The following is a 56,697-nucleotide window of genomic DNA, read 5'->3' as shown; positions in this document are numbered from 1 at the left end:
CGGCCAGGTCAGCCGCTTGATGATGGAAAAAATCGGCCTGCACCTGTGGGAGATCCTGGCGCTGAACCTGACCGGCGACAAGCTGATCAAGCTGCGCTGCGCGGTGGCAGACTTCCAGGTGAAGGCCGGGAAAATGCAGACCGAGGCACTGGTGGTGGACACCCAGGTCACCACCTTGCTGGGCAGCGGCAGCATTGACTTGGCCCATGAGCAGTTGAACCTGACGCTCACCCCCAAGACCAAGGCCACCAGCCCGGTGGCTTTGCGCAGCCCGATCTACATTCGCGGCAGTTTTGCCCAGCCCCAGGTCAGTGTCGACAAAGGCCAGGTGGCCGCGCGCGCTGCCGGTGCGGTGGCATTGGGCCTGGTCAACCCGCTGCTGGCCTTGTTGCCGCTGATTGACGCAGGCCCCGGCCAGGACAGCGACTGTGGCCAACTGGTGCGCGATGCGCGGGCCTTGCCGCGCCCGGCGCGTAGTCCAGCCAAAGCGCCTCAGTAAGCCCAAACTCGGCGCGAATCGGTGCTGGGTGACTCTAGTCACCGACTGAATGACGGGGTTACCCCTATCATGGTTTCCAGCTGTATGACACTGGAGATTTGTTGTGATAAGTACCCCTGCCGCCGCCGTTGTTGCACCCACCGCAGCCCCCCATGGCCGTCTTGAACACCTGCCGGTGTCGATGTTTTCCATCGTCATGGGCCTGGCGGGCACCACCATCGCGCTGGAAAAGGCCGAACACCTGTGGCACTGGCCGGTGGCGCCCAGCGTGGGGTTGCTGGTGCTGACGGCGCTGGTGTTTGTGCTCATCAGCTTGGCCTATCTGGGCAAATGGCTGTTGCATCGCGCGCAGGTGGTGGCCGAGTTCAACCATCCGGTTCGACTGAGCTTCTTTCCGGCGATGTCGATTGGTATGTTGTTATTGGCCATTGCGGCCTTGGGCCACGCACCGGCTGTTTCGCAGGTCTTGTGGGCCGTGGGGGCCACGGTGCAACTGCTGTTCACCCTGGTCATCCTGTCGGCCTGGATGCACCACGAGAAGTTCCAGGTGCAGCACAGCAACCCGGCTTGGTTCATCCCGATTGTGGGCAACATCCTGGTGCCCATCGCGGGTGTGCCGCTGGGTTATCAGGAAATCTCGTGGTTTTACTTCAGCGTCGGGCTGATGATGTGGACCCCGCTGCTGGCGGTGTTGTTCAACCGCTTTTTCTTTCACCCGATGCTGCCTGCCAAGCTGCTGCCCACGCTGTTCATCCTGATTGCTCCGCCCGCCGTGGGCTTCATCTCCTGGGTCAAGTTGCACAACGGTGTGGTGGACGATGTGGCGCGCATCCTGTATTACTTTGCCCTGTTCATCACCTTGCTGCTGCTGTCGCAGGTCAAACACTTCTGGCGCCTGTCTTTTGCCCTGCCGTGGTGGGCCTATTCGTTCCCGATGGCGGCCATGACGATTGCCACCTCGGTGATGCTGGACAAGTTGGGTGGCAGCTTTTTTGCCGCTTTATTCCCGCTGTTGCTGACGGTGTTGCTGCTGCTGGTGGCCCTGATCAGCTGGCGCACGCTGCAGGCCATGACGCGCGGCCAGATCTGCGTGCCTGAGTAAAACCCCTGAGTACATGACCCAGACAGCGCCCGGAATAATGCTATTTTTATAGCGCTTTGCCCTTTCTAAATAAGGGCTATAGGCCATTTTTATATAAATAGGTCGCTGCCAGCACATGCTGAAATCCGCTGCCGAAGTTTCGCCTTTTTGGCTGCCAAATCAATAGAATGAGGAACAGCAAGCTGTGTTGACCAGCAACAGGGCTTAGCGCAAAACAATTTGAGGCGCCAACATGAGTGACTTTGATGCATCCAGCCTAGACAGACGCAGCGGGCGCGATCCCCGACTGGTCAGCCAACTCACCCGCAACACTTTTGCCATGGTGCTCGCGGGTGGCCGCGGTAGTCGCTTGCGCGAACTGACCGACTGGCGTTCCAAGCCGGCTGTGCCTTTTGGTGGCAAGTTCCGCATCATTGACTTCACCCTGTCCAACTGCGTCAACTCGGGTGTGCGCCGTGTGGGTGTGGCCACCCAGTACAAGTCACAAAGCCTGATCCGGCATCTGCAGCTGGGCTGGAGTTTTCTGGATGGCCGTCTAGGTGAGTTCATCGAGATCATGCCCGCGCAGCAGCAGGTGGACGAATCACACTGGTACCAGGGCACGGCGGATGCGGTGTTCCAGAACCTGCGCGAAATCCGCCACGCCAACCCCAAATACGTGCTGATCCTCTCGGGCGACCACATTTACCGCATGGACTATGGCCGACTGCTGTTGGGCCATGTGGAGCGCCAGGCCGACATGACGGTGGCGTGTATCGAGGTGCCGATCCAGGAGGCCAGCAGCTTTGGGGTGATGTCGGTCAACGACGAAGGCCGGGTGGTCGATTTCCAGGAAAAACCGGCCCAGCCCCAGCACATGCCGGGCAAGCCCGATGTGGCCCTGGCCAGCATGGGGGTGTATGTGTTCAACGCCCGCTTCCTGTTCGAGCAGCTCAGCCGCGACGCCGACGACCCCAAATCCAGCCACGATTTTGGCAAGGACATCATTCCGCACTGCGTCAAACGCTACCGCACCTTTGCCCAGAGTTTTGCCGACAGCTGTGTCCAGGAACCCGGCAAACCGGCCTACTGGCGTGATGTGGGCACGCTGGACGCTTATTGGTCCGCCAACATGGACCTGGTGCAGGTGACACCCGAGCTGAACCTGTACGACGACAGCTGGCCGATCTGGACCTGGCAGGAGCAGCGCCCACCGGCCAAGTTTGTGTTTGACGACGAAACCCGCCGTGGCAGCGCCATTGACTCGACGGTGTCAGGCGGCTGCATCATCAGCGGGGCTACGGTGCGGCGCTCGATGTTGTTCTCAGGTGTGCATGTACACAGTTACACCCTGGTGGAGGACTCGGTGGTGCTGCCCAATGTGCAGATTGGCCGTAACTGTGTCATCAAAAAATGTATTCTGGACCGTGAATGCCATTTGCCCGATGGCACCGAGATTGGGGTCAACCCCGAAGTGGATCGCCAGCGTTTCCACGTCACCGAGTCGGGCATCACGCTGGTGACACCCAGCATGCTGGGGCAGAACAAGGACTTCATCCGCTGAGACGGCGCTGCTCTTGGCGCGGCCGGTCAGACCGGCACAGACGTAAAAAAAGGCCCGGCTGCTGTGCAGCACGGGCCTTTTTGTTGGGTTTGGCCAGAATTACTTGGCGACCACGCGCACCATTTCCAGGCACTTGTTGGAATAACCCCATTCGTTGTCGTACCAGGCAACCAGTTTCACGAAGGTGCCGTCCAGAGCGATGGAGGCGTCTGCGTCAAACACGCTGGTGCGGGTTTCACCACGGAAGTCGGTGGCCACCACTTTTTCTTCGGTGTAACCGAGCACGCCCTTCATGGCGCCTTCGCTTTGTGCCTTGATTTCGGCACAAATTTCGGCCATGGTGGCGCTGGTGTTGAGTTCACACGTCAAATCAACCACCGATACGTCGCTGGTTGGCACGCGGAACGACATGCCGGTGAGCTTCTTGTTCAGTGCCGGAATCACCACGCCCACGGCCTTGGCAGCGCCAGTGCTGGAGGGGATGATGTTTTCCAGAATGCCACGGCCACCGCGCCAGTCTTTGTTGGACGGGCCGTCCACGGTCTTTTGCGTGGCGGTAGCAGCGTGCACGGTGGTCATCAGGCCACGTTTGATGCCAAACTTGTCGTTGATCACCTTGGCCAAAGGAGCCAGGCAGTTGGTGGTGCAAGACGCGTTGGAGATGATGGTTTGACCGGCATAGGTCTTGTCATTCACGCCATACACAAACATCGGGGTGTCATCCTTGGAAGGTGCCGAGAAGATGACCTTCTTGGCGCCAGCTGCCAGATGCTTCTCGCCGCCGGCCTTGTCCAGGAAAATGCCGGTGGATTCGATCACGATGTCGGCGCCGACTTCGTTCCACTTCAGGTTGACCGGGTCACGTTCTTGCGTCAGGCGAATTTTCTTGCCGTTGACGGTGAGGGTGTTTCCGTCCACAGACACGTCGCCCTTGAAGCGGCCGTGCACCGAGTCGTACTTCAGCATGTAGGCCAGGTAGCTGGGCTCCAGCAGGTCGTTGATGGCCACGACTTCGATATCGTCGAAGCTCTGCAGGGCTGAGCGCAACACATTGCGTCCGATGCGGCCAAAGCCGTTGATACCAATCTTGATCGTCATAGATTTTCTCCGGGAGTTAATAAAACCAACCTGTGGCTTACGCGGCACGCATGGCCGTCGCTGTCATGTTCCAAGCGGGTCAGGCATCATTTTACGGGCGCTTGAGCCAGCTCAGGTACAAACAGGTAACACGCGCTGCTGATGTTGGGCTGACAAGCCGCTGGGCTATGCTTGTTCACCCACCACCACCCTGTTAGCACCATGAGCCTGCTGTTTTCACCCTTGCACCTGCCTTCGCCGCGTGGCGGCATCACCCTGCCCAACCGTATGGTGGTGGCGCCGATGTGCCAATACCAGGCTGTTGACGGCTGCGCCACCGACTGGCACCTGATGCACTGGGGTAACTTGTTCAACAGTGGCGCGGCGATGTTCACCATCGAAGCGACTGCGGTGCAGCCAGAAGGTCGCATCTCGCCCAAATGCCTGGGGCTGTGGGACGACCGCACCGAGGCCGCGTTGGCTCATCATTTGCAGCGCGCCCGCGCACTGGCGCCCGCCACCACCGTTTGTATCCAGCTCGCGCACGCCGGGCGCAAGGCCTCCAGCGCAGTCCCTTGGCAGGGCGGGCAGCTGCTAGCGCCAGAGCAGGGCGGCTGGCAGACTGTGGCGCCGTCACCCGTGCCGCATTTGCCCACCGAAACCCCGCCCACCGAACTCAGTTTGGCCGGGCTGGTACAGGCTCGTGAGGCGTTTGTAGCGGCCGCGCTGCGCGCCCAGCGCATCGGTGTGGATGCCATCGAGTTACATGCGGCGCACGGCTATTTGTTGCACCAGTTTTTGTCACCCCTGGCCAACCAACGCAGTGATGCTTATGGTGGCTCGTTCGAAAACCGTTGCCGTTTCCCGCTGGAAGTGTTTGCCGCCGTGCGCGCGGCTTATGACGGTGTGCTGGGCCTGCGTCTGTCGGCCACTGACTGGGTCGAGGGCGGCTGGGATCTGCCCCAAAGCGAAGTCTTTTGCCAGCAGCTCAAGGTCGCAGGCTGTGACTTCATCCATGTGTCATCGGGGGGCGTCTCGCCGCAGCAAAAAATCGCCCTGGGCGCGGGTTACCAGCTGCCCTTTGCCCGTGCCATCCATGCCAGCAGCGGTTTGGTGACCACCGCCGTAGGTCTGATCACCGACGCGGACCAAGCCGAAGCGGTGCTGCAGGCGGGTGACGCCGATTTGGTGGCGTTGGCACGCGTCTTTTTGTACGAGCCACGCTGGGGCTGGCATGCCGCCGCCCGCCTGGGTGGCACGGTGACGGCCAGCCCCAGCTACTGGCGCTGCCTGCCGCGCGAGGCGCAAGCCGCCTTTGGCCAGGTGCGCATCGGCGGGCGTTGAGCCTGCCGATGCGCACCGAGGTGTGTGACATATTGGGCCATTTTGGCCTCTAGGTATTTTGATATAAGGGTAGATAGCTCCTTTAATGGGAGCGGATATGTGTTTGCCGGTAGGCTGTTGGCTGTTTGCGCGCCGTGGGCGGCGCACTTTGTCACAAAAGTTTCACAAGTGGCGGGAACACTCAGTCTGTTTTTAACCCACTTACAAGGCTCGTCAACGTGAACACATCCAACCCTCGTCCCAACGACATCTTCAACGAAGAAGACTCCAACACCTCCAGCAACCCGCATATTGATGCGGTGGTCAGCGCCCGGCTGAGCCGTCGCAGCATGTTGCTCAGTGGTGTGGGTGCTGCCGGTGGTGCCCTGCTGGGTGGTATCGGTTTGAGCGGCTGCGCCACTTCGGCTACCGCAGGTGCCGGTGCCGCTACGCTGTCTGCGCCCCTGAGCACCCTGGGTTTTGCCGCTGTGGGCAAAAGCCTGATGGATACCGTGACCGTGGCCGACGGTTACCAGACCCAGGTGCTCTACGCGCTGGGCGACCCGCTCACCGCCAGCACACCCGCCTACAAGAACGACGGCACCGACACCGACTTTGACAAACGCGCCGGTGACCACCATGACGGCATGGAATGGTTTGGCCTGGATGCCAATGGCAAGCCTTCTACCTCCAGCACCCAACGCGCCCTGTTGGCCATCAACCACGAGGCCACCACCGACGAAAAACTCAGCTCCTTCTTCCTGCACGCCAATGGCGGCACCTCCAAACTGCCGCGTCCGGCCAGCGAGGTGGACAAAGAGCTGGCCATCCACGGTGTCTCGGTGGTGGAAATTGAAGCCAAGGGCAGCCAGTGGGCTTACAAGGCGGGCTCACCGTTCAACCGCCGCGTCACCACCATGACCGAAGTCCTGGTCCACGGCCCGGCCAAGGGCAGTGAACATCTGGTCACCAAATTCAGCCCGGACGGCACCCGCGCCCGCGGCACGCTCAACAACTGCGGCACCGGCAAAACGCCCTGGAACACCTTTGTGTCGGGTGAAGAAAACTGGTCTGGTTACTTTTATCGTGATGCCAAGGACGACGACCGCCGTGGCAAGAAAAACCCGCAAGTGTTGGGTCTGGACCGTTATGGCCGCAAAGCCGGTGCTGCCAGCCGCCATGGCTGGGAAAGCGCGGGCGCGGGCGACAGCTATGTGCGCTGGAACAACGGCGCCCTGGCGTCTGATGCCAAAAGCGACTACCGCAACGAGATGAACACCTTCGGTTATGTGGTGGAAATGGACGCCTACAACAGCCGTCTGGCAGTGCGCAAGCGTACCGGCTTGGGCCGTTTTGCCCATGAAAGTGTGAGTTTTGCCAAGCCCGTGCCCGGCCAGCCGATCGTGGCCTACATGGGCGACGACTCGCGCGGTGAATACATGTACAAGTTTGTATCAAGCGCCAAATGGGACGCTGCCGACGCACACAGCGCCAACCCGCTGGACGTGGGTGACAAATACCTGGACAAAGGCACGCTGTATGCGGCCAGTTTCAAGGCAGACGGCACCGGCCAATGGCTGGAGCTGTCGATGGCCAACCCGATTGTGGCTGCCAACCCCGACTTTGCCTTCAAGTCCGATGCTGACATCGCCATCTTCACCCGCCTGGCCGCCGATGCGGTCAACGCCACCAAGATGGACCGCCCGGAATGGGGCGGTGTGAACCCACGCACCGGTGACTTCTACATGACGCTGACCAACAACAGCAACCGCACGGTAGACGGTGAGATGGGTGTGGATGCCGCCAACCCGCGCACCTACACCGACCTCAAAGCGGGCAAAGAGCAAAAAGGCAATGTCAACGGCCACATCATCCGCGTGGCGCAAGCCAACCCGGCTGACACCAAATTCACCTGGGACATCTACCTGTTTGCCTCGGAAGCCGATGCCGACAAAACCCGTGTCAACCTGTCCAACCTGACCGATGACAACGAGCTGTCGGCACCCGATGGCCTGGTGTTCAGCCCGTCCACCGGCGTGTGCTGGATCCAGACCGACGACGGCGCCATGACCGACAAGACCAACTGCATGTTGTTGGCGGCCATTCCCGGCAAGGTCGGTGACGGCAGCAGCAAAACGCTGACCTACAAACGCGAGGACGGCAGCGAGAAACGTGTCGACACCCCGATGGGCAAGGCGCAGTCGGCCGACATCCTCAAGCGCTTCCTGGTGGGCCCGGTCAACTGCGAGATCACCGGTCTGTGCGAGTCACCCGACGGTCGCGCGATGTTCATCAACATCCAGCACCCCGGTGAACTCACCCCGATGGCTGACATTGGCAACCCTGCCAAATACACCAGCCACTGGCCTGCCAACGCAGGCTACGGCGCCGGTCAACGCCCCCGCTCCGCCACCATCGTCATCACCAAAAAAGACGGTGGTGTGATCGGTAGCTGAGGCGCGCGGCTTCCATGGTGATGCGCCAGCAGCTGCTAGCCAGCTGGCGCCTGCTGCGGCTAGGCGGCCACCTGATCGGTGGTCTGGCCACGTTGCGCTGGCGCTTTCCGGGCTGGTCCGCCACCCGGCAACAAGAGGAAATTCAGGCCTGGGCCCTTGCTGCGCTTGGGCTTTTAGCTATTGATTTAAAAGTGTCTGGCGCGCCGCCCGCAACCGGCCCGGCATTGCGGGTGTCCAACCATGTGTCGTGGCTGGACATTCTGGTGCTGCAGGCCACCAGCCCAAGCCGTTTTGTCGCCAAGGCCGAGGTGCGCCAGTGGCCACTGATGGGTCGACTGGCGGCCAAGGCCGGCACACTGTTCATCAGCCGCGAGTCACCCCGTGACGCACTGCGGGTGGTGCACCAGATGGCCGAGCACCTCCAATCCGGTGAGGTGTTGACGATTTTCCCGGAAGGCACCACCAGCAACGGGCAGCAGGTGCTGCCGTTTCACGCGAATTTGTTCCAGGCGGCGGTGTCCGCCAAGGCGCCGGTGCAGGCACTGGCGCTGCAGTTTGTGGAGCGTGCCAGTGGCCAGGTCAGCCTGGCACCGATCTATATCGATGAAGACACGCTGTTGCAGTCGATGTGGCGCACGGTGCGCCATCCGGGTTTGCGGGCAGAGGTGCGGCTGGGGCCGGTGCAGCCGCCTTTGGGGCGGGACCGCAGGGCACTCTCCCAGGACACCCGCGCCGCTGTGGATAACCTGCGTTGTCTGGTGTGAGCTGAGCGCGCACCAGCGGCGAGGGGCGCCTGAACGCGGCGCCCCGTCAACAAAAGACTCAGTTGCCCAGAAAGTGTTTGCGATAACGCGCGGGCAGGTCGTGGATGCGCATCAGCATCGGCAGGTCGGCGGTGTTGAAATCCGGGTCCCAGGCTGGCGCACCCAGCACTTTGGCGCCCAGGCGCAAATAACCCTTGATCAGCGCTGGTGGCTCCACCTGCAGGCCGGTGTCCAGCTGCTCCACCGGCAGTGGCAGGCGCGGGCGCACATGGAATTCGATCGGCGCCATGTGGGTGGCCTGCAGCTGGCGCCAGATGCTGGCCGCCACATCACCACTGACCACACCGTTGTGCAGCATCGGGATGCTGGCGCAACCGACCATGGTGTCAAGCTGGTTGCGCACCATAAACTCGGCCAACGCACCCCACAGCGCCATGATCACACCACCGTGGCGGTGCTCCGGGTGCACACAGCTGCGGCCCAGTTCAACCATGCGTTCGCGCAAGGAGCGCAGGCGCACCAGGTCAAACTCGGTGTCGCTGTAGGTGCTGCCAATGCGTTTGGCCTGCGCCGGGGTCAACACGCGGTAGGTGCCCACCACCTGCTGGGTGGCCTCGTCGCGCACCAGCAGGTGCTCACAGTAGGCGTCAAAAATGTCCACGTCGTGGCCGGGCACCGTGGTGCTCAGGCGCGCGCCCATCTCATCGGCAAAAACCTGGTACCTCAGACGCTGGGCTTGGCGCACCTCGTCGGCATGGCGCGCCCACGATACCTGCAAACCACCGCGCTCAGTTTTAACCAGATGGGACGACGGTTCAGGCTGGCGTAGGTCAGGTCGATGAAGTGACCCCCTGGGCAACGAGACCGGGGAAAAAGCAAATGTGGGGTTAGGTAGTTCTCTCATGGTCATGCTCCTTGGTTTGCCATGGATGTTGCGAGACCGTGATGACGCTTTGATGGAAGAACGATGACATTTGCGTGACCTGTGCGCAGGCGGCATCCTTTTGGCAACGGCTGCGTCTACACAGGTATGAACACCTTGTCTTTGAAGCTCAGCACCTGGCCCAAGCGCCAGCCGCTGTTTTTTTTGATCGTCGCCGCTGCCGTCTGGCTCGGCTTGTACCAGCTGTTGTTGCCGATGTCGGAGGCGCTGGTGGCGCAATTACCGGTTGAGCGCGACGGCCACCTGGGCGGCGCGCTACAGTTTTTCATCTACGACACACCCAAGGTGCTGCTGCTGTTGACCGGCGTGGTGTTTGTCATGGGGCTGGTCAACAGCTACTTCACACCCGAGCGCACCCGTGCGCTGCTGGCTGGGCGCAGTGAAGGGCTTGCCAATGTGATGGCCGCCTCTTTAGGCATCGTGACCCCGTTTTGCAGTTGCTCGGCGGTGCCGCTGTTCATCGGGTTTGTGCAGGCGGGTGTGCCGCTGGGGGTGACGTTCTCGTTTCTGATCTCGGCGCCGATGGTCAACGAGGTGGCGCTCACCCTGCTGTTTGGTTTGTTTGGCTGGAAAGTGGCGCTGTTGTACCTGGGCCTGGGTTTGAGTGTGGCGATGGTGGCGGGCTGGACCATTGGCCGCCTCAAGATGGAGGCCCACCTGGAAGACTGGGTGCGCGACATGCCCCAACAAGCCGCCAACTTTGAGGCGGTTCAGGAGTCACTGGCCGAGCGGCTGGACGCCGGTTTTGCCGCCGTGCGCCAGATTGTCGGCAAGGTCTGGCCTTACATCCTGGTCGGGATTGCGATTGGTGCGGGCATCCACGGTTATGTGCCGCAGGACTTCATGGCCAGTTTCATGGGCACAGAAGCCTGGTGGAGTGTGCCGCTGGCGGTGTTGGTGGGTGTGCCGATGTACACCAATGCCGCTGGTGTGATCCCGATCGTGCAGGCGCTGCTGGCCAAGGGCGCCGCTTTGGGCACGGTGCTGGCGTTCATGATGAGTGTGATTGCGCTCTCCTTGCCCGAGATGGTCATCCTGCGCAAGGTGCTCAAAATGCGTCTGATCGCCACCTTTGTCGGTGTGGTGGCCACCGGCATCCTGCTGGTGGGCTGGGTGTTCAACGCAGTGCTGTAGGCGCGAGGCAGGCCTCTGACCACCATTTATGTGACAAATCAGGCTCTAACCCATATATAGAAAGGGCTTATAGCTATCTTTACTGGAGTAAATCATGGACATCAAAGTACTCGGCACCGGTTGTGCCAATTGCAAAAACACCCAGACACTGATCGAACAAGTGGCCCAAGACAAAGGCGTGGCAATTGCCCTGAGCAAGGTCGAAGACTTGCGCGAGATTTTGGCCTATGGCGTGATGAGCACCCCAGGTGTGGTGATCAACGGCCAAGTGGTGCATACCGGTGGTGTGCCCAGCCGCGACAAGGTGACGCGGTGGTTTGAGGCCTGAGCCGCTGCTACAGTGTGATGGATGGCATCTGACACCCTGCTCAAACCGTCCGAGACCGCAGCCACCGCACCAGCGGTACCTGCTTTTGACTGTGTGTTACGTGCCTGGCACAGCCACGAAGCCGAGTTGCTGGGTTTTTTGGCGCAGCAATTACACGACCGCCCCCAGGCCGAAGACCTGCTGCAAGAGGTTTTTCTCAAGTCCATGCGCCTGGGCCGGGTTTTTTGCAGTCTGGACAACCCGCGCGCCTGGCTCTACCGCGTGGCCAAAAACGCGCTGATCGACCATCTGCGCGCCAGCAAACCACTTTGTGAGCTGCCCGACGACTTGCCCGCCCCGGTGGATGAGCGCGCCGCCGTGGATGCGCTGGACCTGTGCCTGCTGCGCAACATCGAACGCCTGGGGGAGGAAGACCGCAGCATCTTGCAGGCCTGCGACATCAGCGGCTTGACCGTGCGGGCCTTTGCCCAAACCCATGCGCTGGGACTGCCTGCTGCCAAATCGCGTTTGTTACGTGCACGTCAGCGGCTGCGCCAGTTGCTGGTGGACCACTGCCAGGTCCAATTTGACGAACGTGGCCAAGTCTGCTGCCATGTCGCCAGCGGCACGCTGTGAGTGGCGCTGGCGCCTGGGTTTGTGATCTGCCCGCTGTTTTTTAGGCCAAGGCGGGTCGGGACGGGCCGCTGAGCGCGTAGTTGCCAGTCTCTCCCAGTTTGAAGGTGCCAACCACCTGCACCAGATTCTTGGCTTGGGTCTTGAGGCTGCTGGCTGCCGCTGCCATCTCTTCGACCAGCGCTGCATTTTGCTGGGTGGCTTGGTCCATGTGAGTGACCGCCTCACCGACCTGGGCCACACCCAAGGACTGCTCGGTGCTGGCCGCGCTGATCTCGCCCATGATGTCGGTCACACGCCGGATGCTGTTGACCACCTCGGTCATGGTTTCACCAGCCTGGTCCACCAGGATGCTGCCTTGCCCGACCCGTTCCACACTGGCGTTGATCAGTTGCTTGATTTCTTTGGCAGCGTCGGCGCTGCGCCCGGCCAGGGATCGCACCTCGGAGGCCACCACGGCAAAACCTCGACCTTGCTCCCCAGCCCGCGCCGCCTCGACCGCCGCGTTGAGCGCCAGGATGTTGGTTTGGAAGGCAATGCCGTCAATGACGCTGATGATGTCGGAGATTTTGTGGGACGACTCGTTGATGCCTTTCATGGTCTGCACCACCTGGCCCACCACCTCGCCACCTTGTTGCGCCACGGCCGAGGCACTCATGGCCAGCTGGTTGGCGGTGCGTGCCGATTCGGCATTCTGTTTGACGGTGGCACCCAGCTCTTCCATGCTGGCCGAGGTCTCTTCCAGGGCGCTGGCCTGTTGTTCGGTGCGGGCCGACAGGTCGTGGTTGGCGTCGGCGATTTCAGAGCTGGCCGTGGCCACCCCTTCGGAGCCGCTGCGCACATTGCTGACCACCTCGACCAGACTGGCCTGCATCAAAGACAGGGCATCCAACAGCTCACCCACCTCATCGCGGCTGGCGTGCAAGATGCGCGCGGTGAGGTCACCACTGGCGGTGGTCTGGGCAAACAGCACCGCTTCCCCAATGGGGCGGGTGACCGAACGGGTGATCACCACCGCCAAAACCGCCGCCAGCAGCAGGGCGGCCACGGTGGCCACCGCGATGATGATGGTGGTGGTGGTATTGGCCTGGGTGGCGGTGCTGATGTCCTCTTTGGACATGTCAACCTGGAGCGCCATCAGCTTTTCCAGTGGGCCAAAAAACTTGGGCGCCAGCGGGCTGATTTTTTCTTTGTAAATGGCCAAGGCCTCTTCGGTCTTGCCGTCTTGCAAGGCCTGTTTGGCCGGGTTCAGCCCCTCGTTGCGGAAGGCCGCCAGGGCTGGCTCTACCTCGGCCACCAGGGCTTTTTCTTCAGGAGCCAGGTGGGTGGTCAAGAAGTCTTTCCAGTCCTGGTCAAGGGTGGCGGCATTTTTGCCCATCTCGGCGATGCGTTTGCTGATGTTGGCAGGTTCCGGGTTGAGCAACATGTCCATCACCAGGGTGCGATCGCGGATGGCCAGGTATTGCACCGCGCTCATTTTGCTCATGGGCACCACGCTGTCGGCGTACATGTCAACCGTGCCGCCGAACATCTTTTCGATGCCGGCCCAGCCGGTGTAGGCAATGCCCAGGAGCAGCAGCACCAGGGTCAGGAAGGCGCCCGACAGGCGAGCACCGATTTTGAAGTTGTTGAGCATGATGGTTTCTCTCTGAAAAAAGATGGCCACTGGGAGTCAGCGGCAGCGTGTGTCTTTGTTGCGGGAAGAGTCGGCTGCACGGGCGCTGACCACGACGGTTAACAAATCAATCTGCGAGCAATTTTATCACTTATCAACAATTTTAATCATATTTGTATATTTTCAGTATGGCACACACGGCCGCGCACGTGTTGATTGATTGGCCGTGTCCTGCCAACAACCGCGGCAAACAGGCCTTGCCCAGCGCTGTGGGTAAGTGCCGCTCGGCCAGTCTCACAGGCCGTGTACCCCGAGCTGTATCTGTCTGACACGGTTTTGACATTTGGTTGTCACGCCACAAACGTAAACTCCTGGTATGAACAACGGCACATTCCTGGCAGCCATCGACCTCGGCTCCAACAGTTTTCGGCTCGAAGTCGGGCGTTTTGACCACGGCCAGATCCAGCGGGTGGATTACCTCAAGGAAACCGTGCGCCTGGGCAACGGTTTTGACGAGGACCGCAACCTGTCAGAAGAGACCATGACCCGTGGCTGGGACTGCTTGGCACGTTTTGCCGAGCGCCTGGCGGGTTTTGGCCCGGACCAGGTGCGTGCGGTGGCGACCCAGACCCTGCGTGAGGCCAGAAACCGCGATGTTTTCTTAAAACGCGGCCAGCAGGTGCTGGGTTTCCCGATTGAAGTGATCGCCGGTACCGAAGAGGCGCGGCTGATTTACCAGGGTGTGGCACACCTGCTGCCGCAAAGTGCCGAGCGGCGTTTGGTGATCGACATTGGCGGGCGCTCCACCGAGTTGGTGCTGGGTTGTGGCCTGGAGACACTGCACACCGCCTCGTACCGGGTCGGCAGCGTGGCCTGGTCGATGAAGTATTTTCCCAATGGTGAATTCACCGAGCAGGCGTTGTACCGTGCCGAAATTGCTGCCCAGGCGGTGTTTGATGAAGCGCTGATCCACTACCCGCGCCAGCAGTGGGACGCCGCTTATGGCGCCTCGGGCACGGTCGGTGCGGTGGCCGATATCCTGACGCTGGCGGGCTGGCCTGAGGGCCAGATCACCACCGAAGGCCTGCACTGGCTGGTCAAATGCTTGCTGCGGGCAGGCAACGTCAACCAGGTGCAGCTGGCCGGCCTCAAAGACGACCGGCGCGCAGTGCTGGGTGGGGGTGTGAGTGTGCTGCGTGGTTTGATGGACTTGCTCAAGATCGACACCTTGCAGGTGGCCCAGGGGGCTCTGCGCCACGGTGTGTTGCTGGAGATGATCGAGCGCCAGGGTCAGACCAGCGATGCGCGTGATGTCTCTGTGCAACGTTTGGCCCAAAAATTTGCGGTGGACACCCAACAAGCAGAGCGGGTGGGTGCGGTGGCTGAGCGCCTGCTGGCGCAACTGGTCGCGCCGCAAACCCCCGAGGCCACCAGCCTGCAGCGCAAGCTGCGCTGGGCCAGCACCCTGCATGAGGTCGGTATGGCGATCTCCAACAGCGATTACCACAAACACGGCGCCTACATTCTGGAAAACGCCGACACCGTGGGGTTCAGCCTGCCCGAGTTGCACCGACTGGGCCTGTTGGTGCTGGGCCACCGGGGCAAGCTCAAGAAGTTGGATGCCGAGCTGGAGGAGCCCGGTTTTGTGATGCAGCTGCTGGCGCTGCGCCTGGCGGTGATCCTGTGCCACGCCCGCCAAAACCCGCAGGACCAGGGCCTGACATTGGCCTACAACGCCAAACGCCAGCGTTTCACGCTGACAGTCGACGAAGCCTGGACCATCGACTTCCCGCAGTCAGCCCACCTGTTGCGCCAGGAAAACCTGGCCTGGCAGAAGATGTTGTGGAGTTTTGAGCTGGTGGTGCAATAAGCCACGCAGCGATCAGATCAGGTCGGGGCTGATCACGGTGAGCAAGGACACCTGCACCACCTCGTTGTGGTGGCGGCTGCGCAGCCACCAGACCGCCCCTTTGCGCATGTCACAGGCCGCCTCTGCCACACCCAGCAGACGCGCGGCAATTTGCCCGAACATCGGCTGGTGACCCACCAGCAACACCGCGCCCTTGTGCGGCGGGCCGTTCTCGGTGGTCCATTTGATAAAAGCCAGGGCGTCATCGGCGCTGGCTTCGGGCGCTAATTCGTCACGAAACTTGAACTTGCGCCCCAGCGCGCGGGCGGTCTGCTCGGCCCGGCGGGCCGGGCTCACCAGCACCCGGGTGCTGTCAGGTAACTGGCGGTCCAGCCATTTGGCCACACGTGCCGCCTGGCCTTCCCCCTTGCTGGTGAGTGGGCGCGACAGGTCGTCGCAGCCGGGTTCGGCATCGTGGGCCTGGGCATGCCGCCAGAGTACCAAATCCATAGCAATACTCCCTTATTTCATCAGGGCTTAGACGAATAAATGGCCATTAACCTGTCTTGTGCACCGAGCGCTGTCTTGGGCTTGCCCGCCACGCGGCTACGCCCGGCGTGGAGCTGGGTGTAATGGCCATCGGCGCCCATCGTCCAGGCGTCCACCGCGTCGGCCAGGTACAGCGTCAGACATTCCTGGATGATGCGCTGGCGCAAGGCGGCGTCTTCCACCGGCCAAGCCAACTCCACCCGGCGCAGCATGTTGCGGTTCATCCAGTCGGCACTCGACAGGTAGAGCGACTCGTTGTTGCCACTCTGGAAATAAAACACCCGTGAGTGCTCCAGAAAGCGGCCAATGATCGAGCGCACCCGGATGTTGTCGGAGAAACCGGCGCGCTGCGCGGGCAGCATACAGGCGCCGCGCACGATCAGATCCACCTCGACCCCGGCCTGTCCAGCACGCACCAGCGCCTCCATCAGCTTCTCGTCGGTCAGGCTGTTCATCTTGAGGATGATGCGCCCGGCCACACCGCTGGCGGCGGCCTTGGCGACCTTGTCCACCCGGTCAATCATGCTGCGTTGTAAATGGAAGGGCGCGAGGATCAGTTTGTTGAGTTTGGGGATGTGACTCTGGTTGGCCAGCAGGCCAAACACGGTTTCCATGTCGGCGGTCAAACTGGGGTTGGCGGTCAAATAGCTCAGGTCGGTGTAGAGCCGGGCGGTTTTCGGGTTGTAGTTGCCAGTGGACAGGTGGGCGTAGCGGCGGATGTCGCGGCCCTCGCGGCGCGACACCAGCAGCATCTTGGCATGGGTTTTCAGACCCACAATGCCGTACACCACCTGGGCGCCGATGTATTCGAGCTTCTCGGCCCAGTTGATGTTGGCCTCTTCGTCAAAACGCGCTTTCAGCTCCACCACCACGGTGACTTCTTTGCCACGTTGCACCGCCTGGCGCAGCAGCTCCATCAGCACCGAGTCCGAGCCGGTGCGGTAAATGGTTTGTTTGATGGCCAACACGTTGGGGTCCATCACCGCCTCACGCAGGAAGGCCAGCACGCCGTCAAAACTCTCGTAGGGCTGGTGGATCAGCACATCACCCACCTGGAGTTGTTCAAAAATAGGTGTGTTGGAGGCCAGTTGGTGCGGGAAGCTGGCCTCATAACGTGGCCACAACCATTTGGGCTGGTCCACCAGGTCGATCAGCTGGTTCAGGCGCACCAGATTCACCGGCCCGTGCACGCGGTACAGGGCCGAGACCGGCAACTCAAACTGGCGCAGCAGCAGGTCCGACAACACCTCGGGGCAGCCAGCCGACACCTCCAGTCGCACTGCCTGACCGTAGTTGCGGTGTACCAGGCCCTGGCGCAGTGCGGTGCGCAGGTTTTTCACGTCTTCCTCGTCCACCGACAGGTCGGAATGGCGGGTCACGCGGAACTGCGAAAAATCGCCCACGGTCCGGCCCGGAAACAGGTCATCCAGGTGGCTGCGGATCACGCTGGAAATCGACACAAACAAAGTGCGTTTTCCGGTGAGTTTTTCGGGCAGGCGGAAAAACCGTGGCAGGCTGCGTGGCACCTTGACGATGGCGATCTCGTTCTCACGCCCGAACGCATCACGGCCCGACAGGCGCACGATGAAATTGAGCGACTTGTTGGCCACCTGCGGAAACGGGTGGGAGGGGTCCAGCCCGACCGGCAGCAGCAGCGGGCGCACCTCGCGCTCGAACAGCGACTTGACCCAGCGGCGCTGAGCCAGTGTACGTTCGCTGTGGGAGACGATGCGCACCCCCTCTTTGGCAAAGGCCGGGATCAGCACATCGTTGTAGAGCGCGTATTGCTGCTCCACCAGCATGTGAGCCACACCACTCAAAGACTCCTGGGCCTTGGCATCAATCGCACTGAGGTCGGCCTTGGGTTTGGCCAGGCTGGTGTACAGGGCAGCACGCACCTCAAAAAATTCATCGAGGTTGGAGGACACGATGGTCAGGTAACGCAGCCGCTCAAGCAGCGGCACGTCGGTCTTTTTGGCCCACTGCAGCACCCGCGCGTTAAAGGCCAGCAGGCTCAGATCGCGGTCCAGCCAGCTGGTGTCCACCAGCACCGGCGTTGGGATGGCTTTGATTTTGACCCGGGTCTTGGCAGGGACAGGCAAAACGGCGGGGACAGGCGTGGCGTCTGGGGTGGGAGCAGTGTCGATCATGCGGGCCTAAATCGGTTATTGGGCAAGTGTGACGGTTTGACATGTCATTTTGATGACATCTGTGTGTCGCTGGCAAGCGACTTGGATCAAGCGCGGGCGGCAAATCCTTCGTGAAAAACCACCGTGCCCTGGGGAACGGGTTCGACAAAAGGCAAGACCAGGAAATACGCCTGGGGGATACCTTCATACACCAGCTGGGGCTGGTTCCTGAAGCCAAAACGCTGGTAGTAGTTGGGGTCACCCACCAGGGCGCAGCCACGGGCGCCGAGGGCTTTTAACGAACACAAACCTTCGTGGACCAGCGATTTGCCAATGCCCTGGCGCTGGTACTCGGGCCAGACCGAGATCGGCCCCAGGCCGTACCAGTGCGGACTGCCGTCTGACAGCGTGATCGGTGAAAACGCCAAATGACCCAACACCCGCCCGCCGAATTCGGCCACCAGCGACACCGTCAGCACCCGGGCCTGGCGCAAGGCCCGAATCACATACTGCTCGGTGTGCTGGCTGATGGTCAGCGTCTGAAAGGCCGCGATGGTGACTTCTTCGATGGCGGCGATGTCCGCCGCTGTTTCCTTGCGAATGATCATTGTGGTTTTTTCTCCCGTTGCCGGGAGATAGCCTATCTGAATCCATCAGCGAGGGCAATGCCTCAACGGGGCACCCCATGCTGTCATTTGATCAGGGTGCCCGCCGTGGTTGGACAGGATAGACCTGGATGTCAGAAACCGGATGAAGCACTGGCGGCGGGCCACTGGGAGACCATGGCCAGCGAAAAAATCTACCGCTCAGTGTTTCCAGTAGGCTGATATCGCGGTGGTAGCCGCGGGACCCGCCTAAATGTTGCTGCGGTGACTACAGACCATCAACCTAAAGCGGCCCCACCATGCAAAAACGGGAGACAAAGCTCCCGTTTTGAGGTGAAGTGCAGTCGCCTCAGGCTTCCGTATGTTTCCTGCGGCGGGTGGCTGCCAGCCCAGCGAGCGCAAAACCCACGAGCGCCAGAGAAGCAGGTTCTGGCACGTTTTGCGGGGCGTTTGCACTTGGCATCGCCAGCAAGGTGATGGTGGCGGTTTGTGTCTGGGTGCCATCCCGGCTGAACGACAAATCATTGAAACTGATGCTGAACTGACCACCAGCACCAAAATCAACGATCACGTCATTCCATTCAAGGATGTAATCGACGGCGTTGTCTGAAACACTTCCCGCGACCGCAACGCCCGTGGCCGAAATCGACTGACTGATGCCTAGAGGATTTGTGAAAGTGAATGCCCATGAGATGTCAAGATTGTCTTTCTCACGTTCCAGAATGCCCTGATTGCTGTTGGGTTCTGCGAACTGAACCGTGCCCAGAGTGAAACTATTGGCAGCACCGACGCTCAGCAGCTCAAAACTCTGGGTTGTGAAGGAATTGGTGAATCGAACGTCCAGCAAAGTGGCTGAGTTTGTGTTTTCTACGGTGTCGGTGCCGTACCCCAGCCCGACGGTCTGCGCCGCATTCGTCACGGTAAAGTTAACTGGTGCTGCAAAAGCTGCCGTGGCAGAAATCAGAAGGCCGAAACTAGCAACCGCCGGCAGGATCAACTTCGAGATATTCATATTGGTTTGACGTGTAATAGAGGAGGAACTTTCTCGTAAAGAGCACGTTCTGTGCCAATTTTATGTTTGGTAGGTGTAAACACTTATGAAACAAGCAGTTGCAGCTGGTCATCTGTTTCAAACTGGCTACCAAAATATGTCATATGTAAGTAGAACCGACACTTTGTTGGAGAAATCCTCATAATTTTTTGCATCTGCTGCCTGAGCAGGGCAACCAGGTCCTTGACAGAAGGAGATGTGCACAACTGACTATTTGCGACATCTCTGCAAGACTGATGGTCTGATCAAGGGTGATGTGACAGGCAGTCGACCGTTCTTCGCTTCCAGTAGGCCGACACACGGGGGCATGCTAGGGCATGCTGCAATTCTTTGAGCAATCCCTCACGCACACACGCCACGTCCACAGCCTCGCCAGCGCGTCACGGCGCGGCCGGTGCCGGGTAACTCACCTTGAGCACCTCCACCTCGCTCACCCGTTCGGGCATGACCAGCTTGAGCACGTCGCCCTCAAACGCTTTGAGCAGGGTGCGCGCGATGGGGGAGATCCAGCTCACCTCCCCGGCAGCGCTGTTGGCCTCGTCGATGCCGACAATCTTCACGCTGCGCTCGATGCCTTCATCATCCACATAGATGACAGTCGCGCCAAAAAAGATCTGGGTGTGACCATGGTGCACGGCCGGGTCGGCTACCACCGCAATTTCCAGGCGTTTGATCAGGAAACGCAGGCGCCGGTCAATCTCGCGCAGGCGTTTTTTGCCGTAGAGGTAGTCGCCGTTTTCGGAGCGGTCACCATTTTTGGCTGCCCAGTGCACGGCTTCCACAATCTTCGGGCGCTCCACCTCGACCAGCTCCTTGAGTTCGGCACGCAAGCGGGCAAAACCCTGGGGTGTGATGTAGTTCTTGCCGCCCGGTGGCAACGGCGGCAGTTGCAGCTCGTCGTCGTCATCGTTGTCGGACTCTTTGGTGAATGCCTTGCTCATGGGTGTTGTGGTGTGGGTGGTCATGCGCTCACAATGGCGCATCATGGTGAATGTTCTGAGGTTCGATACTGTAGCGGCCTGTGCACCCTGGCAGGCCATTGACGACCGGGTCATGGGGGGCTTGTCAAACAGCTGCCTGCGTTTCGATGCCGCCGGTTGGGCGGTGTTTGAGGGTGAAGTGTCGTTGCAGAACCAGGGCGGGTTCGCCTCGGTGCGCGCCAGCACGCGGGCCCTGGCACGGGCGGGTGTGGCGGGTTATGGCCTGACGGTGCTGGGTGATGGTCGGTCTTACAAGTTCAACCTGCGCACCGAGACCAGCTTTGACGGCCTGAGTTACCAGGCCAGTTTTCAGCCACCCGCCGGGGCGTGGTGTGAGATCACCGTGTGGGTGGCGGGCATGCGCCCCAGCTTTCGTGGGCAGCTGGTGCCGCGTGCCCCACGGTTACAGCCCGAGCGGGTGTGCCAGGTTGGCTGGATGGTGGCCGATGGCCAGGCCGGGCCGTTTGCGCTGGGCATCCGGCAGGTGACGGTGTTTTAGCGTCGCCCAGCGCCAGCGGCTGGGTGGCCTCACCCCAGTTTTTTCAATACCTCAGCTTTTTTTGCTGCAAATTCTTCGGCTGTCAGCACCCCTTGGCGCGTGAGCTGAGCGAGTTTTTCCAGAGTGGCTAACAACTCGTCAGTACGGGCGCTGTTCGGTTGGGCGTGGCTGGCCGAGAGGGTCTGCGCCAGCACCTGGCCCATGGCCATACCGGCGCCCAGGCCCATGCCGTCGGCGGCCAGGCCGCCGCCGCCAGCCGTGCCTTGGGCCAACTGCGTCATGGCCTGCGCCGTCTGGTACTGCAAAAACTGGCCCATGTCCTGGCCCACCATGCCCATGCCGATTTTTTGATCCAGCACTTTTTGCAGGTCCTCAGGCAAGGACAGGTTTTGCAGCGTGAGGCTCTCCAGCCGCAGGCCCAGCTTGGCAAACTCTGGCGCCAGTTGCTGTGTCAGTGCTTGCGAAAACAGGCCCTGGTTGGCGGCCAGATCCAGAAAAGCAATGCCGCTGCTGGCCACCGCCGTGCTGATGTTCTGCAACACCAGGCCACGCAACTGCCCCTCGATGTCTTGGGTGCTGTAACGATCCCGAGTGCCAGACACTTCGGTGTGGAACAGTTTGGCGTCGGCCACGCGGTAGCTGTAGTTGCCAAAGGCGCGCAGGCGCACCGCACCAAAGTCGGCGTCGCGGATGGTGATGGCCTGGGGGGTGCCCCACTTCTGGTCGAGCTGCTGGCGCGTGCTGAAAAAGTAGACATCACTCTTGAACGGCGAGGCCAACAGCTTGTCCCAGTGCTGCAGGTTGGTCAACAGCGGCAGCGTCTGGGTGTTGAGTGTGTGGCTACCGGGGCCAAACACATCGGCCACCTGGCCCTCGTTGACAAACAGCGCCAGCTGGGATTCACGCACCACCAGCACCGCACCGTTCTGGATTTCCTGGTCTGCCATCGGGTAACGCCAGGCCAGTGTGCCGTTTTCATCTTCCGTCCAGGCGATGACGTCCAGAAACTGTTTCTTGATGAAGTCCATCAGTGCCATGTGCTGCTCCTTGGGATCGATGGCTTTCATGATACTGCGGCCTGTCCCCGGCACCACGCGCTGGACCAGCACCAGCAGGGCGTCTGCATGCGCCCTGCAAGGTCGGCAAAAGGTAAGCAAATCCGTCTGAGGTAAACAAGCACTCTGCGGGGTAACAGCAGGCAAAAAGCCTTGTTGCCGCTGCTGGCGGGCGCTCAAATGGGTTTCCTTTCACTTGAACCGGAGTTTCCTCATGACTGCCAAAAACTACCCCCTTCGCTCTGCCACGGTGGCGTTGACCATCCTCAGCACCACCACAGCTTTGTGGGCGCAACCCATCGCACCTGCTGCGCCAGCCACCGCAGCCCAGTCATCGGCCGCCAAGGATTTGCTGGCAGCGTTTGACCCAGCCGACGCCAACAAAGACGGGGTGCTGAGCCTGACGGAAGCCGAAGCCATTCCAGGGCTGGTGGCCAATTTTGATGCTGTGGACAGCAACCGGGACGGTCGGGTGTCCAAGCCGGAACTGGCCAAGGTCACCCAGCCCGATTGAGTGGGAATTTGCCTGTTCACCCTGAGTGCGCCGATACCTCTCGGCAGGTTCAGGGTGACTGCCATGTCGCGCTTGGTCAGCGCTGTGGTTCGGGTGCCTGCCCTTGGGCTATGCTTGAGGACTGACCGCTCCAATACCGCATGCCACCCGTTCCTGCCCCACCCCGCCCGCTGACCCCCGCTGACCCCAACACCCGCGCCCCAGCCATGCTGCTGGCGGCTGGCCGGGGTGAGCGCATGCGCCCACTCACCGACAGCTGTCCCAAACCCTTGCTGAGCGTGCAAGGCAAACCTCTGATGCAGTGGCACCTGGAGGCGTTGCTGCGCGGTGGCACCCGGCAGGTGGTGATCAACACCGCCTGGTTGGAAAACCGGATTGTTCAGGCATTTGGTGATGATTTTGGCCTTGAGCCCTTATTGGATAAGGGTGAAAAGCTATCGAGATCGGAGTGTATGCAGCTGCGCTACTCGCTCGAAGGCCGTGACTTCGGCAGCGCATTGGAGACCGCTGGCGGCATCTGCCGGGCGCTGCCGCAGCTGTTCCCGGAGAAGGGCTCACCGGCGAGCGAGGTGTTCTGGGTGTTGGCGGCCGATGTGTTCACACCAGGTTTTGAATTTGCACAGGAGGCTGTGACGCGCTTTGCGACCAGCGGCCAACTGGCCCACATCTGGCTGGTGCCCAACCCGGCCCACAACCCGCGTGGCGACTTTGGCCTAGATGCCACCACTGGCCAAGCGCTGAACCTGCCCAAGGACGATCCGCAGCCACGCTACACCTATTCCACCATCGGCCTGTACCACCGCGACCTGTTTGCGCCGCCCTGGTGCACCATCCCGCCGGGCAACCCGCAGGGTGTCAAGGCTGCGCTGGCACCTTTGTTGCGTGCCGCCATGGATGCGGGTCGGGTATCGGCCGAGCTGTACCAAGGCCCCTGGACCGATGTTGGCACCCCCGAGCGGCTGGCACAGCTCAATGGGCCCTGAATACACTTGCTTTTCTAGCTCACCCGCTTTTTGAATCCTTCGCCACCACATACACCATGACTTCACCCGACACCCGCACCCTCTACGCCCAACGCCGCGCCGCCCTGGCCCGCCACATCGGCCCGGGTGGCATCGCCATCCTGCCGACTGCACCCGAGCAGCAGCGCAACCGCGACAGCGATTTTTTGTTCCGCCACGACAGTTATTTCTACTACCTGACCGGCTTCACCGAGCCCAAGGCCTGGCTGGTGGTGACCGGTGATGGCCGCAGCACCCTGTTTTGCCAGCCCAAGGACCTGGAGCGCGAAATCTGGGACGGCTACCGCCTGGGCCCGCAGGCTGCACCCGAGACGCTGGGGGTGGACGCCGCTTTTTCCGTGACCGAGCTGGACAAACAGTTGTCCGGCCTGATCGACGGCTGTGAGTCGGTCTGGTACCCGTTTGCCACCCACGTTGGGTTGGAGTCGCGCATCGACGGCTGGCTCAGTGGCCTGCGCACCCGCGTGCGTTACGGCACCTTGTGCCCCGAGCAGCAACGCGACCTGTGTGGCCCGCTGGACGAGATGCGTTTGTTCAAGGACGCCCATGAACAAGACGTGATGCGCCGTGCCGCCGCCATCAGCGCCGGTGCCCATGTGCGTGCTATGCAGCGCTGCGTGACGATGCTGCGCGCCGGACAGGACGTGCGCGAGTACCACCTGGACGCCGAGTTGTTGCATGAATTCCGCCAACATGGCTCGCAGTACCCGGCCTACGGCTCTATCGTGGCCGCTGGCGCCAATGCCTGTGTGCTGCATTACCGTGCCGACGCAGGCCGGGTGCAGAACGGTGAGCTGGTGCTGATCGACGCGGGTTGTGAGCTCGACGGTTATGCCAGCGACATCACCCGCACCTTCCCGGCCAACGGCCAATTCACCGGACCACAAAAAACACTGTACGAACTGGTGCTGGCCTCACAAGAGGCCGCGATTGCCGCCACTAAGGCCGGTGCTCGCTTCACCGATCCGCACGACGCCACCGTCAAGGTGCTGGCCCAAGGCATGCTGGATGTTGGCCTGCTCGACAAAAACCTGGTGGGCACGCTCGACGATGTGATCGAGAAACGCGCCTACTTCCCGTTTTACATGCACCGTACCGGCCACTGGCTGGGCATGGATGTACACGACTGCGGCGCCTACACCGAGCCCGGCGAGATCGGCCAGGTCAGCGAACGCCAAGACGCACTCACCGGAGAAACCATCAAGAACCGCCCGGCGCGCATCTTGCGCAGCGGCATGGTGCTCACCATCGAGCCCGGCATCTATGTGCGCCCGGCGCCCGGTGTGCCCGAGGCTTTCCACAACATCGGTATCCGCATTGAAGACGACGCTATCGTGACTGACACTGGTTGTGAGTTGATCACCCGTGGTGTGCCGGTAACGGTGGCTGAGATTGAGGCGCTGATGCGTTAAGCCAACCCTCCAGCCACCGCTGCTGCCTTGGCGGAGGCACAACCTTTAACCCAGTCCACACCATGTCTCAGTCCCAGCCTGCCAGCGCCATGACCCGGCCCAACACGCCCGAACAGCTTCGTGCCTTCTTCCAGCAACACGGTGTGCGGGACGTGGAGTGCCTGTTTGCCGACATTTCCGGTTACCCGCGTGGCAAGCTGATGCCGGCCGACCGCTTTGCTGACGGTGCCGAGTTGCGCATCTGCCAGGCGATCCCGATGCAGGCGGTCACCGGGGAATACTCCTACAACCCGGTGTTCCCCGACAGCGACCCCGATGTGCGGATGCTGCCCGACTACAACACGCTCACGCTGGCCCCCTGGGCCAGCACAGCGCGTGCGGTGGCCGTGCACGACTGTCTGGAGCTCAATGGTGAGTTGTGTACCTTTGCGCCGCGCAGCACGCTCAAGCGGGTGCTGGCGCAGTACACCGCGCTGGGGCTGACACCGGTGGTGGCGCCGGAGATCGAGTTTTACTTGACTGCAGCCAACAGCGACCCGGCGCTGGCGCTGGCGCCGCCCACCGTGCGTGGTGGCCGGGCCGAGGTGGGTCAGAGCGCCTTCAGCCTGAACATGCTCAATGAACTCGCGCCGTTCTGGGACGAATTCCGGGCTGCGTTGGTCACGCTCAACATCGACGCTGACACCTGGATCCACGAAGTCGGCCCAACGCAGTACGAGATCAACCTGATGCATGGCAACGCGGTGGCCGTGGCTGACCAAGCTTTCTTGTTCAAGTACGCCGCGCGCGAGATCGCTCTCAAACACGGGTTGAACGCGGTGTTCATGGCCAAACCGATTGCGGGCAGTTCAGGCAGCTCGATGCACTTACACACCAGTGTGCTGGATGCGGCGGGCGCCAATGTGTTTAGTCTGGCCGATGGTTCGGCCAGCCCCTTGTTTGGCCAGTTCATCGCGGGCTTGCAAACCTACGGCCCCGAGCTGATGCTGATGCTGGCACCCAACGTGAATTCCTACCGACGTTATGTGGCGGGCAGCCAGGCGCCCACCAACATGGCCTGGGGGTTTGACAACCGCACCACCGGGCTGCGTGTTCCCGCCAGCGCCCCGGTGGCGCGGCGCGTGGAGAACCGTGTGGCTGGTGCCGACGCCAACCCCTACCTGGCCATCGCGGCCACGCTGGCGGCCGGGCTGGCGGGCTTGCAGCAGCAGTTACAAGCCTCCGCGCCATTGGCCAGCAACGGATATGACGAGGCCCACGGCCTGCCACGCAGCTTGGATGAGGCACTACAAAAAATGCAGCACAGTGCCCTTGCGAAACAAGCGTTTGGGGATGATTTTGTAACAGGATATTGCGCGGTGAAGGCGCTTGAACACGAGCACTATTTGAGTGAAATCAGCGCCTGGGAGCGACGGTTTTTACTGCCACAGGTCTGAGTTCTCAGGTCAGTTAGTGCCTGGCCCAGGCACTTACGTCTGCTTACAAGCCCGTTTAAAACCGTTCCTAGAATGGTTTGATGAACAAACAAACACTTTCTTTGGGCGCCTTGCTGTGCACGTTCTCACTGTCTGCGGCGGTTTTCGCGGCAGATGTGGGGGTGTCGGTCAATGTCTCTCAACCCGGGTTTTATGGCCGCATCGATATCGGCCGGGCACCGCAACCGGTGGTGATCTACCCGCAACCGGTGGTGATTGAACACCGGGGGCCCATGGTGCGTGAGCCGATCTACCTGCGTGTGCCACCGGGGCACGAACGGCACTGGGACAAACATTGCCGCCGTTACAGCGCCTGTGGCCAGCCGGTGTACTTTGTGCAAGACCGCTGGTACCGGGATGTGTATGCACCGCACTACTACAGAGAACCACAACGGCGTTATGAAGGCCGTGACCCACGCCGGGATGGACGGTTTGACCATGGCCGACACGGCCCCCGGGATGAGCGGCGCTACAACGATTGATCAGCACATGGCACCGCCAACAAGCGGTGTTGCTTACAAGCTGCCGGTCAACTTGAAGCGTTCGGTGGCGGCCACCAGTGCGCTGGCAATCCCCGGCTCGGAAGCTGCATGGCCGGCATCGTCCACCACCTCAAACTTGGCTTGCGGCCAGGCCTGGCGCAGTTGCCAGGCGGTGCGCGGTGGGCACACCACGTCATAACGGCCCTGAATGATGACTGCAGGCAGATGCTTGATCTGGTCCATCTGGGCAATCAGCTGACCTTCTGACAAAAACATCTTGTTGCAAAAATAGTGGGCGCCCAGGCGCCCGACACCCAGGGCTACGCTGGCAGCGCTGAACATGCGGGCCACTTCAGGGCGCGGCACCAAGTGCAGGCAATTGGCCTCGTAGCGGCTCCAGGCCTGAGCAGCCCGCAGGTTCTCTGTGGGGTTGTCGCTGAACAGGCGCTTCGTATAAGCCGCCAACAAGTCGCCACGCTCGTCCTCAGGGATCTGCTTGACAAACTGGGCGTGTTCGTCTGGAAAAAATAGCGGCATACCCTGCAAAAACCAGTCGATTTCGGCCTGTGTGCCAAGGAAAATGCCGCGAAGGATAAAACCGGTGCAACGCTGGGGGTGCGCCTGCCCATAGGCCAGCGCCAGTGTGGAACCCCAGGAGCCGCCGAAGATCAGCCAGTCCTCGATGGCCAGCATCTCACGCAGTTGTTCGATGTCGTCGACCAGCAGCTGGGTGGTGTTCTGGCGCGGTTCGCCCAGCGGCGTGGATTGCCCCGAGCCACGCTGGTCAAACAGCACAATGCGGTAATACGCCGGGTCAAAAAACTGCCGATGGCTGGGCGCGGTGCCTGCGCCTGGGCCACCGTGCAAAAACAGCACCGGCACACCCTGCGGGTTGCCACTCTCTTCCCAATACAGCGTGTGCAAGTCATCGACCTGAAGTCTGCCGCTGCGATAAGGTTTCACAGGCGGAAACAAATCGGTGACGGCGTAGGAGTCAATCTTGTTATCGCGCACGTTGTGTAATTTGGATAAAGTGAAAAACGAAGTGGGTCGAAACATATCAGCGCATTGCCCTATTGTCGGGGAATCTGCTGAAAAAGTGAAACAGCTTTGTTACAGCGCCACGCACGAACTGCCGTGGGTCACGTAGTGACAAACCCCCTCGTTTTCACCCACGGGCTGGACTCAAACGCGCGCCTACAATTTGCGCCCTTTACCCTCATTCGGTGTGGCGGACCGCCGCACCGGTGGCCGCCGGAGACCCGCATGCCCCATAACAACCCCGAAGACAAGCGTGCCCAATTGCGCCGCGCAGCACTGGACTACCACCAGATGCCAACGCCGGGCAAGATCGCCATCGCTGCGACCAAACAACTGACCAACCAGCACGACCTGGCGCTGGCTTATTCACCGGGCGTGGCTGCACCCTGCGAAGAAATCGTCAAAGACCCCAACAACGTTTTTAAATACACCAGCCGTGGCAACCTGGTGGCGGTCATCACCAATGGCACGGCGGTGCTGGGTCTGGGTGACATCGGTCCGCTGGCGGCCAAGCCGGTGATGGAAGGCAAGGGCGTGCTGTTCAAGAAGTTCGCTGGCATCGACGTGTTTGACATTGAAATCAACGAAAAACACGACCTGGACAAGCTGGTGGACATCATCGCCTCGCTGGAGCCGACTTTTGGTGGCATCAATCTGGAAGACATCAAGGCACCCGACTGCTTTTATGTCGAGCGCAAGCTGCGCGAGCGCATGAAGATCCCGGTGTTCCACGATGACCAGCACGGCACGGCGATCTGCGTTGGTGCGGCGATTCTGAACGGACTCAAAGTCGCGGGTAAGGACCCGTCGCAGGTCAAGCTGGTCACCTCGGGCGCCGGTGCTGCCGCGCTGGCCTGCCTGGGACTGCTGGTCAAGCTGGGTATTGCGCGCGAAAACATCTATGTCACCGACCTGGCGGGTGTGGTGTACCAAGGCCGCACCGAGCTGATGGACGACGACAAGGCTTTTTTCGCGCAAAACACAAAGGCGCGTACCCTGGGTGAAGTGATTGAAGGTGCCGACGTGTTTCTGGGCTTGTCCGCTGGCGGCGTGCTCAAAGCCGACATGGTGCGCAAGATGGCGGTGCGCCCTCTGGTATTTGCGCTGGCCAACCCGACACCCGAAATCCTGCCCGAAGAAGTGAAAGCCGTGCGTGATGACGCGATCATTGCCACTGGACGCTCGGACTACCCCAATCAGGTCAACAACGTCCTGTGTTTCCCGTACATCTTTCGCGGCACGCTCGATGCGGGCGCCTCCACCATCACCATCGAGATGGAAATTGCTGCGGTACACGCCATTGCCGAGTTGGCGCAAGCGGAGCAAAGTGAAGTGGTGGCAGCCGCTTATGCGGGTGAAATGCTCTGTTTTGGCCCAGAGTATCTGATCCCCAAGCCGTTTGACCACAGGCTGATGATGAAGATCGCCCCTGCGGTGGCACAGGCGGCGTTTGACAGTGGTGTGGCCACACGCCCGATCCAGGATATGGCCGCCTACCGCCAGCAGCTGCAAAGTTTTGTGTATGCGTCTGGTACGGTGATGAAGCCGATCTTCACTGCCGCCAAAAAAGGTCTTAAAAAGCGCGTGGTGTATTCCGAGGGCGAGGATGAGCGGGTGCTGCGGGCCTGCCAGATTGTGGTGGACGAAGGTCTGGCGCTACCAACCCTGATTGGCCGCCCGGCGGTGATTGCCGAGCGCATCGAAAAATTTGGCCTGCGCTTGCGCGAGGGAGACGACTACGCTGTTGTCAATGTCGAAAGGGACCACCGTTACCGCGATTTTTGGCAGACCTACCACCGCATGACCGAACGCAAGGGCGTCACCGAGCAGATGGCCAAGATTGACATGCGCCGTCGCTTGAGCCTGATTGCCTCCATGCTGTTACACAAAGGTGATGTGGACGGCATGATTTGTGGCACCTGGGGCAGTTTGGCGCTGCACCTGAATTACGTGGACCAGGTGGTGGGCAAACGCGCCGGTGTGACCACCTACGCTTGTATGAATGGCTTGTTGCTGCCGGATCGCCAGATTTTTCTGGTCGACACCCACATCAACTACGACCCGAGCGCCGCCCAGTTGGCAGAAATCACCACCATGGCCGCCGAGGAAATGAAGCGTTTTGGCATCACTCCAAAAGCAGCCTTGTTGTCGCACTCTAATTTTGGGAGCAGCAACCAGCCCACAGCCGTCAAAATGCGTGACACCTTGGAGTTGTTGCGCGCCAACACCCCCTGGCTTGATGTGGACGGTGAAATGCACGGTGATCTGGCGCTGGATGGCAAGTCGCGTGCGACCCTGATGCCCAACAGCACACTGAGTGGCGATGCCAACCTGCTGGTTCTACCCAATCTGGACGCCGCCAATATTTCCTACAACCTGTTGAAAACCGCCGCAGGTGGCAACATCGCCATTGGCCCGGTGCTGCTGGGTGCGGCCAAACCCGTGCACATCCTGACCGCCAGTACCACGGTGCGTCGCATCGTCAACATGACCGCCTTGACGGTCGCGGATGCCAACGTCAGCCGGTAAAAAAACCACCAGCACAAAAATCGACGGAACAGGTCCACCGGACTGTATTCCCACACAGCCATTGCTCATTGTTTGAGCAATGGCTTGCATTTATCTGGCAAATCACCGACACTTACGCCCTTGGAAGTACGGGTTTACCCTGGGTCTATAAGGAACGCTGGTCCATGTTGCGGTTTGAAAAATTTAAGTTGGTGATCGCTGGCTTATGTTTGATCGCAGTGCTGACACCGGGCGCGACCCAAGCCAAAGCAAGCGCGCCAACAAACATCCCAGCCACCATCCGGGTGACGGAGTTGCCCCGACAAGGTGAGCAGATGTTGGCGCTGATTCAACAGGGCGGGCCGTTCGCCAGCGAGAAAGATGGCTCAGTGTTTGGCAATCGTGAGAGGTTGCTGCCACTTTTTAAACGGGGTTACTACCGGGAATACACCGTGGCAACCCCTGGGATCAGCCACCGGGGAACCCGGCGAATTGTTTGCGGTGGGCCACCGAAAACTCCTGACGTTTGTTACTACACAGCCGATCACTATGCGAGTTTTCGCAAGATCGTGCCCTGAATTTGAATTGTTACTTTGAACAGAAGAGAGAAGATGAATATGTTACTTGACCAGGCAACCCTCAAGCCGTCGGCCACATCGGCCGACGTGCCTTTGCGCGGTGTGCGGCCCAATATTGTTCAGTCCATTCGGGCATTCAGAGTGCCGGATCTGCAGGCCGCAGCGCAAGGTTTGGGGCATCACTTTCTGTATGCCAACCTGGCTAACGCCCAGAGCAAGCAGGATGTGTTGGACCTGATCAGCCAGCAATTCATGTTGACCGTGCAGGTCGGCAAAAACTTTGATTCCCTGTACGACAGCATGACCGACCCGGTCCACAAGTCGGGCCCGCAGCCTGGTTTTATCGCGGTTCTGGAACACATTCCGGCCAACGCCAAGTTTGACAAGGAAGCGCGTGAGCAGTTGCTCGACATCTTCCGCGACACCGCTGATTACTGGGGGGACAGAAAAATACCCTTCAGGTGTTTCTATTCTTTTCTGTAGCCCGTTCTGCACACACCAGCCAAGCAGAACGGGCGAACGAGGCAAACAGCGGCGTGACCACCGACAGTGGCCAAGCCGATGACGTCCTGTCGGACAACGGCGAGAAGATGCCCACTGACAAGTTGTTGGACATTTCGCCACAAGCATTGCGCATGAGCAGCCCTTTCAACGCGGGGTATTGGACAGCCAGTTAAGCGGATGTCCCGCACAAGAAAGAAGCCTGACGAGTCAGGCTTCTTTTATGCTCTGGCCACGGCCAGCGCCAGCGCGATGTAATCGTCCACCGGCACCTCTTCGGCGCGGCGCTGGACATCAAAGTCGCCCGCAAAGTTCCTGGCCTGTAGCCACTGGCCCAGGGTGTGGCGCAGCAGCTTGCGGCGCTGGCTGAAGGCCACTTGCACCAGTTCGCTGAGCAGCGCGACATTCACGGCGGCCGGATCGTCACGCGGCACCATGCGCACCACCGCACTGTCGACGCGGGGTGGCGGATCGAAACTCTCCGGTGGCACCAGCAGCACGTTGTCCATGGCGTAGCGCCACTGCAGCATGACACTCAGGCGTCCGTACGCGGCCGTCGCAGGGCGTGCCACCATGCGGTCGATCACTTCCTTTTGCAGCATGAAATGCTGGTCTTCAATCAAGTCCACATACTGCAGCAGATGGAACAGGATCGGTGTCGAGATGTTGTAAGGCAGGTTGCCGACAACTCTCAATTTAAGAGCATCAAACCCTTTGGATATAAGGGAAAAGTCGACTTTTAATACATCAGATTCAATCACCCGCAACTGCCCGTGAGCGCGCAGGCGCAGCGCCAGATCGCGGTCCAGCTCAATCACTGTGAGGACACCGAGACGTTCTACCAGAGGTTGCGTCAGCGCAGCCAAACCCGGGCCAATCTCAACCATGGCCTGGCCGGGCTTGGGATCAATGGTCTCGACGATGGCATCGATGATGCCGCCGTCGGTCAAAAAGTGCTGTCCGAAACGCTTGCGCGCGATGTGTTTCATGTGGGATGGATGGAGAAAGGGACGTGCAGGCTGGACGTCTTATTGCGGCGGCTCACGCATTTCCACATAGGCCCGGGCGCGCACGTCCTGCGCCCAGCTCAGATAGGTTTCATCGAGTTTCTTCTCGCGCAACATGGCTCGGGTGGCTTCGCGCTGCTGCTCTGGCGTCAGGCTGACTTTGCGGCGTTCCAGCAACTGGATCAGGTGCAAACCAAAACGCGACAGCAGCGGGTCACTTACCTCGCCAGGAGCCAGGCGGTTCATGGCTGCTTCAAACTCCGGCACAAACATGCCCGGGCCGGCCCAACCCAGGTCACCCCCTTGCGCGGCACTGCCATCCTGCGAGTTGTCACGCGCCAGGGTCGCAAAGTCCGCCTGCTGGGCCACCACCAGTTTTTTGAAGTCGCTGAGTTTGCGGCGCGCCTCAGCCTCACTCAGACGGGCGCTGGGTACCAGCAAAATGTGGCGTGCATGGCTTTGTGTGACGGCCATGGTGGGTGCGCCGGGGCGGACCTTTTCCACCACTTTGAGAATATGAAAACCGGCGGGCGAGCGCACCAGATCCGCCACATCACCAACCGACAGTGCCGCCGTGGCTTGAACGAACAAGTCGGGGTAGCGGTTGGTGTTACGCAGACCCAGCTGGCCGCCATTGGCCTGGTCGACCGCGTCCGAGAACTCGCGCACCAGCGCGGCAAAGTCATCACCCTTGCGAGCACGCTCTTGGGCACGTTGCGCCCGCAGCTTCAGGGCATCTACCTGCTGGGGGGTAGCCGATTCAGGCACGGCCACCAGAATCTGCGCGATATTGATCTGGGTGTCGCCGGTGGGGGCGGCACTGGTCTGGTCACGCAGGAACTGGTCGATGTCTTGCTCACTCACCCGAACGCGTGACTCCACATCGCGTTCGCGCAGGCGCTGCAACAGGATCTGATCCGACAGCTGGCCGCGAAACTGACTCACCGACTGGCCCTCGCGCACCACACGGCGGCGCAGTTCAGCCACATCCAGCTGGTTTTGCGCCGCTATCGCCAGTTCGGCTTGGTCGATGGCCGACTCTTCCACACGCAGCCCGGTGTCACGCGCGGTTTGCAACTGCGCCTTGCGGTTGATCAGTGCCTCCAGCACCTCGGGCAGCAGCAGCCCGATGTCTGGCGGCGCGCGCCGCTGTTGCAGCAGTTGCTGGTACTCACGTTGTGCCTCACGCATCACCTCGGTGTTGGTGATGGGCTCCGAGTTCACCACCGCCACGATGTAGTCGGCTTGCGCCAGGGCCGACTTGCCAGCCACCGGCGATGGCGCAGGTGTGGCATCCGGCACGCGCAGACCTTGGGCTTGCGCTTGGCACAGCACACCAAGTGCCAGCATGGCCATGGAGAGGGTCTTGAGACGGTAGGTCATGGTGGTTGGTTCAATCGTAATTGCTGAAACGGCTGGGTGAGCCCGCCGGTTGGCTCAAGCTCTGATAACCGGGGATATTGTTTCTGAGGGCCTGCAACGGGTTGACACCCAAACCGGTGAACCCAACAAATACCAACTGGAACATGATGCTCTGGTTGGCACTGCTGGTACCGGTTTGCAGCCGCTCAAACACCACGCGCCCTAGCCAGCAGCCCGCATCGTACTCAAAACCCAGCACCGCATTGACCATCTGGCCCTCGTTGATGCCGTAGTTCAGGCGTCCGACGCTGTACCAGCGGCCCGCACCGTCGCCCATGTTCTTGGCCTGGTTGCTGCTGCCCCAGAGGTCGGCCAGTGGCCACTGCCAGCTCAGGTCGATCTGTTCACTGCTGGCACGCTGAAAGCGGTAGGCAGCGTTCAAGATGCGGTAACTGCCCGGACGGTACGTGGCGTTCAAGGTGGAGCGCGAGGTGCGTTCGATGTCCGGGTTGTATTGCACGGTGCCACCAAAGTTCCAGCGCGGGTCCCAGTTGACTGAGCCACTGAGCAGCAAGTCACTGACGCGGTCGGTGGACGGCGTACCACCTGGCAAGGTCACCTTCTGATCAGCAAACAAAATCCGCTGAGCCACACCAAAACGGGCTGCCTCGGCACCGGTATCGGGGTCGAGCAGGCGGCTGGTGACACCCAGGGTCATCTGATGGCTGTCAGAAATGCGGTCGTTGCCAACAAAGGCGTTTTCCGTGTAGACGGTCGACAAATTGAAGTCATTGGCGCCGGAATCGTAGTTGGGCAGAAAACTCTGGTCACGGTACGGCGTGTGGACATAAAAGGCCCGCGGCTCCAGTGTCTGATTCAGTTTGCGGCCAAAAAACTCGGTGTCACGCTCAAACACCAGACCACTGTCCAGGCTGAAGGTGGGCAACACCCGGCTGGCCTGTTTCTGACCAGTGCTCAAGGGTGCGTCAAATTGGTATTGCGTGGCATGTAACTGCAGCTTGGGGGTGATGAACCCTTCCGGGGCGCGCCAGGAGCGGCTGACCTGCATCAAAGAAAAAAGGCGTTGTCCGTTAGTTTGATTGGATACCTTGTTATCAGATTCGAAGCGTGTGTAGTCCACATCCAGCGCCAGGTTCAGTCCCGATTCGGTTTCACTCGCGTAATGCGTGGTGAGCTGCGGCATCCGGTTGTACGGTGGCACGATGTTGGCTGCGCTGTCTGCCAGATCTTGCAGGGTTTGCCACTTGAGCACCCGCACCATGCTGGTGAAGGGACCATTGCTCCAGGACAACTGGGCATCGTTGGCTAGCAAACGCTGGGTGTTGGCGGCCAACAGCGCCGCGTCATTGACCGACAGCAGGCCGGTGCTGACATTGGATCGGGTGAAGTCTTTCCAATAGTTGTCGTCACTGACGCGGTTCAGGTTCAGGTTCAGGTTGAAACCGTCATCGGTCCAGTCACTGTCTATCTTGGCCTGATGGTTGGCATTCAAACTCCAGCGGCTGCGGTCGCGCAAATCGTCGGTGCCCATCCAGTCCACTTTGGCCGTGCCGGTGTAGGTCGGCTCCAGGTAGCGGAATTCGGTGCCGAGGTTGAGCCCGCGCTTGGTCATCAGGGTAGGGGTGATGGTGGCGTCCCGGTTTGGCGCAATGTTCCAGTAATAGGGCTGTGCCAACTCAAAACCGTTGACGTTGCCCAGGCCGATGGTGGGTGGCAACAAGCCCGACTTGCGCTGGTCACTCAGCGGAAAGGTGACGTACGGGATCGGCAGCACGGGCACACCTTTGAAACTCAAGACCGCATTCTCAGCGGTGCCGACGTCTTCGGCGTTGTCGATGCCGATCCGGCTGGCCTTCAAGATCCAGGCAGGCAGCCAGTCCGGGCCACCGTTGCGTTTGCAGGTGGTGAAGGTGGCGTTGTGGATGACGGCCCGCTGGTCATCAAGAAAGTTCACCCGGTCAGCCTGGCCGTGGCCGTCATTCTTGAGGAAATGGTAGGTGGGGGTGTTGAAAAAACCTTCAAACGCATCCACCCGCAGTTCCAGTAGCGGCCCCTCGAAAATATTGCCGGAGCGGTTGATGCGCACATGACCGGTCGCACGCGCCAGATCGGTTGGCTGGTTGTATTCCAGCCGGTCAGCCTTGATCACCATGTCGGCCTTGCGCAGCATGGCATGGCCCTCCACCACGGTTTCCAGATCGGTGCGACCGGAGATGGTGTCACCCGAGACAAAACTGGGTAACAGGCTGCGCGTCAGCGGGCTGATCGACTCCTCAAGCTTGGCACTGTTCCTGAGTTGCAGCAGCTCGGTGGGGACCTCATCCTGCGCCAGCACCAGCGCCGGTGCCAGCAAACCACCGACCACACACAAGCCCAGCTCGCGCCAACGGCCACCATCTGCCCGAAAGAAGGGGTCAAGCATCAGAAAGAACATCGGGCGAGGCATCAGAGGCCATGTTGGATTAAAGAGGGACAAAAAGGCGGTCAGTAGAATGGATTATCCATGAGCCAAGCCAACCCCACCCCACTGATTCCTAGCCCCATCGTCTGGACCGACGCGCAGCGCGCCACGCAGTTTGAGCGATGGTTGAGTACAACCGCCGCAGAGCACGGTTTGCAGCCGGACAGTTTGCGTCTGGCCAGTGCTGACGCCAGCTTCCGGCGCTATTTCCGCATAGACAGCCGTTCAGGCAGTCGCATCATCATGGATGCCCCGCCCGAGCGCGAAAACTGCCAGCCCTTTGTCCAGGTAGCGCAGCTGATGCACGATGCTGGCCTGCACGCGCCTGAGGTGCTGGCCTGGGATGAGCTCCAAGGCTTCATGCTGCTGAGTGATCTGGGTGGCCAGACCATGATGCAGGTCATGGATAAGACCCACCCGCAGGCCAATCTGCCGCTGTACCTGCAGGCGGTGGACGCGTTGATCACCTGGCAACTGGCTTCCAAACCCGGTGTGCTGCCGCCTTACGACGAAGCTCTGCTCCGGCGCGAGCTGGAACTGTTTCCCGACTGGTACCTGGTGCAGCACAAGGGTGTGGCCATCGATCAGGGCATGCGTTTCACGCTGGACAACACGTTCAAACAGATCATTGCCACCAACCTGGCGCAACCCAGCGTGTTTGTGCACCGGGATTTCATGCCGAGAAATCTGATGGCCCCCACCCTTGTCGCTGCGCGTACTGCGTTGCCCCCCGAGGGAGCCGTTTCGCCTTGGGGCGGCCCGGCGGCGAAACCTCTGATGGCCCCTGCCAGCCCTGGCGCTCAGTTAGGTGTGCTGGACTTCCAGGACGCGGTCTACGGCCCAATCACCTACGACATTGCCAGCCTGATGCGGGATGCCTTCCTGAGCTGGGAAGAGGATTTTTGTCTGGACGTGACGGTGCGTTATTGGGAAAAAGCACGCAAGGTCGGCTTGCCGGTGGGCGACGACTTTGGTGAGTTTTACCGTGGTGTCGAGTGGATGGGCCTGCAGCGCCACCTCAAAGTGGCCGGCATCTTTGCCCGCCTGACGCTGCGCGACGGCAAGCCGCAGTACCTGGCCGACACCCCCCGTTTTATCCAGTACATCCGCAGCACCTGCGCCCGTTACCGCGAACTCAAACCGCTGCTGCGGCTGATTGACAAAGTCGAAGGCTTTGTGGAGCCCGATGTTTTTGGTTTTGGGCGTCAAGCATAAAATCATGCTCTGGCCCTTTTATAACAAGGGCTATAAGCTATTTAATTGATAGTTATTAAAGTCATTCATGCCACGTTTTTACTGCCCGACTCCCCTCCACTCTGGCGCTTTGCTGGAGCTGCCTGCGGGCGCGGCACGCCATGTGCAGGTGTTGCGGCTGCAGCCGGGGGACGGCATCACGCTATTCACCGGTGACAGCTCGGGGGAATACAGTGCCAGCGTGACCCAGATGGGCCGCAGCCATGTGCAGGTGCAGGTGGGCGACTATCTGGCCACCCAACGCGAGCCCGCCTTGCGTGTGCATCTGGTGGTGGGCATGCCCGCCAACGAACGCATGGACTGGCTCGTGGAAAAAGCCACCGAACTCGGTGTGGCCAGCATCCAGCCGCTGATGACCGAACGCAGCGTGCTGCGCCTGAGTGGTGAGCGTGCCGACAAAAAGGTGGCGCACTGGCACAGCGTGGCGGTGGCCGCCTGTGAGCAATGTGGTGGCAACCGGGTGCCGGTGGTCCACCCGGTGGCAACGCTGGCGCAGTGGCTCCCAAGCCATACCGAGCGTGTTGCCGCAGCCCCCGCTGCAGACCAGCCGCTCGGGCTGCTGTTGTCCTTGGCTGCTGGTGCGCGGGCGGTGGGTGAGGCCGTGGCTACGCGCCTGACCCAGAGCGACAGTTCACCCGACATCCACTTTCTGTCCGGCCCCGAGGGTGGCTTGAGCCCGGCCGAAGAGGCCGCCGCCCTGCGGGCAGGTCTGAACCCGGTGACCCTGGGCCCGCGGGTGTTACGCGCCGAAACCGCCGCGCTGGCCGCGTTGAGCGCCTTGCTGGTGTAGCCGGTGTTTTGGCGGTGGTGCGCGCCAAGGACTGTCTCTTCAGCAGCAACTGTGCTGGTGAAAAACCTTTGAGTGGCGCTGCAAAAGCCCGCCCAATCCGGCAGCGCTGGGAAAAGAGTGTGGTAAGTTGCAACAGCGGCTCTGCCGCACCACCCTTTGCCAACCATCACGAGGAATTTTGTACCCATGCCACATGACGTCAGCCTGATTGCCACCATTGCCGCCGCTTTTGGGCTGGCGTTGTTATTCGGGCTGGTCGCTGCACGTTTAAAAATGCCACCGCTGGTGGGGTATCTGCTGGCGGGCATCATGGTCGGGCCGGCCACACCGGGTTTTGTGGCCGATGTGGGCCTGGCCGGGCAGCTGGCCGAAATCGGCGTCATGCTGCTGATGTTTGGGGTCGGCCTGCACTTTTCCCTGGATGATCTGATGGCGGTGAAACGCATCGCGGTGCCCGGTGCCATCGTTCAGATTGCGGTGGCCACCCTGCTGGGCATGGCCACCGCGTCCCTGTGGGGCTGGGGTCTGGGCGCGTCGGTGGTGTTTGGTCTGTGTTTGTCGGTGGCCAGCACGGTGGTGTTGCTGCGTGCCCTGGAGGCCAGGGGCATCCTGAAATCAATTAACGGGCAGATTGCGGTGGGTTGGCTGGTGGTGGAGGATCTGGTGATGGTGCTGGTCCTGGTGCTGCTGCCCGCACTGGCTGGTCTGTTGGCCGAACCGGGCGATACCGCAGCCGTTGGCACATCCTCGGGTGCCATCTGGACCACCGTGGGCATCACCCTGGCCAAGGTCAGCAGCTTTGTGGTGCTGATGCTGGTGGTCGGGCGTCGCGTGTTGCCCAAGCTGTTGTGGGCCGTGGCCAAGACCGGGTCGCAGGAATTGTTCACCTTGTGTGTGGTTGCCATCGCTGTGGGTGTGGCTTTTGGTGCGGCCAAGCTGTTTGATGTGTCGTTTGCCTTGGGGGCGTTTTTTGCCGGCATGATGATGCGCGAGTCGGAGTTCAGCCACCGCGCGGCGCAGGAATCGTTGCCGCTGCGCGACGCGTTTGCGGTGCTGTTTTTTGTCTCGGTCGGCATGTTGTTTGACCCGAGTGTGATCTTGGGCCAACCGTTCAAACTGCTGGTGGTGGTGGCCATCATCATGGTCGGGAAAACCGTGGCCGCCGTCGGCCTGGCGTTGCTGTTCCGGTACCCGCTCAATACCGCCTTGACGGTGGGCGCCAGCCTGGCGCAGATTGGTGAGTTCTCCTTCATCTTGGCCGGGCTCGGCGTGGCGCTGGGCCTGTTGCCCACAGAGGGCCAAAGCCTGGTGCTGGCGGGTGCCCTGATCTCGATTGCGGCCAACTCGGCGGTGTTTGCGGTCATCGAACCCGTGCGCGCCTGGATTCTGCAGCGCTCAGAGTTGGCCCGTCGCATGGAGCAGCGCGAAGACCCGCTGGCCGAGTTGCCTGTGGCCACCCCCAGAGCGGTGTTGACCGGGCAAGTGGTGCTGGTGGGTTATGGCCGTGTCGGTCGGCGCATTGCGGAGGACCTGCGGGCGCACCAGGTGCCGTTTGTGGTGGCCGAGCAAAACCGAGACCTGGTGGACAGCTTGCGCGCTGACGGGGTTCATGCCGTCAGCGGTGATGCCTTGGCACCTGATGTGCTGATCCAGGCCCATGTGGCCGAGGCGGCGATGCTGGTCATCGCCATCCCGGACTCGGTGCAGGCGCGCAAGATGGTCGAGATCGCCACCACCCTCAACCCCGGCATCGTGGTGGTGCTGCGCAGTCACAACGAGGAAGAGGCCAGCCTGCTGCGCCAGGACAGCCTGGGCACGGTGTTTCTGGGTGAGCAGGAGCTGGCACGCGGCATGAGTGCACACATCCTGCAGCAATTCAACGCTGCCCCAGCTGCCGCTGCCTGAGGCCCGTCCCCCAGGGGGCTGGGTTGTCGGGCAGTCTGGGTCAGGCTTTTTTGCGGGTGGTGGCACGTCGCCGCAGCACGGCTGGGGTGACGGCCGGGTCCGGCAAGATCTGGCGGATCACGTTTTCACACTCAGCCTGGGTCAGGTAGCGCGGCACCGGGTAGTTGGTTTCGGCTTCGTGGCAGGCGGCGCTGGCCAGCGCAGGGATGTCTTTCTTGCGCAGCGCCGCCAGTGTGGGCGGAATGCCCAGTTGGGTGTTCAAGGCATCGATGGCATCCAGAAACTTAAGGGCCAAGGCGGCTTCACTCTCGCCTGCGGCGCCCAGCTTGGCCCGCAGTGCCAAGGTGGCCAGCTGTGGCTGGATCGCCGGGCTCAAAAAGCGCAGCACATGCGGCAGCACAATGGCATTGGCCAGGCCGTGCGGGGTGTGGTAGAGGCCACCCAACTGGTGGGCGATGGCGTGGACATAACCCACATTGGCCCGGGTGAAGGCCTGACCGGCATCGTTGGCGGCGAGCGCCATTTTTTCGCGGGCGGCCAGGTCCTGGCCGTTGGCGAAGGCGACCGGCAGGGCCTCAAAAATTTTGCTGACGGCGGACAGCGCCATCTGCTTGGTGAAGCGTGTGCCCCAGCGGCCAATGTAGGCTTCGATGGCATGGGTCAGCGCATCCATGCCGGTGGCAGCGGTGATGTCGGGTGGCAGGCCCAGCATCAGGCTGGGATCCAGTGCCGCCATGCGCGGCACGATGCGGGTGTCGGCAATCACCAGTTTGCTGTGGGTGTCGGGGTCCGAGATGACGGCCGCCACCGTGACCTCGGAGCCGGTGCCTGCGGTGGTGGGCACCGCGTAAATGGGCGCCGGTGCGCGCAGCCCCTTGAAGTAGCCCGCCAGTTGCACCGGGTGTTTGTTGTTGGCCGCCGCCAGTGCGATGGCTTTGCCCGCGTCGATGGCCGAGCCGCCGCCAAAGGCCAGAACCGCGTCACAGCCCTGGCTTTTGAACAGCGCCACCCCTTGTTCAATCAGCGCCACTGGTGCGTCGGGCAACATCTTGTCGAACACCACATAGGCCAAACCACCGGCTTTGAGCGCCTGCAACATCGGCAACATCAGGCCCAGTTTGGCGATCACCGGGTCGGTCACAATCAACACCCGTTGGTGATCAAAGTCACAGATGGCCTGCCCCAAGCGTGCGCTGGCCCCCGGGCCGACCAATAATGTCGGCTGGGGAATCGGCAGCAAGCGTGTGGCCACGCCAACTGCGCGCATCAGCGTCGATAAACCCGCAGAACGCAGTCCACTTGTCAGTAAATTCGCCAACATTGCGCTTACCCTTCTTCATAGAATGAAACACCCACCCGCGCCATCACAGGCGGCATGATGCACTGCGTGCCATCGTCCGTGTAGTTGTGGCTCTCCAAACCAGCATTGAGTGATGTTCTTCTATGAAAACAGTGATTGGTATCAGCCTTGGGTCCAGCGCCCGAAACTTCGAGTTCAGCACCCGTTTTCTGGGTGAGTCCTTGCGTGTCCAGCGCCTGGGCACCGACGGCAGCCTGGCCAAGGCCAGCAAGCTGGTGAAAACCTGGGACAAACGTGCCGATGCCATTGGTCTGGGGGTGCTCAAAGACAGCTACAAGGCGGGCAGCCACCGCTTTGTTGACAAAGACAGCGCCAAACTCAAATCGGTGGCGCACAAAGCGCCCGCCACCATGGGTGGGCCGCTGGGTGACATCCTGCAAGAGTGGGCATTGCGCCACACCCAGGTGGCACTGGGCCACTATTTCAACAACGCGCGGGTGCTGTTTTTCTCGGGCCTGAAAAACTACAAACTCGCGATGTCGATGGCCGAGTACACCAGCAACCTGCAGTTTGCCGACCCGCTGACCCAGCTGGCGGTGCCCAAACTGCTGACCAGCCTGCAGGCGCTGCAGCTGTATGCCAGCGGCGCCCATTACGTCAAAGACTGGTCGCTGCCTTCGGCCTTGTCCAGTGGACCTGTCAAGGAGTGGACACGCTTTTTGCTGCGCAAGGCCATGCAAAAGGCCAGTGTCATCGTCGCGCCGGTGCACGAACTCGACGAATTTGGTCTGGAAGAGCTGGCGGGCAAAACCATCATCACCTCCACTGTGAGCGACGAGCGCCTGGCGAGTTTTGCCGCCAAGGGGGTGCACCTGGTGATCGACGGTGCACCGGTGTTGCACGGCCACAGCCTGGGGCCGGACCTGCTCGACGCCATGATCTGTGCCGCCAGCGGCAAGGCGCCCGAAGACATTCTGGAAGACGATTACCTGGAGATCATCACCGGCCTGCAGCTGGAGCCGCGCATTCTGTATCCCAATGGCTTCAAGCGTGTGAACCGTTTTGCCTTTGTGATTCACCCGCTGTCTCAAGAGTATTTCAAGAAGGTCAAACCGATCGACCTGCTGTCGCAGGTGTCGCCCCCAGTGATGATGAACTCGCTGGAAAAAATCATGGCCTATGCACCGCCGTTTGTCTATTCCCATGTGAGTGGCGTCCAGTCGCCCACCGGGGTCGAGGCCGAGGGCTGGCTGATCTCGGTGGGAGGCACGCCCAGGGAGATCATGCGCCACAGCCCCGAGTTCACCTACCGCCGCCTGCTCGACGCCGCCGCCACCGCGCAGCGCCTGGGTGCGCAGATCATGGGCCTGGGTGCCTTCACCAAGGTGGTGGGGGATGCCGGGGTGACGGTGGCCAAACGCTCGCCGCTGCCGATCACCACCGGCAACAGCTACAGCGCCTCAGGTGCCTTGTGGGCCGCGCATGACGCACTGATGCGCCTGAACCTGCTGCCCAAGCCGCGTGGCAAGGCGCGTATCCCATTCAAGGCCATGGTGGTGGGCGCCACCGGCGCCATTGGCTCGGTGTGTGCACGCCTGATCGCCAAGGTGGCACAAGAGGTGTATCTGGTGTCGCCCGAGACCGCAAAGCTGCTGGCGCTGAAGGAGTCCATCCTGCGTGAAACGCCAGACGCGCAGCTGTTTCTGTCCGCCAAGGCCGACAAGGACATCGCCGAGATGGACATGATCGTCACCGCCACCTCGGGGGCTGGCAAAAAGGTGCTCGACATCATGCAGGTCAAACCGGGTTGCGTGATCACCGACGTGGCGCGTCCGCTGGACCTGCCCGCCAGCGAGGTGGCCAAACGCCCCGATGTGCTGGTGATCGAGTCGGGTGAGATCCTGCTGCCCGGTGAGCACATCCGCATGAAAAACATCGGCCTGCCCAAGGGTGTGGCCTACGCTTGCTTGGCCGAGACGATTGTGCTGGCGCTCGAAGGCCGCTTCGAGAACTTCACCGTCGGTCGCGCCATCGAGTGGGAGAAGGTGCGTGAGATCTACAAGCTGGGCCTCAAACACGGCATGAAGCTGGCCGCCATCAGCGGTGTCAACGGGCCGTTCAGCGACGAAGACATTGCCCAGGTGCGCAAGCTGGCGCTGGCAGCACGCAAAAAAGGCCAAGTCAGTCGAACCAAATTGCCTAAAGTCGCTCCGACAGAGATCAGAAAGCGCCCTCGCGCACCCAGAAGGTTGACAGTTGATGCCACACAGCAAGTTTGAATCTAAGGCGCTGGCCGTTCCCAGCGGCCGTCTGTCGCGCCTGGCCCGTTTTGGCGGCATGGCCTCCAACATCGCCGGGGGCATGTTGCTCGACGGTGCGCGCCAGCTGGCCCAGGGCAAGCGCCCCTCGGTGAGTGATCTGTTGCTGACCCCGGCCAACGCCATCAAGGTCACCCACCAGCTGGCCCAGTTGCGTGGTGCGGCGATGAAGGTCGGGCAACTGCTGTCGATGGACGCAGGTGACATGCTGCCGCCTGAGCTGGCCGAGATTCTGGGGCGCCTGCGCTCCGAGGGGCACCACATGCCACAAAGCCAGCTCAACGCCGCACTCAACGCCCACTGGGGCAGCGGCTGGCAACAACGTTTTGAAACTTTTTTATTCCAACCCATCGCTGCTGCGTCCATCGGCCAGGTGCACCGCGCCACCACCAAAGACGGGCGCGAGTTGGCGATCAAGATCCAATACCCCGGCGTGCGCCGCAGCATCGACAGCGACGTGGACAACGTGGCCTCACTGATGCGCCTCTCAGGTGTGTTGCCCAAGACGCTCAACATCGCGCCGATGTTGGCGGAGGCCAAGCGCCAGCTGCATCAGGAGGCCGATTACCAACGCGAAGGCCAGTACCTGCAGCGTTTTGCCGAGCTGCTGGCCGACTCGCCTGAGTTCCTGGTGCCCAAGTTACACGCCGACTTCACCACCCAGAGTGTTCTGGCAATGGATTTTGTGGACGGTGTGCCGATCGAGTCGCTGGTGGACGCGCCGCAGGAAGAGCGTGACCGCCTCATGACGCTGCTGATCGGCCTGCTGTTTCGCGAGCTGTTCGAGTTTGCGCTGATGCAGACGGACCCCAACTTTGCCAACTACCGCTACAACACCTCTACCCGGCAACTGATCCTGCTCGACTTTGGCGCCACCCGCGTCTTTCCGCCAGAAATGGCGCCAGCCTACCGCCAACTGATGCAAGCTGGCCTGGCCGGTGACCGCGCTGGCGCACGCCAGGCCATGATCAACATCGGTTTTTTTGACGAACAGGCGCTGCAACGCCATCAAGACGCGGTGATCAACATCTTTGAGCTGTCGCTGGAGCCGCTACTCCAAACCGGCGACTACGACTTTGGCAACACCGACGTGGCGCTACGTCTGCGTGACGCTGGCATGGCCATTGGTGAACAGCGTGATTTTTGGCACATCCCGCCAATGGACACGCTGTTTTTGCAGCGCAAGTTTGGCGGCGTCTACATGCTGGCCAGCCGTCTCAAGGCGCGTGTGAACGTGCGTGCGCTGATGGAACAGTACCTGTCCACCAGCGCCGCTTGATGATCCTATTTATATAGCTATCAGCCCTTGTATTTATTGGGCTAGAGGCATATTTGCCCCTTTGTTGGCCACCGACAGCAGAGGCTTGTCTGTGCTGCTGTGTTTGGCCGCAGACGCGGTGCCAAACTGGATGTCCCCCGAGAGTTGGCCGCCTTCTTCCACCACCAGCATGCCGTAGCGGATCTTGCCGGTGACACGACCGGTGGCGTAGACCACCAGCTTTTGCCGCACTGTCAAGTCGCCATCAAACTGGCCATGGATCTCGGCCAGGTCGATCTCGGCCGAGCCCTTGAACGCACCCTGCTCGGCGATCTCCATCAGCCGCGAGTCCATCGTGGCCTCGACCAGACCCTCGACAAACAAGGTGTCGCAGTCGGTGATCTCCACGCCTTTGAGCTTGATGTTGGGCCCCACCGTGAGTTTGCTGCCGATGCTGCTGGGGGCGGCTCCGGCATCGCCCGCAGGCGGGGTGACGGCGCCGCGCTGGCTGATGTGGGTGCTGTTGCTGCGGCCTGCGTCCTGGCTGACCTGTGTGCTGACCGTTGGGCTTTTGCTGGCCACCTGTGGCAGCGGCACCACATGCCGGTCGGTGGTGGCTTCGGACTCGCGTTTGTTGAAAAAGTGGGGTGATATGGCCATAAGAGCTCCTTGAAAACCTCAGCTTAAAGCCGCCTGCCGCAGAAGTCGCCACCCGTTTTGCAAGTGTTGTAACAGGAGGGACGCGTCAGACAGGCCCCTGGCTGTGTGGGGCAACGCACAGCCAACCAGCAGACCTGGCCCTAGAGTCACAGGCCTCTGTCTGCCTGTTTGTGGGCAGCCACCCGCCCCAAACCATGAAACATCAGCCACACCAACTTACATTTTTGAACCCGCTGTCCAGCCATCCGGGCCGACTGCCTTCGGTGCCCGGTCCGGGCGGGCGAACGCTGAGGTCGCTGATTCGCCACCCGGCGGTGCTGCCAGGTGTGGCGGTGCTGGTGGCGGCTGGTCTGCTGCTGGTCTACCACACGGTGGTGACCCAGGCGGTGAACCAGAGTGTGCTGCAGCAAAAGGCGCGTTCCGCACAGGCCCAGGCGCTCTGGCGCTGCCAACAGCTGCCGGGCGTGTCGGCGCGTCAGGCCTGCTTGCGCGAGCTGGCTGCGCCGCTGCCCAGCGGAACCTAGCGTTTAGGGTGTCGGACTCACCGTGGTGCTCTGGCGCAGAAGGCCGCCGGCCTGTGACTCTTTGGTGATATTCCCCTGACCTCGGATGCGTTCCTCGCAGGCTGCGCGGTCGTCACTGTTTTTGTGAACCGCGCAGCGTTGCAGCGCGTTGCTGGCGTAATCGCTCGTGTTGTTGCCCAGGTCCCCGCGCCTGGCTTGTGCCATGGCGGCACCTGCTTCACGGCGGCAGGTGGCCGGGTCCTGGTAGGACTGGCCACTGGCGCACGCGGCCATGTCCTGCTGGTAACGCTCTTGCGCCTGTGCCAGGGCATTGGGCTGGGCTGCCAGCGCTGCCGAGGTGCAGGCCAGCGTTGTGAATGCGGCGAAGGCATGGCGACGCCAGGAAACAAACGTGAAGGTCATGGTCAGGCTTTCGTTCAGTGGATGAATCGGACTGACGATACGCGGCAGCGCAGTGGCTGTCGGTGCGGTGAGACACACCCGGGCGCCGCCTAATTCCTAGATTCGTTGCGTCTTTTCTGCCGTCGTTAACATGGTCTGGCCATTGTGGAATCGGCCTTGGCGCTGCGTCCAAATGTTTCTTTTTTTCAAACCAGGAGTTGCCATGCCCACTGCTTTTGACATGTCTTGGCGCCCAGCGACCGCCATGCTGGTGTTGATCATCGCTTCTTTGGCCATGCCCTCGGTGGCTCAGGCCAAACGTCTGTTTGGCGGTGTGAAACCGATGCCGCGCAACAGCGTCACCAAAGCCCCGACGCCGCCAGCCGCACCTGTGGCACCGGCTGCGACCCAGGCTCCGGCAACGACCGTGGCACCTGCCAAACGCAGCCCTGGCGTACTGGGCACGGTCGGGGCTGTGGCGGTGGGCGCCGCCGCTGGCACCATGGCTGGCACTGCCTTGGCGGGTGGCAAGTCGTCCGATGAAGACCGCCAGGCCAAAGAGGCTCAGGCACTGGCCGCAGAAAAAGAGGCCCATGAATTGCAACGCCAGGCCGACGCAGCCAAGCACCGCGCTGAGGCGGCGCGTGCCGCCGTCAACTGATCTGGACCCGTGGTCGCCAGAGTCCAGGCGAGACTTGGGCGGCAGTGAAGCGTTTGCCGCCCTCTTCGTGGTGGCTTGTCTGATGGCCGTCGAGAGCTTACTGAGCTATAAAATTAATATCTATCATCCCTTATTTCAAAAGGGCTAGAGGCCAATTTTCCTTATAAACCCAGCGTCTGCCAGATCGGGTCCACCTTGGCTGAGACTTCCGGGCTCTTGGTCAGTGGCTGACCCCATTCCCGAGTTGTCTCCCCAGGCCACTCACGGGGGAGGTCACGCTGAGGCAATCGATACCCTGTCTGCAGCTTAACCACCAAACGCGAACTTGCGACCAGCTGGTGATCGGCTTGGTGGTGGGTGTTCAACGCACCTCCAGCAGGGTCGGAAGCCGTTCAAGCAGACGGTCAATCGTCACCCGCAGGCGCAGTGGCATCACCCGCGCCTGCGGCCAGATGGCGGTGAGCTCGTAACCGTAGGGCTGTGGTTCGTCAAACACCCTGACCAATGCGCCGCTGTTCAGCAAAGGCGTGGCCAGCCAGGTCGGTACGCGCACCAAGCCCAGTCCAGCCACACCGGCATCGGCCACCACTTCCAGACTGTCGCAGGCAAAACGGCTGCGCACCTCAAACGGCACAACGCGCCCACTTGCATCGGTGAACAGCCAGGGTTTGAGACTGCCGTCGCGCGCATAAGCCACATAACTGTGTTGGTCGCGCTGTGCCAACAGCTCATCAAGATTGGCCGGGTGTGGGTGGCTGGCCAGGTAGGCTGGCGCGGCATAGACCCCCATCCATTGGCGGCACAGTGGTCGCGCCGCCAGCGAGGCGCTGTTTTCCAGCGGGCCACTGCGCAAGGCCAGGTCGATGTGTTCTTCGAGCAGGTCCAAACGGCGGTCGGTGAATGAAATCTCAAAGGACAGGCCGGGATGTTCGCGGCCCAGCGCCAGCAGCAGCGGGGCCACACAGCGGCGGCCCAACAGCTCGGGCATCGACAAGCGCAGCTTGCCAACCGGTGCGTTGCGCCCAGCCTCCAGCGCGCTACCGGCTTCATCGAGCTCGGCCAGCGCACGGCGGCAGCGCTCGTAGTAGAGCTGCCCTTCTTCGGTCAGGCGCTGGCTGCGTGTGGTGCGGTGGAACAGACGCACACCAAGGCGCGCCTCCAGCCGGGCGATGGCCTTGCCTACTGCTGAGCGACTGAGCTGCAGACGTGTGCCCGCAGCGGCAAAACTGTTTGCCTCAACGGTGGCGACAAAGGTGGCAATGCCTTGTAAACGTTCACTCATTGGTAACTTTATATCTACATTGATGGGAATGAATGATGCCACACGGGATTAATAGGCGACAGTAGCATAAGACTTCAGCGACTTATCACCAAGGATGTCTCATGACAACGTCTACTTCCCAACGATGGCAACTCAGCGCCTTCGGGGCGCAACACCTGCGCTACGTCGAAACCACCTTGCCACCCCTCGCACCCCATCAAGTGCTGGTGCAGGTCGAGGCGGTGTCACTCAACTACCGCGATCTGATGCTGGTGGACAACCACTACGGCATGGCCCCCACGTTGCCGTTCACGCCGGGCTCGGACATGGCTGGCACCGTGCTCGACGTAGGTGCCGGGGTCACCCGCTGGCGCGGTGGCGAGCGGGTGATCAGCACTTTTGTCGCAGGCTGGCTGGACGGTGCCGCACCCCCTGACGCGGTGGCGCTGGGTGGCCCCGGCCCGGGCATGCTGGCGTCCCACGTGGTGCTGGACGCGCAGTGGCTGGCCGCTGCACCAAGCACACTCAACGCCGCTGCCGCCAGCACCTTGCCCTGCGCCGCGCTGACCGCCTGGGTTGGTTTGGTGGACAACGGCAAGCTGCGCGCAGGCCAGACGTTGCTGATCCATGGCACCGGCGGTGTCGCCTTGTTCGGGCTACAGCTGGCGCTGTTGCACGGGGCTCAAGTGATGGTGGTCTCGGGTGACGCCGACAAACGGGCGCGAGCCTTGGCGCTGGGTGCCAGCCATGTGCTGGAGCGCAGCAGCGACTGGCCCGCTGCGGTGTTGGCCTTGACCCAGGGCCGTGGTGCCGATCTGGTGCTGGAGACTGTCGGTGGCGCCAACCTGGCGCGTTCGTTACAAGCCCTGGCCATGGGTGGGCATGTGGCCTTTATTGGGGTGCTGGACGGCGGCGAGATCAGCGCGTCCGGCTTCGATCTGATCCGCCGCCGTGCAGTGGTGCAGGGTGTGAGTGTGGGCCACCGGCAGGCGCTGGAGCAACTGGTGCGAGCTGTGGATGCCAACAGACTGCAACCGGTGATCGCTGCCGAATACCCGGCAGCAGAACTACCGGCGGCCCTGAATCATCTGGCGCGTGGCCCGTTTGGCAAGGTGGTGCTGAGGTTTGCTTAAGCCGCCCACTCAGCAGGTTTTGGTCTGCTGAGTGGATTGCTTCCTGCTGCTTGGGAGCGTGGTTGGTCTCAATGCATTGTTATGTATTTAATAGCTATATGCCCTTATTAAATAAGGGCTAGAGCCCAATTTTCCTTATAAGCCCAGCGTCTGCCAGATCTGATCCACCTTGGCTGTGACTTCGGGGCTCATGGTCAGGGGCTGGCCCCATTCCCGAGTTGTCTCCCCGGGCCATTTGTTGGTGGCGTCAATGCCCATCTTGCTGCCCAGGCCGCTTACCGGTGAGGCAAAGTCCAGGTAGTCGATGGGTGTGTTGTCCACCAGCATGGTGTCGCGGGTTGGGTCGACGCGGGTGGTGATGGCCCAGATCACGTCGGTCCAGGCGCGCGGGTTCACGTCTTCGTCCACCACCACAATGAATTTTGTGTACATGAACTGGCGCAAAAAGCTCCAGATGCCAAACATCACGCGCCGTGCGTGGCCGGGGTAGGCCTTTTTGATGCTGACCACCGCCATGCGGTAACTGCAGCCTTCGGGTGGCAGGTAGAAGTCGGTGATTTCGGGGTACTGGCGTTGCAGCAGCGGCACAAAAACCTCGTTCAAAGCTAGCGCCAGCATGGCGGGCTCGTCCGGTGGTTTACCGGTGTAGGTGGAGTGGTAAATCGGGTCATGGCGCAGGGTGATGCGGTCGATGGTGAACACCGGAAAGTAGTCCTGCTCGTTGTAATACCCGGTGTGGTCACCAAACGGGCCTTCCAGCGCGTGTTCGAAACCACTTTTGTGGCTGGCGTCGGGGTAGATGTGGCCCTCCAACACGATCTCGGCCGAGGCTGGCACACGCAGGTCGCTACCCAGCGCCTTGACCAGTTCGGTGCGGCTGCCGCGTAACAGCCCGGCAAACTGGTACTCGCTCAAGCTGTCTGGCACCGGTGTGACCGCGCCGAGGATGGTGGCCGGATCGGTGCCCAGCGCCACACACACCGGGTAAGGCTGACCCGGGTTTTGTTTGGCGTGGTCCCGAAAATCTAGCGCGCCACCCCGATGGGCGAGCCAGCGCATGATGACCTTGTTGGGGGCAATCACCTGCTGGCGGTAGACGCCCAGGTTTTGCCGGGTTTTGTGCGGGCCGCGGGTGATGACCAGGCCCCAGGTGATCAGGGGGGCGACGTCACCGGGCCAGCAGTGCTGCACTGGCAGCCTGGCCAGATCCACATCTTTACCCTCCCACACCACGTCCTGACATGGTGCGCTGCGTTGTTCCTTGGGCGCCATGCTCCACAGGGTCTTGACCAGGTTGCCCATGCCCATCAGCTCCTTGAAGCCTTTGGGTGCTTCAGGTTCCTTGAGTGTGGCCAGCACATGGCCAAACTGGCGCAGTTCAGCCATGTCTTTGACGCCCATGCCCAAAGCAACGCGGCGCGTGGTGCCAAACAGGTTGCCCAGCACTGGGATGGTGTGGCCGGTAGGGTTTTCGAACAACAAGGCCGGGCCGCCGGCTTGCAGGGTGCGGTCACACACTGCGGTCATTTCCAGGTGGGGCGACACCGGCACAGACACACGCTTTAGCTCACCCATCTGTTCGAGCTGGGTGATGAAGTCTCGGAGGTCGTGGTAAGCCATGGTGTCTGGGGAGGTTAAAAACGTCAGAGGGCAGACAGATGCTGCCCGGGGTTTACAGCCCGCTCCAGCGTGGGCTATTGGGTTGCGGCAGGCCCAGCAGATCGATCACCCGGCTGACGGTGTGGTCCACCAGCTCGGCGATGCTCTGGGGCTTGTTGTAGAAGGCCGGTACCGGCGGAAAGACGATGCCACCCATCTCGGTCACACTGGTCATGTTGCGCAAGTGGGCCAGATTCAAGGGAGTCTCGCGCACCATCAGGACCAGGCGGCGGCGCTCCTTGAGCATCACGTCGGCGGCGCGGGTGATCAGGTTGTCGGACAGGCCATGCGCCACCGCCGCCAAGGTGCGCATCGAACACGGCGCGATGACCATACCATCACACTGGAACGAGCCGCTGGCCAGTTGCCCGCCGATGTTACGCACCGGGTAAACCACGTCGGCCAAGGCTTCCACCTGCTCGCGGGGCAAGTCCAGCTCTTGTTGCAGATTGAGCCAGCCTGCGTCGGACACCACCAGATGGGTTTCTACACCACCCAGCTCGCGCAGCAGCTGCAGCAGGCGCACACCATAGACGGCACCGCTGGCACCGGAAATGGCCACCACAATGCGCTTGGGCGCCGGGCTCACGGCTTCGATCATCGGCTCAACGCGGCCGCAGAGCCGCCAGACGGGCCATCAAATGTTCACGCGCTTGCGCCATCACATGGCGCGGGTGGAGTTTGGCTGCGTTGAACACCGGCAACTCAATCGCGTCGATGGTGTTCTTGACCAGCAGGCCCAACTCGGTGTCACCCTCCATGGCCAGTCGGCGGCTGAAAAACAGGGTGTCGGGGTCTTCCTGGCGGCGGGCCAGCAGCACAAAGTCATAGGCGCTGGCGCTGATGGTCAGGTCGGCCGGGCCGGTGCTTTTGGTGGCGGCAAAACGACCGTTCTTCCAGACAAAGTCAAAAGCCCATTGCGCGTCGGTGACACACAGGCGCAACTTCTTGCCAACCAGCATCTCGGTCACATCGGGCGCCAGCTGCTTGGCCAGCGCCAGATTCAGACCGGTGACAAACAACATCGAACCCGGCAAGGCGGGCAGGCGCCCCAAGGCTTGGCCGACCGGTTTGGGCAACACAAAAGGCGATGTTTGCATGGTGAAGTCCTTGGAAGTGTCAAAAAGGAGTCAGGCGCTAACCAGCGCAGGCGTCACCTGTTCCAGCCCGGGTTTGCCGTACCAGTAGCCGTTGCAGGATTTCTCGGGCATCAGGGTGTGCAGTTCGGCGTCTGCGTCTTGCGCTGTTTTCTGGCCAGCCATCACCGCAGCAAACAGCTCGATGATACGCAGCGTGTGTTGCGCTTGTGGGCTGATGCGAATCACATCCACACCGATGGCACGCAGGGCATTCACTTCAGGCAGCAGGTTGTACACACGGGCCGACTGGGTCTGGATGCCGTTGAGCACCAGGAATTCTTCACTCTCGCGGGTGCGCATCAGCAGGCCGTCGGGGTGCTCCATACATTTGAACTGGCAGTCGTCCTTGGGCAGGTTGGCGTGGCGCGCGGTGAAACAACGCGCCGAGAAGGCCAGCGGCATACGGCCATAGGCAAACACCTCGGTTTGTAAACCCGCCGGGCGGCCTTGCTGGATCAGCGCCAGATCATCACGCCCCATCTCCAGCGGCGGCACCCAGCGTTGCATGCCCAAGGGCGCCATCCACTCCAGGGTGGGCAGGTTGTAGATGTTGAGGTGGGGTCCACCCACAAATGGAACCTTGCCTTCCACACAATGCACGGCGCCCATGTCGTTGGCTTCGACCATGAACTCACCGTTGTCGGCAATCTTGTGCAACACGGTGACATCTGCGCCTGATTCGATCAGCACCTGGGTCGACAACACCACCTCTTTGCCCGCATCACGCAGTTTTTTGGCGATGTCGAGCCAGTCCGCCAATCGCAGCTCATGGCGGCGCGAACACACGGCTTCACCCAGGTAAACAATGTCCACCGGGCTGGTGGCGACTGATTCGTAAAACGCCAGCACCTGTTCGCGTGGCCAGTAATAAAGAAGAGGACCCAGTGCTAATTTCATAAAGCTATTTTTCTATATGGTGGCGGACGCTCGCAAAGCCGTCCTGGCTAGACGTGCCGCCGCAGGCAGTACGCGCTTGTACGACAAGGCGACGCAACGACGCTGGTGCGGCTTTGCGTGTGTCTTTCTCATTCACTTCCAGGGGCGGTGGTAAGCGCCGAGTGTGTGCTGCTGGCCCTCGGCCACTTTGTCCAGATCGCTGATCCAGATTGGTTTGGCGCTGTAGCGATGCGGGTTCTCATAACAGCTGTCAATCGCCTGGCGCCAGACCTTGGTGACCTGCGCCACATAAGCCGGGCTGCGTTGGCGGCCTTCGATCTTGAGGGCGCGCACCCCCATCTTCATCATTTGGGGTAACAAACTCAAGGTGTTGAGGCTGGTGGGCTCTTCGATGGCGTAATAGTTGTGGTCATCACCCACATCAAAACGGCCTTTGCACAGCGTCGGGTAGCCGGCGTTTTCACCCGGTGCATAACGGTCAATCAACACACCGTTCAAGCGTGACTCCCGGCCCTGGGGTGTTTCCACCCAGCGCACCGCTTTGGGGGGTGAACAGACGCCGTTGGTGTTGGGCGCCTCACCGGTGACGTAGCTGGACAAGGCACATCGGCCTTCGACCATCACGCACAGGCTGCCAAAACCAAAGACCTCGATCTCAATCGGCACCCGCTCCATGAGTTGTTCGACCTGTGTCAAAGACAACACGCGCGGCAACACCGCACGCGCGATGCCGAAATGCTGGTAATAAAAATCCACCGCTTCGTAATTGGTGGCCGAACCTTGCACCGACAAATGCAGCGGCAACTGCGGCTGGTGTTTGGCGGCGTAGGCCATCAACCCCGGGTCAGCCAGCAAAACGGCATCCACACCACTGTCGGCAGCCCGGTCAATCGCGCTGCGCCAGAGGTCTGCCTTGGCCGTCTGCGGGTAGGTGTTGAGTGCAACCAGAACCTTGCGACCCCGCTCATGGGCGTAGTGAATGCCCGCAGTGATGGCCGCAGCGTCAAAGTTCAGGCCGGCAAAATTGCGCGCGTTGGTGGCATCGCGAAAACCCAGATACACGCTGTCGGCACCGTTGTCGATGGCCGCTTTGAGGGCGGGCAGGCTCCCGGCAGGGCACAGCAGCTCCATCCGGTTCTGGGCAGGTGCCCCCGGCTTCAGATTCAGGGAAGAGTCAATAGCGGCATTCATAAGCTGAGGGGCAGCGCTGGAGCCAGCGCCGGTAAAGTCGAGCCGCCGAGGGTACCCAAGCGCCACACAGGCGCCAATGATGTAGGTCAACCAAGTCTTAAAAAGTCGCGCCAGCGCGTTGTGAATCCCAGGCAGATGGTCTGGGACAGCCTGGAGTGGCTTGAAAGTTCTGCCGTTGTTGATAGACTGCAGACTGGTTGGGGGGGTAGCTCAGTTGGGAGAGCGCTACGTTCGCAATGTAGAGGTCGTGAGTTCGATCCTCATCCTCTCCACCACCCGTGAAGGCCCTTGTAAGCTAAAGGTTTACAAGGGTTTTTTGTGATGATCTGGCGCTGTGTCAGATCTGCCCCAACTGAATGGGCTCCAGCACCCCAAGGGCTTGGGGCAAGCTGTTGGCTCCGAGCAAGTCTGCTGCGCTTGTCTGTCACCCAGTGTGCTGGCGCTACGATTGCGCCACGAGACAACGCGGCGGCGGCGCCTAGAAAACAACATCATGGACATACGTGGACTCAGATACTTCATTGTGACGGCGCAAGAGCGCAACATCAGCCGGGCGGCAGAGCGGCTGCACATGACGCAACCACCGCTTACCCGGCACATCCAGGCGCTCGAAGAGGAGCTCGGGGTCCAGCTCTTCACCCGCACCAGTTCAGGGGTTGAGCTGACTCAGGCCGGAGAGGCGCTGCTGGGGCATGCCCACAACATCAGCTCCCACGTTGAGCTGGCCACCGAACACATCCGGCGCGTTGCGTCTGGCCAAGAGGGGCGCATCGACATCGGCGTTTTTGGCTCCCCCATGCTCAATGCCATTCCTCGCATACTGGGGGCGTTTTCGCGCTCACGCCCCAAGGTCAATGTGGTGTTGCACAACGCGCCCAAAAAGCGGCAACTGGAAGCCCTGCTGCAGGGCCGCATCATGGTGGCTTTTGACCGCTATTTCCCTGAATCGCCCGAGCTGCAGTCGGAACTGGTGGGTGAAGAGCCTTTGTGGGTGGCGCTGAACCAGAGAAACCCGCTGGCGCTCAAAACCAGCATCAGCCTGGCCGACCTGGAGCATGAGCCGCTGATTGGTGAGCAAGACCAGAGCATCTTTTTTGCCAGTCCGGCCTTGTCGCAGCTGCAAAAGATCAACCCGCTCATCGTCCACAAAGCGGCGGACATGGTGTCTGCGGTGGTGATGGTGTCCGGGGGGTTTGGCAGCGCCCTGGTGCCGGAGTCGGTCCTCAACCTGAAGTTGCCCGAGGTGGTGTTCCTGCCTTTGGCCGAGGACAGTGCGTCAATGATTGGTTTGCATTGCATTTACCGCAAGGACGAGTCCTCACCCTTGCTGGCGGGTTTGCTGGCTTGTGTCCGGGATTACCGTCACCACTATGCTTCCGGCCTGGCAGGCGCCCCCAGCCCTTAGTGGCCAAGGTGTCAAGGCCAGCTTGTCACCCAGATCGGCCTGCCATGCTGTGGAGGTATCGCCCTATGCCCCAATAACATTGGACCGCATCCAAGGCTGAACCCTACAATTTTTTTCGAACAAGGGTCATGGAATAGCCCTTGCAACAACAGTGATGTTTCCTCACGCAGGACCAAGCCAGACCATGGCGTGGTTCGATCAAGGCTGCATCGCTGTACCCCAACCGTCAACAACCCAACCCATGTCAGCCACCATGCATCTGAACGAAAAAAGCCGAGCCAATTTGCCTGCCACGGTCAGCCAACCCACCTACGACCGCAGCCAGGTAGTTGGATCCATCGTGCATCTGGGCATAGGCGCCTTTCACCGCGCGCACCAAGCCATGTTCACCGAAGCCGTGCTGGCCTCGGGTGACTTGGCCTGGGGCATTGTGGGCGCTGGTGTCATCTCTGCGGATATGAAAA

Annotated in this window: 51 protein-coding genes, 1 tRNA gene and 1 pseudogene (1 of these 53 only partly in view); 31 read left to right on the top strand and 22 right to left on the bottom strand. The window is 61.2% G+C overall.

Features of this window, described 5'->3' with window-relative positions; all coding sequences use genetic code 11:
• From FDG13_RS05910 to glgC, 3 genes are all read left to right on the top strand, one after another.
• Positions 1–499, top strand: partial view of an AsmA family protein gene (locus FDG13_RS05910; RefSeq protein WP_180125884.1) — the 3' end only. 1,469 nt of this gene lie to the left of the window's left edge; the window shows 499 of its 1,968 coding nt (coding positions 1,470–1,968); its start codon lies off the left edge, out of view; the stop codon is at positions 497–499.
• 103 nt (positions 500–602) lie between these two features.
• Positions 603–1,601: an SLAC1 anion channel family protein gene (locus FDG13_RS05905; RefSeq protein ID WP_218942640.1), complete on the top strand. Its 999-nt coding sequence runs from the start codon at positions 603–605 to the stop codon at positions 1,599–1,601.
• Between the two features lie 232 nt (positions 1,602–1,833).
• Positions 1,834–3,144: a glucose-1-phosphate adenylyltransferase gene (gene glgC / locus FDG13_RS05900; RefSeq protein ID WP_180125883.1), complete on the top strand. Its 1,311-nt coding sequence runs from the start codon at positions 1,834–1,836 to the stop codon at positions 3,142–3,144.
• A 99-nt stretch (positions 3,145–3,243) separates the two neighbouring features.
• Here glgC and gap read toward each other — a convergent pair whose 3' ends face one another.
• Positions 3,244–4,242, bottom strand: coding sequence for a type I glyceraldehyde-3-phosphate dehydrogenase (gene gap / locus FDG13_RS05895; protein WP_180125882.1), 999 nt, complete (start codon positions 4,240–4,242; stop codon positions 3,244–3,246).
• Between the two features lie 201 nt (positions 4,243–4,443).
• On the opposite strand from gap, the gene FDG13_RS05890 reads away from it, so the two are divergent.
• From FDG13_RS05890 to FDG13_RS05880, 3 genes are all read left to right on the top strand, one after another.
• Positions 4,444–5,565 (top strand): NADH:flavin oxidoreductase/NADH oxidase, encoded by a 1,122-nt coding sequence (locus FDG13_RS05890; RefSeq protein ID WP_180125881.1) that lies wholly within the window; start codon positions 4,444–4,446, stop codon positions 5,563–5,565.
• A gap of 218 nt (positions 5,566–5,783) precedes the next feature.
• The gene (locus tag FDG13_RS05885) at positions 5,784–8,000 is read left to right on the top strand and encodes a PhoX family phosphatase (protein ID WP_370528171.1); all 2,217 of its coding nucleotides are present in this window, start codon (positions 5,784–5,786) and stop codon (positions 7,998–8,000) included.
• Between the two features lie 14 nt (positions 8,001–8,014).
• On the top strand, positions 8,015–8,764 hold the full coding sequence (locus FDG13_RS05880) for a lysophospholipid acyltransferase family protein (protein WP_370528170.1): 750 nt from the start codon (positions 8,015–8,017) through the stop codon (positions 8,762–8,764).
• A 58-nt stretch (positions 8,765–8,822) separates the two neighbouring features.
• Here the strand turns inward: FDG13_RS05880 and FDG13_RS05875 are convergent, their stop codons facing one another.
• A complete protein-coding gene (locus tag FDG13_RS05875) occupies positions 8,823–9,668 on the bottom strand; it encodes a GNAT family N-acetyltransferase (protein ID WP_180125880.1) in 846 nt (281 codons plus the stop codon).
• A 126-nt stretch (positions 9,669–9,794) separates the two neighbouring features.
• Between FDG13_RS05875 and FDG13_RS05870 the strand changes: the two genes are divergently transcribed.
• From FDG13_RS05870 to FDG13_RS05860, 3 genes are all read left to right on the top strand, one after another.
• Entirely contained in the window at positions 9,795–10,841 is a 1,047-nt protein-coding gene (locus FDG13_RS05870; RefSeq protein WP_180125879.1) for a permease, read from the top strand.
• A 94-nt stretch (positions 10,842–10,935) separates the two neighbouring features.
• A complete protein-coding gene (locus FDG13_RS05865) occupies positions 10,936–11,169 on the top strand; it encodes a thioredoxin family protein (protein WP_218942639.1) in 234 nt (77 codons plus the stop codon).
• 21 nt (positions 11,170–11,190) lie between these two features.
• The gene (locus tag FDG13_RS05860; protein ID WP_180125878.1) at positions 11,191–11,784 is read left to right on the top strand and encodes a sigma-70 family RNA polymerase sigma factor; all 594 of its coding nucleotides are present in this window, start codon (positions 11,191–11,193) and stop codon (positions 11,782–11,784) included.
• Positions 11,785–11,824: 40 nt separating this feature from the next.
• Here FDG13_RS05860 and FDG13_RS21285 read toward each other — a convergent pair whose 3' ends face one another.
• Positions 11,825–13,417 carry a methyl-accepting chemotaxis protein gene (locus FDG13_RS21285; protein ID WP_180125877.1) on the bottom strand — a complete coding sequence of 531 codons (1,593 nt, stop codon included), beginning with the start codon at positions 13,415–13,417 and terminating at the stop codon, positions 11,825–11,827.
• A 355-nt stretch (positions 13,418–13,772) separates the two neighbouring features.
• Here FDG13_RS21285 and ppx point away from each other — a divergent pair, with 355 nt between their 5' ends.
• Positions 13,773–15,266: an exopolyphosphatase gene (gene ppx / locus FDG13_RS05850; protein WP_180125876.1), complete on the top strand. Its 1,494-nt coding sequence runs from the start codon at positions 13,773–13,775 to the stop codon at positions 15,264–15,266.
• Between the two features lie 12 nt (positions 15,267–15,278).
• On the opposite strand, the gene FDG13_RS05845 is transcribed toward ppx, so the two are convergent.
• The 5 genes from FDG13_RS05845 to greB form a co-directional block, all read right to left on the bottom strand.
• Positions 15,279–15,755, bottom strand: a complete 477-nt coding sequence (locus FDG13_RS05845) for a histidine phosphatase family protein (RefSeq protein ID WP_180125875.1) — start codon at positions 15,753–15,755, stop codon at positions 15,279–15,281.
• A 20-nt stretch (positions 15,756–15,775) separates the two neighbouring features.
• The gene (ppk1, locus tag FDG13_RS05840) at positions 15,776–17,944 is read right to left on the bottom strand and encodes a polyphosphate kinase 1 (RefSeq protein ID WP_180125874.1); all 2,169 of its coding nucleotides are present in this window, start codon (positions 17,942–17,944) and stop codon (positions 15,776–15,778) included.
• A gap of 86 nt (positions 17,945–18,030) precedes the next feature.
• Complete coding sequence (locus FDG13_RS05835) at positions 18,031–18,531, bottom strand: GNAT family N-acetyltransferase (protein ID WP_180125873.1); 501 nt, start codon at positions 18,529–18,531, stop codon at positions 18,031–18,033.
• 346 nt (positions 18,532–18,877) lie between these two features.
• The gene (locus tag FDG13_RS05830; protein WP_180125872.1) at positions 18,878–19,540 is read right to left on the bottom strand and encodes a PEP-CTERM sorting domain-containing protein; all 663 of its coding nucleotides are present in this window, start codon (positions 19,538–19,540) and stop codon (positions 18,878–18,880) included.
• A 419-nt stretch (positions 19,541–19,959) separates the two neighbouring features.
• Positions 19,960–20,520, bottom strand: coding sequence for a transcription elongation factor GreB (gene greB / locus FDG13_RS05825; RefSeq protein WP_180126159.1), 561 nt, complete (start codon positions 20,518–20,520; stop codon positions 19,960–19,962).
• Between the two features lie 22 nt (positions 20,521–20,542).
• On the opposite strand from greB, the gene FDG13_RS05820 reads away from it, so the two are divergent.
• Positions 20,543–21,058, top strand: coding sequence for a CIA30 family protein (locus FDG13_RS05820; protein WP_255435121.1), 516 nt, complete (start codon positions 20,543–20,545; stop codon positions 21,056–21,058).
• Positions 21,059–21,087: 29 nt separating this feature from the next.
• Here FDG13_RS05820 and FDG13_RS05815 read toward each other — a convergent pair whose 3' ends face one another.
• Positions 21,088–22,095, bottom strand: coding sequence for an SPFH domain-containing protein (locus tag FDG13_RS05815; protein ID WP_180126155.1), 1,008 nt, complete (start codon positions 22,093–22,095; stop codon positions 21,088–21,090).
• 232 nt (positions 22,096–22,327) lie between these two features.
• Between FDG13_RS05815 and FDG13_RS05810 the strand changes: the two genes are divergently transcribed.
• From FDG13_RS05810 to FDG13_RS05790, 5 genes are all read left to right on the top strand, one after another.
• Entirely contained in the window at positions 22,328–22,627 is a 300-nt protein-coding gene (locus tag FDG13_RS05810) for a hypothetical protein (protein ID WP_180125871.1), read from the top strand.
• Between the two features lie 140 nt (positions 22,628–22,767).
• The gene (locus tag FDG13_RS05805) at positions 22,768–23,610 is read left to right on the top strand and encodes a nucleotidyltransferase family protein (protein WP_255435120.1); all 843 of its coding nucleotides are present in this window, start codon (positions 22,768–22,770) and stop codon (positions 23,608–23,610) included.
• A gap of 56 nt (positions 23,611–23,666) precedes the next feature.
• Positions 23,667–25,061: an aminopeptidase P N-terminal domain-containing protein gene (locus FDG13_RS05800; protein ID WP_180125870.1), complete on the top strand. Its 1,395-nt coding sequence runs from the start codon at positions 23,667–23,669 to the stop codon at positions 25,059–25,061.
• 62 nt (positions 25,062–25,123) lie between these two features.
• Positions 25,124–26,497 carry a glutamine synthetase family protein gene (locus tag FDG13_RS05795; protein ID WP_218942638.1) on the top strand — a complete coding sequence of 458 codons (1,374 nt, stop codon included), beginning with the start codon at positions 25,124–25,126 and terminating at the stop codon, positions 26,495–26,497.
• Positions 26,498–26,577: 80 nt separating this feature from the next.
• Positions 26,578–27,018, top strand: coding sequence for a hypothetical protein (locus FDG13_RS05790; RefSeq protein WP_218942637.1), 441 nt, complete (start codon positions 26,578–26,580; stop codon positions 27,016–27,018).
• 33 nt (positions 27,019–27,051) lie between these two features.
• Here FDG13_RS05790 and pip read toward each other — a convergent pair whose 3' ends face one another.
• On the bottom strand, positions 27,052–28,077 hold the full coding sequence (gene pip, locus FDG13_RS05785; protein WP_180125869.1) for a prolyl aminopeptidase: 1,026 nt from the start codon (positions 28,075–28,077) through the stop codon (positions 27,052–27,054).
• 207 nt (positions 28,078–28,284) lie between these two features.
• Here pip and FDG13_RS05780 point away from each other — a divergent pair, with 207 nt between their 5' ends.
• The 4 genes from FDG13_RS05780 (at position 28,285) to FDG13_RS21015 (ending at position 31,822) form a co-directional block, all read left to right on the top strand.
• Positions 28,285–30,588 (top strand): NADP-dependent malic enzyme, encoded by a 2,304-nt coding sequence (locus tag FDG13_RS05780; protein ID WP_180125868.1) that lies wholly within the window; start codon positions 28,285–28,287, stop codon positions 30,586–30,588.
• Positions 30,589–30,752: 164 nt separating this feature from the next.
• A complete protein-coding gene (locus tag FDG13_RS05775; protein ID WP_180125867.1) occupies positions 30,753–31,145 on the top strand; it encodes a ribonuclease domain-containing protein in 393 nt (130 codons plus the stop codon).
• 33 nt (positions 31,146–31,178) lie between these two features.
• Positions 31,179–31,628, top strand: a complete 450-nt coding sequence (locus FDG13_RS05770; protein ID WP_255435119.1) for a barstar family protein — start codon at positions 31,179–31,181, stop codon at positions 31,626–31,628.
• 53 nt (positions 31,629–31,681) lie between these two features.
• Entirely contained in the window at positions 31,682–31,822 is a 141-nt protein-coding gene (locus FDG13_RS21015) for a hypothetical protein (protein WP_180125846.1), read from the top strand.
• A 45-nt stretch (positions 31,823–31,867) separates the two neighbouring features.
• Here FDG13_RS21015 and rsmA read toward each other — a convergent pair whose 3' ends face one another.
• Genes rsmA through FDG13_RS05750 form a run of 3 tightly spaced genes read right to left on the bottom strand, consistent with a single transcriptional unit; the run spans position 31,868 to position 36,458 of the window.
• Positions 31,868–32,635 (bottom strand): 16S rRNA (adenine(1518)-N(6)/adenine(1519)-N(6))-dimethyltransferase RsmA, encoded by a 768-nt coding sequence (gene rsmA, locus FDG13_RS05760; protein ID WP_180125866.1) that lies wholly within the window; start codon positions 32,633–32,635, stop codon positions 31,868–31,870.
• 39 nt (positions 32,636–32,674) lie between these two features.
• Positions 32,675–34,036 carry a peptidylprolyl isomerase gene (locus FDG13_RS05755; RefSeq protein WP_180125865.1) on the bottom strand — a complete coding sequence of 454 codons (1,362 nt, stop codon included), beginning with the start codon at positions 34,034–34,036 and terminating at the stop codon, positions 32,675–32,677.
• A 10-nt stretch (positions 34,037–34,046) separates the two neighbouring features.
• Positions 34,047–36,458 (bottom strand): LPS-assembly protein LptD, encoded by a 2,412-nt coding sequence (locus tag FDG13_RS05750; RefSeq protein WP_255435118.1) that lies wholly within the window; start codon positions 36,456–36,458, stop codon positions 34,047–34,049.
• Between the two features lie 81 nt (positions 36,459–36,539).
• Between FDG13_RS05750 and FDG13_RS05745 the strand changes: the two genes are divergently transcribed.
• The 3 genes from FDG13_RS05745 (at position 36,540) to ybaL (ending at position 40,446) form a co-directional block, all read left to right on the top strand.
• Positions 36,540–37,712: an aminoglycoside phosphotransferase family protein gene (locus FDG13_RS05745; protein ID WP_180125863.1), complete on the top strand. Its 1,173-nt coding sequence runs from the start codon at positions 36,540–36,542 to the stop codon at positions 37,710–37,712.
• A 67-nt stretch (positions 37,713–37,779) separates the two neighbouring features.
• The gene (locus tag FDG13_RS05740) at positions 37,780–38,541 is read left to right on the top strand and encodes a 16S rRNA (uracil(1498)-N(3))-methyltransferase (protein ID WP_180125862.1); all 762 of its coding nucleotides are present in this window, start codon (positions 37,780–37,782) and stop codon (positions 38,539–38,541) included.
• Between the two features lie 186 nt (positions 38,542–38,727).
• A complete protein-coding gene (gene ybaL / locus FDG13_RS05735) occupies positions 38,728–40,446 on the top strand; it encodes a YbaL family putative K(+) efflux transporter (protein WP_180125861.1) in 1,719 nt (572 codons plus the stop codon).
• 40 nt (positions 40,447–40,486) lie between these two features.
• On the opposite strand, the gene FDG13_RS05730 is transcribed toward ybaL, so the two are convergent.
• A complete protein-coding gene (locus tag FDG13_RS05730) occupies positions 40,487–41,767 on the bottom strand; it encodes an iron-containing alcohol dehydrogenase (RefSeq protein ID WP_180125860.1) in 1,281 nt (426 codons plus the stop codon).
• 122 nt (positions 41,768–41,889) lie between these two features.
• On the opposite strand from FDG13_RS05730, the gene FDG13_RS05725 reads away from it, so the two are divergent.
• Positions 41,890–44,025, top strand: a complete 2,136-nt coding sequence (locus tag FDG13_RS05725) for a dehydrogenase (protein ID WP_180125859.1) — start codon at positions 41,890–41,892, stop codon at positions 44,023–44,025.
• Complete coding sequence (locus FDG13_RS05720) at positions 44,006–45,343, top strand: AarF/ABC1/UbiB kinase family protein (RefSeq protein WP_180125858.1); 1,338 nt, start codon at positions 44,006–44,008, stop codon at positions 45,341–45,343. Before FDG13_RS05725 ends, FDG13_RS05720 begins: the two co-directional genes overlap by 20 nt.
• A gap of 33 nt (positions 45,344–45,376) precedes the next feature.
• Here FDG13_RS05720 and FDG13_RS05715 read toward each other — a convergent pair whose 3' ends face one another.
• Positions 45,377–45,982, bottom strand: coding sequence for a polymer-forming cytoskeletal protein (locus FDG13_RS05715; RefSeq protein WP_180125857.1), 606 nt, complete (start codon positions 45,980–45,982; stop codon positions 45,377–45,379).
• Positions 45,983–46,176: 194 nt separating this feature from the next.
• Here FDG13_RS05715 and FDG13_RS05710 point away from each other — a divergent pair, with 194 nt between their 5' ends.
• Positions 46,177–46,506 carry a hypothetical protein gene (locus FDG13_RS05710; protein ID WP_180125856.1) on the top strand — a complete coding sequence of 110 codons (330 nt, stop codon included), beginning with the start codon at positions 46,177–46,179 and terminating at the stop codon, positions 46,504–46,506.
• A 3-nt stretch (positions 46,507–46,509) separates the two neighbouring features.
• Here FDG13_RS05710 and FDG13_RS05705 read toward each other — a convergent pair whose 3' ends face one another.
• Positions 46,510–46,908, bottom strand: a complete 399-nt coding sequence (locus tag FDG13_RS05705) for a hypothetical protein (protein ID WP_180125855.1) — start codon at positions 46,906–46,908, stop codon at positions 46,510–46,512.
• Between the two features lie 202 nt (positions 46,909–47,110).
• Here FDG13_RS05705 and FDG13_RS05700 point away from each other — a divergent pair, with 202 nt between their 5' ends.
• Positions 47,111–47,548, top strand: coding sequence for an ABC transporter substrate-binding protein (locus FDG13_RS05700; RefSeq protein WP_180125854.1), 438 nt, complete (start codon positions 47,111–47,113; stop codon positions 47,546–47,548).
• A 361-nt stretch (positions 47,549–47,909) separates the two neighbouring features.
• Here the strand turns inward: FDG13_RS05700 and FDG13_RS05695 are convergent, their stop codons facing one another.
• Complete coding sequence (locus FDG13_RS05695; protein ID WP_180125853.1) at positions 47,910–48,830, bottom strand: LysR family transcriptional regulator; 921 nt, start codon at positions 48,828–48,830, stop codon at positions 47,910–47,912.
• A gap of 101 nt (positions 48,831–48,931) precedes the next feature.
• Here FDG13_RS05695 and FDG13_RS05690 point away from each other — a divergent pair, with 101 nt between their 5' ends.
• Positions 48,932–49,942 (top strand): NAD(P)-dependent alcohol dehydrogenase, encoded by a 1,011-nt coding sequence (locus FDG13_RS05690; RefSeq protein ID WP_180125852.1) that lies wholly within the window; start codon positions 48,932–48,934, stop codon positions 49,940–49,942.
• A gap of 135 nt (positions 49,943–50,077) precedes the next feature.
• On the opposite strand, the gene ubiD is transcribed toward FDG13_RS05690, so the two are convergent.
• The 5 genes from ubiD to FDG13_RS05665 form a co-directional block, all read right to left on the bottom strand.
• Positions 50,078–51,562 carry a 4-hydroxy-3-polyprenylbenzoate decarboxylase gene (gene ubiD, locus FDG13_RS05685; protein WP_180125851.1) on the bottom strand — a complete coding sequence of 495 codons (1,485 nt, stop codon included), beginning with the start codon at positions 51,560–51,562 and terminating at the stop codon, positions 50,078–50,080.
• Positions 51,563–51,614: 52 nt separating this feature from the next.
• Positions 51,615–52,202 carry a UbiX family flavin prenyltransferase gene (locus FDG13_RS05680; protein WP_180125850.1) on the bottom strand — a complete coding sequence of 196 codons (588 nt, stop codon included), beginning with the start codon at positions 52,200–52,202 and terminating at the stop codon, positions 51,615–51,617.
• A 4-nt stretch (positions 52,203–52,206) separates the two neighbouring features.
• Entirely contained in the window at positions 52,207–52,701 is a 495-nt protein-coding gene (locus FDG13_RS05675) for an SCP2 domain-containing protein (protein WP_180125849.1), read from the bottom strand.
• 30 nt (positions 52,702–52,731) lie between these two features.
• Positions 52,732–53,637, bottom strand: a complete 906-nt coding sequence (locus FDG13_RS05670; RefSeq protein ID WP_180125848.1) for a U32 family peptidase — start codon at positions 53,635–53,637, stop codon at positions 52,732–52,734.
• A gap of 132 nt (positions 53,638–53,769) precedes the next feature.
• Complete coding sequence (locus FDG13_RS05665; protein ID WP_180126144.1) at positions 53,770–54,768, bottom strand: peptidase U32 family protein; 999 nt, start codon at positions 54,766–54,768, stop codon at positions 53,770–53,772.
• Positions 54,769–55,027: 259 nt separating this feature from the next.
• On the opposite strand from FDG13_RS05665, the gene FDG13_RS05660 reads away from it, so the two are divergent.
• The 3 genes and pseudogenes from FDG13_RS05660 to FDG13_RS05650 all read left to right on the top strand — a co-directional run.
• Positions 55,028–55,103, top strand: a tRNA-Ala gene (locus FDG13_RS05660).
• A 218-nt stretch (positions 55,104–55,321) separates the two neighbouring features.
• Positions 55,322–56,233 (top strand): LysR family transcriptional regulator, encoded by a 912-nt coding sequence (locus FDG13_RS05655; protein WP_180125847.1) that lies wholly within the window; start codon positions 55,322–55,324, stop codon positions 56,231–56,233.
• A 241-nt stretch (positions 56,234–56,474) separates the two neighbouring features.
• Positions 56,475–56,697, top strand: a pseudogene (locus tag FDG13_RS05650) (mannitol dehydrogenase family protein); the annotation flags it as partial.

It is taken from the genome of Rhodoferax sp. BLA1, assembly GCF_013416775.1.
Lineage (GTDB): Bacteria > Pseudomonadota > Gammaproteobacteria > Burkholderiales > Burkholderiaceae_C > Rhodoferax.
The sequence above is the reverse complement of the archived record's forward strand: the minus strand, read 5'-3'. Positions and strand labels throughout refer to the sequence as shown.

Coding starts and splice junctions, on each gene's coding strand:
- glgC (WP_180125883.1), top strand. CDS start 1,834: ATGAGTGACTTTGATGCATCCAGCCTAGACAGACGCAGCGGGCGCGAT.
- gap (WP_180125882.1), bottom strand. CDS start 4,242: ATGACGATCAAGATTGGTATCAACGGCTTTGGCCGCATCGGACGCAAT.
- FDG13_RS05890 (WP_180125881.1), top strand. CDS start 4,444: ATGAGCCTGCTGTTTTCACCCTTGCACCTGCCTTCGCCGCGTGGCGGC.
- FDG13_RS05880 (WP_370528170.1), top strand. CDS start 8,015: ATGGTGATGCGCCAGCAGCTGCTAGCCAGCTGGCGCCTGCTGCGGCTA.
- FDG13_RS05875 (WP_180125880.1), bottom strand. CDS start 9,668: ATGAGAGAACTACCTAACCCCACATTTGCTTTTTCCCCGGTCTCGTTG.
- FDG13_RS05870 (WP_180125879.1), top strand. CDS start 9,795: ATGAACACCTTGTCTTTGAAGCTCAGCACCTGGCCCAAGCGCCAGCCG.
- FDG13_RS05865 (WP_218942639.1), top strand. CDS start 10,936: ATGGACATCAAAGTACTCGGCACCGGTTGTGCCAATTGCAAAAACACC.
- FDG13_RS05860 (WP_180125878.1), top strand. CDS start 11,191: ATGGCATCTGACACCCTGCTCAAACCGTCCGAGACCGCAGCCACCGCA.
- FDG13_RS21285 (WP_180125877.1), bottom strand. CDS start 13,417: ATGCTCAACAACTTCAAAATCGGTGCTCGCCTGTCGGGCGCCTTCCTG.
- ppx (WP_180125876.1), top strand. CDS start 13,773: ATGAACAACGGCACATTCCTGGCAGCCATCGACCTCGGCTCCAACAGT.
- FDG13_RS05845 (WP_180125875.1), bottom strand. CDS start 15,755: ATGGATTTGGTACTCTGGCGGCATGCCCAGGCCCACGATGCCGAACCC.
- ppk1 (WP_180125874.1), bottom strand. CDS start 17,944: ATGATCGACACTGCTCCCACCCCAGACGCCACGCCTGTCCCCGCCGTT.
- FDG13_RS05835 (WP_180125873.1), bottom strand. CDS start 18,531: ATGATCATTCGCAAGGAAACAGCGGCGGACATCGCCGCCATCGAAGAA.
- FDG13_RS05830 (WP_180125872.1), bottom strand. CDS start 19,540: ATGAATATCTCGAAGTTGATCCTGCCGGCGGTTGCTAGTTTCGGCCTT.
- greB (WP_180126159.1), bottom strand. CDS start 20,520: ATGAGCAAGGCATTCACCAAAGAGTCCGACAACGATGACGACGACGAG.
- FDG13_RS05820 (WP_255435121.1), top strand. CDS start 20,543: ATGCGCTCACAATGGCGCATCATGGTGAATGTTCTGAGGTTCGATACT.
- FDG13_RS05815 (WP_180126155.1), bottom strand. CDS start 22,095: ATGGCACTGATGGACTTCATCAAGAAACAGTTTCTGGACGTCATCGCC.
- FDG13_RS05810 (WP_180125871.1), top strand. CDS start 22,328: ATGACTGCCAAAAACTACCCCCTTCGCTCTGCCACGGTGGCGTTGACC.
- FDG13_RS05805 (WP_255435120.1), top strand. CDS start 22,768: ATGCCACCCGTTCCTGCCCCACCCCGCCCGCTGACCCCCGCTGACCCC.
- FDG13_RS05800 (WP_180125870.1), top strand. CDS start 23,667: ATGACTTCACCCGACACCCGCACCCTCTACGCCCAACGCCGCGCCGCC.
- FDG13_RS05795 (WP_218942638.1), top strand. CDS start 25,124: ATGTCTCAGTCCCAGCCTGCCAGCGCCATGACCCGGCCCAACACGCCC.
- FDG13_RS05790 (WP_218942637.1), top strand. CDS start 26,578: ATGAACAAACAAACACTTTCTTTGGGCGCCTTGCTGTGCACGTTCTCA.
- pip (WP_180125869.1), bottom strand. CDS start 28,077: ATGTTTCGACCCACTTCGTTTTTCACTTTATCCAAATTACACAACGTG.
- FDG13_RS05780 (WP_180125868.1), top strand. CDS start 28,285: ATGCCCCATAACAACCCCGAAGACAAGCGTGCCCAATTGCGCCGCGCA.
- FDG13_RS05775 (WP_180125867.1), top strand. CDS start 30,753: ATGTTGCGGTTTGAAAAATTTAAGTTGGTGATCGCTGGCTTATGTTTG.
- FDG13_RS05770 (WP_255435119.1), top strand. CDS start 31,179: ATGAATATGTTACTTGACCAGGCAACCCTCAAGCCGTCGGCCACATCG.
- rsmA (WP_180125866.1), bottom strand. CDS start 32,635: ATGAAACACATCGCGCGCAAGCGTTTCGGACAGCACTTTTTGACCGAC.
- FDG13_RS05755 (WP_180125865.1), bottom strand. CDS start 34,036: ATGACCTACCGTCTCAAGACCCTCTCCATGGCCATGCTGGCACTTGGT.
- FDG13_RS05750 (WP_255435118.1), bottom strand. CDS start 36,458: ATGCTTGACCCCTTCTTTCGGGCAGATGGTGGCCGTTGGCGCGAGCTG.
- FDG13_RS05745 (WP_180125863.1), top strand. CDS start 36,540: ATGAGCCAAGCCAACCCCACCCCACTGATTCCTAGCCCCATCGTCTGG.
- FDG13_RS05740 (WP_180125862.1), top strand. CDS start 37,780: ATGCCACGTTTTTACTGCCCGACTCCCCTCCACTCTGGCGCTTTGCTG.
- ybaL (WP_180125861.1), top strand. CDS start 38,728: ATGCCACATGACGTCAGCCTGATTGCCACCATTGCCGCCGCTTTTGGG.
- FDG13_RS05730 (WP_180125860.1), bottom strand. CDS start 41,767: ATGTTGGCGAATTTACTGACAAGTGGACTGCGTTCTGCGGGTTTATCG.
- FDG13_RS05725 (WP_180125859.1), top strand. CDS start 41,890: ATGAAAACAGTGATTGGTATCAGCCTTGGGTCCAGCGCCCGAAACTTC.
- FDG13_RS05720 (WP_180125858.1), top strand. CDS start 44,006: ATGCCACACAGCAAGTTTGAATCTAAGGCGCTGGCCGTTCCCAGCGGC.
- FDG13_RS05715 (WP_180125857.1), bottom strand. CDS start 45,982: ATGGCCATATCACCCCACTTTTTCAACAAACGCGAGTCCGAAGCCACC.
- FDG13_RS05710 (WP_180125856.1), top strand. CDS start 46,177: ATGAAACATCAGCCACACCAACTTACATTTTTGAACCCGCTGTCCAGC.
- FDG13_RS05705 (WP_180125855.1), bottom strand. CDS start 46,908: ATGACCTTCACGTTTGTTTCCTGGCGTCGCCATGCCTTCGCCGCATTC.
- FDG13_RS05700 (WP_180125854.1), top strand. CDS start 47,111: ATGCCCACTGCTTTTGACATGTCTTGGCGCCCAGCGACCGCCATGCTG.
- FDG13_RS05695 (WP_180125853.1), bottom strand. CDS start 48,830: ATGAGTGAACGTTTACAAGGCATTGCCACCTTTGTCGCCACCGTTGAG.
- FDG13_RS05690 (WP_180125852.1), top strand. CDS start 48,932: ATGACAACGTCTACTTCCCAACGATGGCAACTCAGCGCCTTCGGGGCG.
- ubiD (WP_180125851.1), bottom strand. CDS start 51,562: ATGGCTTACCACGACCTCCGAGACTTCATCACCCAGCTCGAACAGATG.
- FDG13_RS05680 (WP_180125850.1), bottom strand. CDS start 52,202: ATGATCGAAGCCGTGAGCCCGGCGCCCAAGCGCATTGTGGTGGCCATT.
- FDG13_RS05675 (WP_180125849.1), bottom strand. CDS start 52,701: ATGCAAACATCGCCTTTTGTGTTGCCCAAACCGGTCGGCCAAGCCTTG.
- FDG13_RS05670 (WP_180125848.1), bottom strand. CDS start 53,637: ATGAAATTAGCACTGGGTCCTCTTCTTTATTACTGGCCACGCGAACAG.
- FDG13_RS05665 (WP_180126144.1), bottom strand. CDS start 54,768: ATGGAGCTGCTGTGCCCTGCCGGGAGCCTGCCCGCCCTCAAAGCGGCC.
- FDG13_RS05655 (WP_180125847.1), top strand. CDS start 55,322: ATGGACATACGTGGACTCAGATACTTCATTGTGACGGCGCAAGAGCGC.